This window comes from Mesorhizobium sp. M1423, from assembly GCF_040317575.1.
Lineage (GTDB): Bacteria > Pseudomonadota > Alphaproteobacteria > Rhizobiales > Rhizobiaceae > Mesorhizobium.
In genome coordinates, this window is the sequence record NZ_JAMYKU010000040.1 from 1 (window position 1) to 43,912 (window position 43,912).

General features: G+C 58.6%; 38 protein-coding genes and 8 pseudogenes. 34 read left to right on the forward strand and 12 right to left on the reverse strand.

Annotated features, from left to right (window positions below):
- From NKG95_RS31335 to NKG95_RS31370, 7 genes are all read left to right on the forward strand, one after another.
- On the forward strand, positions 1-419 hold a 419-nt coding region (locus NKG95_RS31335; RefSeq protein ID WP_353043429.1), incomplete at its 5' end, for an ArdC family protein.
- On the forward strand, positions 416-592 hold the full coding sequence (locus NKG95_RS31340; protein ID WP_353043431.1) for a hypothetical protein: 177 nt from the start codon (positions 416-418) through the stop codon (positions 590-592). The genes NKG95_RS31335 and NKG95_RS31340, both read left to right, overlap by 4 nt.
- A 45-nt stretch (positions 593-637) precedes the next feature.
- A complete protein-coding gene (locus NKG95_RS31345) occupies positions 638-994 on the forward strand; it encodes a DUF2958 domain-containing protein (protein WP_353043432.1) in 357 nt (118 codons plus the stop codon).
- A gap of 97 nt (positions 995-1,091) precedes the next feature.
- A complete protein-coding gene (locus NKG95_RS34370; RefSeq protein WP_502914004.1) occupies positions 1,092-1,562 on the forward strand; it encodes a hypothetical protein in 471 nt (156 codons plus the stop codon).
- 1,140 nt (positions 1,563-2,702) lie between these two features.
- Positions 2,703-3,650 carry a GHMP family kinase ATP-binding protein gene (locus NKG95_RS31360; protein WP_353043435.1) on the forward strand — a complete coding sequence of 316 codons (948 nt, stop codon included), beginning with the start codon at positions 2,703-2,705 and terminating at the stop codon, positions 3,648-3,650.
- A 10-nt stretch (positions 3,651-3,660) separates the two neighbouring features.
- Positions 3,661-4,716, forward strand: coding sequence for a cysteine synthase family protein (locus tag NKG95_RS31365; RefSeq protein WP_353043437.1), 1,056 nt, complete (start codon positions 3,661-3,663; stop codon positions 4,714-4,716).
- Entirely contained in the window at positions 4,716-7,415 is a 2,700-nt protein-coding gene (locus NKG95_RS31370) for a lyase family protein (RefSeq protein ID WP_353043438.1), read from the forward strand. The genes NKG95_RS31365 and NKG95_RS31370 overlap by 1 nt, the downstream gene beginning before the upstream one ends.
- Positions 7,416-8,223: 808 nt before the next feature.
- On the opposite strand, the gene NKG95_RS31375 is transcribed toward NKG95_RS31370, so the two are convergent.
- The 5 genes and pseudogenes from NKG95_RS31375 to NKG95_RS31395 all read right to left on the reverse strand — a co-directional run bounded on the left by NKG95_RS31375 (position 8,224) and on the right by NKG95_RS31395 (position 12,594).
- Entirely contained in the window at positions 8,224-8,778 is a 555-nt protein-coding gene (locus NKG95_RS31375) for a GNAT family N-acetyltransferase (RefSeq protein ID WP_353043439.1), read from the reverse strand.
- A gap of 91 nt (positions 8,779-8,869) precedes the next feature.
- Positions 8,870-9,313 (reverse strand): transposase, encoded by a 444-nt coding sequence (locus tag NKG95_RS31380; RefSeq protein WP_353043471.1) that lies wholly within the window; start codon positions 9,311-9,313, stop codon positions 8,870-8,872.
- Between the two features lie 27 nt (positions 9,314-9,340).
- Positions 9,341-9,756: pseudogene (locus NKG95_RS31385) on the reverse strand (transposase); the annotation flags it as partial.
- Between the two features lie 268 nt (positions 9,757-10,024).
- Positions 10,025-11,020: a D-alanine--D-alanine ligase family protein gene (locus NKG95_RS31390; protein ID WP_353043441.1), complete on the reverse strand. Its 996-nt coding sequence runs from the start codon at positions 11,018-11,020 to the stop codon at positions 10,025-10,027.
- 521 nt (positions 11,021-11,541) lie between these two features.
- Positions 11,542-12,594, reverse strand: coding sequence for a KamA family radical SAM protein (locus NKG95_RS31395; RefSeq protein ID WP_353043442.1), 1,053 nt, complete (start codon positions 12,592-12,594; stop codon positions 11,542-11,544).
- Positions 12,595-13,234: 640 nt separating this feature from the next.
- On the opposite strand from NKG95_RS31395, the pseudogene NKG95_RS31400 reads away from it, so the two are divergent.
- The 12 genes and pseudogenes from NKG95_RS31400 to NKG95_RS31455 all read left to right on the forward strand — a co-directional run.
- A pseudogene (locus NKG95_RS31400) lies at positions 13,235-13,419 on the forward strand (IS1380 family transposase); the annotation flags it as partial.
- 77 nt (positions 13,420-13,496) lie between these two features.
- Positions 13,497-13,751 (forward strand): IS66 family insertion sequence element accessory protein TnpB, encoded by a 255-nt coding sequence (gene tnpB / locus NKG95_RS31405; RefSeq protein ID WP_353043443.1) that lies wholly within the window; start codon positions 13,497-13,499, stop codon positions 13,749-13,751.
- A gap of 254 nt (positions 13,752-14,005) precedes the next feature.
- A complete protein-coding gene (locus NKG95_RS31410) occupies positions 14,006-14,329 on the forward strand; it encodes an IS66 family transposase (protein WP_353043472.1) in 324 nt (107 codons plus the stop codon).
- Positions 14,330-14,347: 18 nt separating this feature from the next.
- Positions 14,348-14,539 (forward strand): annotated as a pseudogene (locus NKG95_RS31415) (IS66 family transposase); the annotation flags it as partial.
- Positions 14,540-14,556: 17 nt separating this feature from the next.
- A pseudogene (locus NKG95_RS31420) lies at positions 14,557-14,604 on the forward strand (hypothetical protein); the annotation flags it as partial.
- Positions 14,605-14,663: 59 nt separating this feature from the next.
- Positions 14,664-15,001: pseudogene (locus tag NKG95_RS31425) on the forward strand (IS66 family transposase); the annotation flags it as partial.
- A gap of 72 nt (positions 15,002-15,073) precedes the next feature.
- Positions 15,074-15,223, forward strand: coding sequence for a transposase domain-containing protein (locus NKG95_RS31430; RefSeq protein WP_353043473.1), 150 nt, complete (start codon positions 15,074-15,076; stop codon positions 15,221-15,223).
- 550 nt (positions 15,224-15,773) lie between these two features.
- On the forward strand, positions 15,774-17,384 hold the full coding sequence (locus NKG95_RS31435) for an ABC transporter substrate-binding protein (protein WP_353043446.1): 1,611 nt from the start codon (positions 15,774-15,776) through the stop codon (positions 17,382-17,384).
- 358 nt (positions 17,385-17,742) lie between these two features.
- Positions 17,743-17,859, forward strand: a pseudogene (locus NKG95_RS34375) (IS5/IS1182 family transposase); the annotation flags it as partial.
- A gap of 486 nt (positions 17,860-18,345) precedes the next feature.
- Positions 18,346-19,905: a gamma-glutamyltransferase gene (locus NKG95_RS31445; protein ID WP_353043447.1), complete on the forward strand. Its 1,560-nt coding sequence runs from the start codon at positions 18,346-18,348 to the stop codon at positions 19,903-19,905.
- A 48-nt stretch (positions 19,906-19,953) separates the two neighbouring features.
- Positions 19,954-21,279 (forward strand): aspartate aminotransferase family protein, encoded by a 1,326-nt coding sequence (locus NKG95_RS31450; protein ID WP_353043448.1) that lies wholly within the window; start codon positions 19,954-19,956, stop codon positions 21,277-21,279.
- Between the two features lie 128 nt (positions 21,280-21,407).
- On the forward strand, positions 21,408-21,713 hold the full coding sequence (locus tag NKG95_RS31455; protein WP_353043474.1) for a carboxymuconolactone decarboxylase family protein: 306 nt from the start codon (positions 21,408-21,410) through the stop codon (positions 21,711-21,713).
- A 406-nt stretch (positions 21,714-22,119) separates the two neighbouring features.
- On the opposite strand, the gene NKG95_RS31460 is transcribed toward NKG95_RS31455, so the two are convergent.
- Positions 22,120-22,266 (reverse strand): hypothetical protein, encoded by a 147-nt coding sequence (locus NKG95_RS31460; RefSeq protein ID WP_353043449.1) that lies wholly within the window; start codon positions 22,264-22,266, stop codon positions 22,120-22,122.
- Positions 22,267-22,443: 177 nt separating this feature from the next.
- Between NKG95_RS31460 and NKG95_RS31465 the strand changes: the two genes are divergently transcribed.
- From NKG95_RS31465 to NKG95_RS31490, 6 genes are read left to right on the forward strand one after another with little or no spacing between them, the layout of a single operon-like run.
- On the forward strand, positions 22,444-24,045 hold the full coding sequence (locus tag NKG95_RS31465; protein ID WP_353043450.1) for an ABC transporter substrate-binding protein: 1,602 nt from the start codon (positions 22,444-22,446) through the stop codon (positions 24,043-24,045).
- Positions 24,045-24,986 carry an ABC transporter permease gene (locus NKG95_RS31470; protein WP_353043451.1) on the forward strand — a complete coding sequence of 314 codons (942 nt, stop codon included), beginning with the start codon at positions 24,045-24,047 and terminating at the stop codon, positions 24,984-24,986. Before NKG95_RS31465 ends, NKG95_RS31470 begins: the two co-directional genes overlap by 1 nt.
- Before the next feature lies 1 nt (position 24,987).
- Positions 24,988-25,869 (forward strand): ABC transporter permease, encoded by an 882-nt coding sequence (locus NKG95_RS31475; RefSeq protein WP_353043452.1) that lies wholly within the window; start codon positions 24,988-24,990, stop codon positions 25,867-25,869.
- Between the two features lies 1 nt (position 25,870).
- Positions 25,871-26,878 (forward strand): ABC transporter ATP-binding protein, encoded by a 1,008-nt coding sequence (locus NKG95_RS31480; RefSeq protein ID WP_353043453.1) that lies wholly within the window; start codon positions 25,871-25,873, stop codon positions 26,876-26,878.
- Positions 26,875-27,930 (forward strand): ABC transporter ATP-binding protein, encoded by a 1,056-nt coding sequence (locus tag NKG95_RS31485; protein ID WP_353043454.1) that lies wholly within the window; start codon positions 26,875-26,877, stop codon positions 27,928-27,930. The genes NKG95_RS31480 and NKG95_RS31485 overlap by 4 nt, the downstream gene beginning before the upstream one ends.
- A gap of 31 nt (positions 27,931-27,961) precedes the next feature.
- Positions 27,962-29,377 (forward strand): CapA family protein, encoded by a 1,416-nt coding sequence (locus tag NKG95_RS31490; protein WP_353043455.1) that lies wholly within the window; start codon positions 27,962-27,964, stop codon positions 29,375-29,377.
- Positions 29,378-29,760: 383 nt separating this feature from the next.
- Here the strand turns inward: NKG95_RS31490 and NKG95_RS31495 are convergent, their stop codons facing one another.
- The 3 genes from NKG95_RS31495 to NKG95_RS31505 all read right to left on the reverse strand — a co-directional run bounded on the left by NKG95_RS31495 (position 29,761) and on the right by NKG95_RS31505 (position 33,254).
- Positions 29,761-30,204 (reverse strand): c-type cytochrome, encoded by a 444-nt coding sequence (locus tag NKG95_RS31495; RefSeq protein ID WP_353043456.1) that lies wholly within the window; start codon positions 30,202-30,204, stop codon positions 29,761-29,763.
- A gap of 38 nt (positions 30,205-30,242) precedes the next feature.
- Positions 30,243-31,748, reverse strand: coding sequence for a flavin monoamine oxidase family protein (locus tag NKG95_RS31500; RefSeq protein WP_353043457.1), 1,506 nt, complete (start codon positions 31,746-31,748; stop codon positions 30,243-30,245).
- Between the two features lie 936 nt (positions 31,749-32,684).
- On the reverse strand, positions 32,685-33,254 hold the full coding sequence (locus NKG95_RS31505; RefSeq protein WP_353043459.1) for an autoinducer binding domain-containing protein: 570 nt from the start codon (positions 33,252-33,254) through the stop codon (positions 32,685-32,687).
- A 13-nt stretch (positions 33,255-33,267) separates the two neighbouring features.
- Here NKG95_RS31505 and NKG95_RS31510 point away from each other — a divergent pair, with 13 nt between their 5' ends.
- A complete protein-coding gene (locus tag NKG95_RS31510) occupies positions 33,268-33,564 on the forward strand; it encodes an IS66 family insertion sequence element accessory protein TnpB (RefSeq protein ID WP_353043460.1) in 297 nt (98 codons plus the stop codon).
- Between the two features lie 30 nt (positions 33,565-33,594).
- Here the strand turns inward: NKG95_RS31510 and tnpB (NKG95_RS31515) are convergent, their stop codons facing one another.
- Entirely contained in the window at positions 33,595-33,876 is a 282-nt protein-coding gene (tnpB, locus tag NKG95_RS31515) for an IS66 family insertion sequence element accessory protein TnpB (RefSeq protein WP_353043461.1), read from the reverse strand.
- On the opposite strand from tnpB (NKG95_RS31515), the gene NKG95_RS31520 reads away from it, so the two are divergent.
- Both NKG95_RS31520 and tnpC read left to right on the forward strand, forming a co-directional pair.
- The gene (locus NKG95_RS31520) at positions 33,845-34,258 is read left to right on the forward strand and encodes an IS66 family transposase (protein ID WP_353043463.1); all 414 of its coding nucleotides are present in this window, start codon (positions 33,845-33,847) and stop codon (positions 34,256-34,258) included. The two genes, tnpB (NKG95_RS31515) and NKG95_RS31520, sit on opposite strands and share 32 nt — an antisense overlap.
- A gap of 220 nt (positions 34,259-34,478) precedes the next feature.
- Positions 34,479-35,311 (forward strand): annotated as a pseudogene (tnpC, locus tag NKG95_RS31525) (IS66 family transposase).
- Positions 35,312-35,389: 78 nt separating this feature from the next.
- Here tnpC and NKG95_RS31530 read toward each other — a convergent pair.
- A complete protein-coding gene (locus tag NKG95_RS31530) occupies positions 35,390-35,722 on the reverse strand; it encodes a transposase (RefSeq protein WP_353043465.1) in 333 nt (110 codons plus the stop codon).
- Positions 35,723-35,731: 9 nt separating this feature from the next.
- A complete protein-coding gene (locus tag NKG95_RS31535; RefSeq protein WP_353043466.1) occupies positions 35,732-36,286 on the reverse strand; it encodes a hypothetical protein in 555 nt (184 codons plus the stop codon).
- Between the two features lie 173 nt (positions 36,287-36,459).
- On the opposite strand from NKG95_RS31535, the gene NKG95_RS31540 reads away from it, so the two are divergent.
- The 6 genes and pseudogenes from NKG95_RS31540 to NKG95_RS31560 form a co-directional block, all read left to right on the forward strand.
- Positions 36,460-37,140 (forward strand): tyrosine-type recombinase/integrase, encoded by a 681-nt coding sequence (locus NKG95_RS31540; RefSeq protein WP_353043467.1) that lies wholly within the window; start codon positions 36,460-36,462, stop codon positions 37,138-37,140.
- 98 nt (positions 37,141-37,238) lie between these two features.
- Positions 37,239-37,361, forward strand: a complete 123-nt coding sequence (locus tag NKG95_RS34380) for a transposase zinc-binding domain-containing protein (RefSeq protein ID WP_502914006.1) — start codon at positions 37,239-37,241, stop codon at positions 37,359-37,361.
- Between the two features lie 45 nt (positions 37,362-37,406).
- Positions 37,407-38,546, forward strand: a complete 1,140-nt coding sequence (locus tag NKG95_RS34385; RefSeq protein WP_502914005.1) for an IS91 family transposase — start codon at positions 37,407-37,409, stop codon at positions 38,544-38,546.
- A 974-nt stretch (positions 38,547-39,520) separates the two neighbouring features.
- A complete protein-coding gene (locus NKG95_RS31550; protein ID WP_353043468.1) occupies positions 39,521-41,017 on the forward strand; it encodes a M81 family metallopeptidase in 1,497 nt (498 codons plus the stop codon).
- A gap of 185 nt (positions 41,018-41,202) precedes the next feature.
- Complete coding sequence (locus NKG95_RS31555) at positions 41,203-42,342, forward strand: M24 family metallopeptidase (RefSeq protein WP_353043469.1); 1,140 nt, start codon at positions 41,203-41,205, stop codon at positions 42,340-42,342.
- A 138-nt stretch (positions 42,343-42,480) separates the two neighbouring features.
- Positions 42,481-43,086, forward strand: a pseudogene (locus NKG95_RS31560) (transposase); the annotation flags it as partial.
- Positions 43,087-43,912 lie beyond the last annotated feature (826 nt).

The window sequence follows — 43,912 nt, forward strand, 5'->3', positions numbered from 1 at the left end:
CGGATTTCAGGGTCGGCGGCGATCGCGCTTTCTACATGCCGGGCAGCGACCACATTCAGGTGCCGCCGCAGCCGGCGTTCCATCAGCAGATCGACTATTACCGGACCTGCTTTCACGAGCTTGGCCACTGGACCGGCCACCCAACGCGGCTTGCTCGCGACCTCTCCGGCTCGTTCGGCTCCAAGGCTTACGCGCGTGAAGAATTGGTCGCCGAAATCACTGCCGCCTTCGTCTGCAGCAACCTCGGTATCGAGCCGACCGTGCGTCATGCCGATTACATCGGCTCATGGCTAAAGGTGCTGCGCGAGGACAACCGCGCGATCTTCCGTGCCGCCAGTCTTGCCTCCAAGGCCGCCGATTTCCTGTTTGGCCTTCAGGCCGATGCCGAAGGCGAGGCGCAGGAAGGGATTGCGGCATGACGATGCGCGATCCTCAACTGACCGCGACCGAGCCGACGCCGCAAGGCGAGCAGATGCTCATTCCCGGTGTCCGGCCGACCGATCACCACGCGCGATCGGCTCACCCTCCTGATGGACGCGCCGATGTGTCCGCGCGCGGCGCAAAAGCCGCTCGATATCGGCCTCTTCGATGAAGCCAGCAGAAATCAACTCGACCTGTTCTGACAAGGAGTCTTTCCATGATCCTGATCACCGATCCACTGCGCGCACGACTGCTAGCCAATGGCGCCGCCGACGCCGACATCGACCATTTTCCCGTTGTGAAACTGTTTAATCCGACAGGTGCCGCCACGTGGCTTTTGACCGAACTCGACGCCGATGGCGACACGCTGTTCGGCCTTTGCGATCTCGGCTTCGGCTTCCCCGAATTCGGCAACGTCAGTCTGGCCGAGCTTGCATCCGCAAAAGGTCCGCTTGGCCTCGGCATCGAGCGCGACCTGCATTTCCAGGCGCGCTTTCCGCTCTCCGTCTATGCCGAAGCCGCGGCAGGCCGCCGCCGCTCTTTCGCTTTCCGTTCCCGAGCTTCCGCCGACTAGGGCGGAATAAGGCGCCGCTGGCGCAAAACCCCGTCCGCGCCGCTCGGCCTTTGGCCTCGCGGCAGGGGCAATTCCCCGAAAAAATAGGAGATAGACCATGCAGCTTGCCCATGTTTTGCTCGACCAGTTGAGTGTCTCGGCGCTCAACCTGCGCCATGCCAAACGCGCGCCAGACCTATCCGACATCCTGCCGTCCGTGCGCGCGCGGCGTGCTTGTGCCGCTTCTGGTGCGGCCCAACGGCACGCCCGATACCTTCGAAATCGTCGCCGGGCGGCGGCGCTATTTCGCGCAAAAACTGTCGCCGACGAGCGCGGCGAAGCCGATCCCCTGCCATGCGCCATCATGGAAGACGGCGACGATGCCCACCTGCTCGAAGCCTCGCTAATCGAAACCATCGCACCACTTATAGATCAGGCTGGTCGCGACATCGTACTGACGCGCGACCGCCGCCACTGTGGCTCCGGGCGCGAATGCCGCGGCCAGTATCCGGCACTGATCCTTTTCACTCCAACGACGACGACGCTCAGGCCCGTCAATAACGTCACATGGCTCATGCTGTGCTGCTAACTACGCTCGTAAGGACGACCTGAAGAGCGCAGCCTCGCTACCGTGCCATGCTCGCGCAAGGCGGCTCTCGCCGGAGGCGTACAACTGAACCGGCTTCGTCGTAAAGAACTCCTATGCTGCCACGTAGGAATTCATCGCAAGCGGGGGAGGGGGAGCAGCCGGCGCTCGGATGAAGCGGCCGATTGCATTGCAAATGGCGAGACCGCTACCGCCTCCAGCCCGGGACGGCAAGAAGCTCAAGCGAGGTGGCGTTAAGCGGACGATGATGACGACCCTGTGGTCGCAAACGCAGGCTTGATTCCATCTGCTTGTCCGTCAACCCTAATGTATGTTGCGTCGTCGTCCGCGGCCACATTTTTCTGGCGGCGAAGCGCGTGCTGCGTGTCCAAACTCTGACAGCGACAGACGAATGTCAGGTTCATTACAGCCGGCCATCCCGGCTGTTGTGGAGGCTTTTTGTCGCGAAATCACGGGCTTAACGCGCACTGAGCGCGCTGGTACGGCCTTTGCCTATTGACCTTTGCTGATTGTGATGTGGCAACACTGAGTGAAGGCTGACTGCATGCAGATGCGCGAAACGAGAGCTCTCCTTTCCTTGAACCCTTTGTGCCCTCTCTAAGAGGGAAACAAACAAGCCCGCGCATAAAGTCGCGCAACCTGTGGCAACAGCTCTGGAGAGCAAAATGGCAATCAACTTCAGAACAGCAGCGAGCTTCGGCAGCGGCAGAGGTTGAGAGCTCGTCGCATCGCTGCCGATCAGATCAAGGGCAAAACCGGGATCACTGATTGTTTTGAGCGGCGCCTCCCTCGCACGGCTACATGCCTCTCCATGCAATCAACAGCGCAACAGATCTTACAATTGATTTTCACAGAAGCTTTGCGAAAAAAACTCGCTGCCAATGCTACGTTCACCGAGCGGATCGCAGGCGACCCAGGATACTCGAAAGTATCCCATCCGGGGTGCCAAGCCAGTTCCGACGAGTATCGGCCGTGCCTTGCTAAAAGCACACTCAACGCATTTGACGAGAAAGTAATATGGCAACCCAAAAGTCGACATATCCCGCACTTTCCGGAACCGACCCGAGCGCGTCGACGAGAGAGCTTCTCCAAGCGGCCGCTGATGAAGTTTGGAAGCCGTACATGTACCATCAGACGTTCGATGGCGCAGACGTGGCCCAAAACATAGCCGAGGATGGCCAGGAGCCAAGGACTTACTGCAGCGGCGCTCTTTGTTGCGGTACATTCGGCGAGTTGCTGCAAGGCCAGTTGCCGGCGGGCTCCTTTCTTCGGGATTCTCACTTCCTGGTTACGATGCCGATAGCGCTCTTTGCGAGGGCTCACTTCACGCCGATTGCGGGCACACGATCCGTGACTGTCTATCCGTCCCACAAACTCAAAGCAAAACGGTTAGCTGAGAATCTCGTGAGTACGCTCGGCGCCTCAGGAGGAATTCTGCTTTTGCAATCGGAGCTCCCCGAAGGCAAAGGACTGGCAAGTTCGTCTGCGGATCTTGTTGCGGCTGCACGGTCAATCGCGCGCTGCTTCAACCGTAGAATCCGAACGTCATTGATCGAGAAACTAATGGCGGAGATCGAGCCATCCGACGGAGTGATGTACCCGGGGGTGGTCGCATATCAGCAGCGAGCATGTCGCCTTCTCTCCTTCCTTGGGCAAATGCCGCCGCTTGCAATCGTGGGTATCGATGAAGGAGGGACGGTGGAAACCGTCGACTATGATCAACGGCGAGGTGAGATCTCCGCCAAGCAACGGGCAGAATATCACGAATTACTCGACCGCGCACGGACAGCGATTCCGCAGGGTGACAAGGTCACAATAGGCAAAATAGCTACGGCCAGCGCCCTCCTGCATCAGGAGCGGGCTCCAAAGAAGCACCTTAACTCGATGCTGAAAGCATCCGAGGCTACTGACGCTCTCGGGGTCATAGTCGCGCACAGCGGCACAATGATTGGAATCCTGCTTGATCGAATGACGGCTGACTTTCCACGGAAGCTTCGGTCCGCACTCGCTCATGTATCGGCGTTCAACAACTCGCCAAAAATGTATCTGACGATGACTGGTTATGAGTGAGGTAAGCAGCATGAACGCTCTCCGCAAACGCCTGCCATTCTCCAGCTACTCTGATGCCTATGCACTTCCAAGCATCATTAAATGTCAGACAAATCTCTATGTTGCGCAGTTTGCGTTCATGAAGCTTCTTCCCGCCAAGTACATCATCGAACAAGCGATGGCCAGAGGGACTCTGACGCACGGCATGAAAGTTCTCGAGACTTCAAGCGGAACCTTCGCGCTGGGTTTAGCAGTAATCTGCCGGGAATATGGATTACAACTTGAAATCTTCACAGACCCAGTGATGGACAAAGGCCTGGAAAGCCGGTTGAACTCCTTGGGAGCCGAGGTCGTCATAATAATTGAAAAGGCGAAGCAGGGTGGCTATCAAAGAAGCCGTCTCGATGCGTTAGACGCTAGGATGAGCGAGTTGGGCCACTCTTGTTTTTGGCCCCGGCAGTACGAAACACCCGACAACCCAGCAGCCTATAGGCTCTTCGCTGACCAAATAGCGGAGATGTTGGGCCCGGACGTAACGTTGGTCGGGTCTGTAGGGTCAGGCGGTTCTACTTGCGGAACGATAGAGCGACTCCGCCAAAAAGCGCCTGGCGCACGCCTGATTGGAGTGGACACCTTCAATAGCGTGATTTTTGGCCAGCCGGATGGCGAACGCAAACTGCGGGGGCTAGGGAACAGTCTTGTCCCCGAGAATGTGAAGCACGAACTGTATGACGAGGTGCATCTCATCTCCGCTTCGCTCGCATTTACGGCAACGCGACACCTCCACGAACGGCACACCGTCTTCGCCGGTCCCACGTCCGGGGCGAGCTACATCGTGGGGCGGTGGCGCGCTCGGCAGTATCCAGAAGAAACCGTAGTCGTCATTTGCCCGGATGAAGGCCACCGCTACGTCGAAGCTGTATACGACCGCGAGTGGCTCAAGCAGAACGGATCTTCAAATGAAGCCGATGTGCTGGACGCGCCGGCGACCGAAACCCATCCGTCGACGGCGCTCCCACCATGGAACCGATATCTTTGGAAGCGGAAAACCCGGGAAGCTGTCCTGAGCCTTTTGGAGGAAGTGTGATGAACCGAGGTAGCTTCCTTTTCGTGGAAAGCAACACAACAGGCACTGGCGAACTATTGATGAAGCGGGCCCGAGTCCTGGGCTTTGAGCCCTATCTCGTGACGCGCAATCCTGCGCGCTATTCATTTCTTAAGGACTCGGTCGCTGAAGTGATCGAAGCTGAGACCCGCAGCCCGGATGAACTCATTAGGGCCGCCGCCAAATTAAGCAGGCTGACAGGGATATATTCCTCGTCGGATTATTTTGTGGAATCAGCGTCACGTGTCGCGACGGCGATAGGGCTGCCAGCAGCGAATCCGGAGGCTATTGCTACCTGCCGGAATAAATGGAAGCAAGCGGCCGAGTTGCAGCGACAATCAATCGCGATCCCTGAAACTCGGCTGGCCACTTCCGTCAGAGACGTCGAGAATATTCTTGCCCAAGCCACTCTGCCGGTGGTCATCAAGCCGGTGTCCGGAAGCGGTAGTAGCGGAGTGAGGTTGTGCGATAGTGCCACAGCCGCCATCAAGGCATTTGAGAGTGCAAAGAACGCACTGTTGGATCAAGTGGAGCTGACCAGTCCCGATACTATCGTTCAGCAATACGTGGAGGGAAAAGAATACTCTGCAGAGATGATTGCCCAGGACGGGGCGCTGCACTGTCTTGGAATTCTTGCAAAGCACAAGGGCCCCACTCCCTGCTTCGTCGAGGTAGGGCACGACTTTCCGGCTCCCTTGCCGGAGTCATCCCTCCAGGAACTGGCCTCCTTTGCCGCGGCCGCAATGTCGGCTCTGGGCCTGAATTTCGGACCGGCTCATGTGGAGTTCGTGATAACCGAGTGGGGCCCTGTCATCATCGAGGTCAACCCCAGGCTGGCCGGAGGGATGATTCCAGTCATGCTGTCCCACGCCTTGGGAACGTCAATCCTGGATATGGTGATCAACCTTTACGCTGGGGAGGCATTCACGCCTCTCCGGACGAGGACAAGGGCGGGCGCCATTCGTTTCTGCCTTGCTGATAAGGCTGGCAAGCTCAAACACCTGAGCTTTTCTCGAAGTCCGGACGAGACAGTGCCGGAGGCGGGTCTGCTGAAACCTGAAGGGGAGGAACTTCAAACAAGTGGCGATTTTAGAGACCGGGTAGCCTACGCCATAGGGGTTGCGGATGAACTCGACGCCGCCGCCATGGCAGCTGAACGGATGATCGATTCCGTTGTGATCGATATTGAGGCGGCTGCTTGCGAAGCGGACAACGACAAAGTCGATGGGTCAAGCCAGAGCACGTGGAACCTGCATCCCGAAGCGATGAAGTTGCTCGCTCCGCCCATCCAAATCGCGCGTGACGGTCGCCTTCTGCGGCACCAAGCGTCCATAGACGAAGCACATCTGGTGATGCTCGCGGACCAAGGCTTGGTCAGCCAAACAGTGGCTGCCGATCTCCTCAAGCACATCTTGGCTCTCCAGGACGAGGGCTTTCAGCCTTTGGAGGGCCGTGACGCTCCGCGCGGTGTCTATCTGGCCTATGAGGCAGAATTGGCCGCAAGAGCTGGCCCCGAAAAGGCGGGTTGGCTGCACTTCGCTAGGTCCCGCAACGACTTGAACGCGACCATTTCTCTCCTGGTGCTTCGGGAAGCTGCGTGTTCCATCTCACAACAGATAGAAACTGCGCAAGATGCCCTACTTCAGCGGGTGGATGAAGCATCAAAAGTAGTGGCTCCGTTGTACAGTCAGTATCAGATCGCACTCCCCGGATCGCCCGGGCACTACCTGCTTGGCGTCTTGTTCGCTTTGTCCCGCGCGCGCCAGCGCCTCCATTGCCTGCTGGAGGACATCAGGAACTGCCCCCTGGGGGCTGGTGCCGGCGGAGGCACCAGCATACCCATAGATCCCACAAAGACAGCAAATCTTCTGGGATTCGAACTGCCGTCATTCAACTCGCTTGATGCTGTTGCAAGCCGTGACCATCACCTACAAGCGCTTTCGCTCTTCGCTGGTCTTTCAATTTTGCTCAGCCGTGTGGCCCAGGACCTGCAGGTTTGGACGACGCGGGAGTTCGCGCTAATCGATGTTCCTGACAATCTTGCTGGCGGTTCTTCGATGCTGCCGCAAAAAAGGAATCCGTTTCTGCTTGAACATATCAAAGGGTCGGCAAGCACCGTGATTGGCGCATATGTTTCTGCGGCAACGGCAGCCTGCAAATCGCCTTTCAGCAACTCGATCGAAGTAAGCAATTACGGCTGCTCTCCACTTGGCCCTGCAGAAGATGCCCTGAAGAAAGCCATCACCCTCATATCGCTCATTGTGAAATTCATGTCTTTTAACGTACAGACGATGCGTGAAAATCTGGAAGATGGCTCAGCGATGACGACCGTCGCCGCAGAACGGATGGCGTCGCAAGGCGTTCCTTTTAGAGAAGCGCACACAAAGGTTGCAGAGATCGCCAGGCAGGTATCTCTGTATAGCAGCGTCGCTGAATGCCGCAGCGAATTGATGAAACATTTCGGTGAGGTATTGCCAGCGAGCCCTGAAGAGTGCAGGGACGCTCTGCAGTTCGGGGGCGGCCCCGGAAAAAGGTCAATAGATGACCAGATTTCTGTAGCGAAAACGCTCATTCGGAAAATGCATTTGAAATGCGCGGACATGCGGGGACGCTGGGTGCGCGCAGAAATGCACCGTAAACAGAAGGTGAAAGAACTTATTGATAAGCACCGGACTGCTTAAAAGTATGTTGCGACGTCGCGTGCAGTCTATTCTAGTGCCTGGCAGTCGGGACTTGCCTCATTCCTCATGACCCGGCGCCCACTCTGGGCGTTCAGCACCCGGGTCCGGTGCCGGACCCGATGCCGCTCGCTGCTTCGCGCTTGCATGTAGTGTGGCAACATTGGTAACGTTACCCTGTCGCTATTTGCAGGTCGGTAAGTTAGAGGTTGGTTGATGCGGCATATTGGCTGGCGCTGTCATGCGGGCGCGACCTTCACGAGAAACAACCGGCGACTGGCTCGGGAGGCATCAGTGGTACCAATCACCCGCTCGCGTCCGCCGCGGGGCGGAAATGCTCGCCACCAGCGGCAACGCTGTGCTCGATCGACGCTGCCATGATCCGGCCTTGTTCACCCTGTCGGTCGTCGAGGCGATGTGGGCGCCGCTTGGATGATCTAGCCATTTTGCATGAAGATCACCCGATCGTCGGCACGCCGGCGCGGCCATACGCCGGCTGTACCCAGCTCCGCGCCTGGTCCGGCGTGAACCATAAGCCGTGACGCGCCAATCTGCCGCCTGAGCGATCCAGTCATTGCGCCGCCCCTCCTTAACAGTTCTTCTCGTCTGCGCAGAACGATCGTACGAGCAGGTCTCGGGCCAGCGGAGGTTTCGATCGCCCGGCAGAGGCCGTGATCTGGCCTCGGTCAACTGAAGAGACCTCTTGCCGACGTCAACCGAAGTAAATCGAGCGTGCCTTGATGCAATTGTCGGCGGAGCGAGAAGTCAGGAGAGGCCACTCCAGGTCAATGTTCACAACAAAACTAACCAATCAAACAAGTAAGCTATCACTTTGTACAAGTGTTTCCTGTGTAACCACGAAATACATCATATTTATGGTGTTGTAAATTCTGTTACCGACATAGTAAAATCCGATCTTCGAGTTCTTTAAACGTGAGCGCGTGTTCGTTGGAAGAATGAATCCTGTCACTTTCTCAAGCTTTAAATGCTCGAAAGCAAATTTGACTACTGCCCTCCCGGCCTCGACCGCGATCCCCTTCCCGGAGGTCGCAAGGTGGAGGCGGGTTACGAGTTCTACGTTATTTGGATCTTCGGGCAGACGCGGGCCGAGGCGCCTCAATCCACAATAGCCAGCGAATTTTCTGGCTTGGCCTCCATCTTTGACGAACACCATCCATAGGCCGAAACGATTGCGCTGCCAATGATTAATGAACTGAAGCAGTTCAGCTTTCGACTGCTCTATCGTCGGATAGGATCCAATCACGGCGTTTACCACGAACGGATCGCTATGAAGTCCATGTACAAGAAGCTCGTCGCTTTCCGACGGCGGCCTTAGGATTAGGCGAGGCGTTTCTAGGATGTGCATGAGAAGTTCCCTCTTCTTGGCCTGCACTTATAATTTGACGGCACGCACAACAAACGATGACTATGATCTCATAGAATGCGCGTTGCTTGGATTAAAGTTTTGAGAAATCTCTGCAACAATCTTTAGCTGAGATCCCTCGTAAGAGAATGCGAGGGTTTGCGGTCGAGGTCAGTGGCGTTGTCGTGGGACGTCTGCGGCCCGTCTGTTTATATCGCGCGTTGCGGGATGCGACTGAGGACGATGCGCAGGATGCGCTGGTCCGGCAGGATGCGGCAGGTGCAAGGCGGATTTGGGTTTTCATCTCAACCGCGGCGATCTTGATGAGGCGCAGTCGCAGCGTCCCGAATTGGGTTGCTGCAAAGCTCGAGCGTTTCGGCACGCGGCGCGCAGCCCACACATAAGGCAGTAGGCGCCGGCATGTTGGAACAGTCGGAAACTGGTTGGCCGTCGCTCTTGTGCAGGAGGTGCGGTTGGCTACGAGATGCGTCTTCCACGACTTGATGTGGTTCTCGGCAGCGCCGAGGACTGTCAGGATTTCCGTGTGCGGGCAGGCGGTTGAACATTACGCCGCCATGGCCCGGACGAAGCGCTCGCCGAAGATGACGGCGAACTGGGCCTTGGCCATGGTCCACTCACGTGGCGGCATTTTCCACTCGGATCGGTTCAAGATCAGGTAGAGGCAACTTGGTTGCCGCATCGTCGCTTGGGAGGTGGCCCTTGGCCCTGACAGCCCGCCTGAGCTTCGAGTTCAAACTCTATTGAGTTCGTGGTGTAAATGATCCGACGGACGTCGTCAGGGAACGCGAAGAATGGAATGACCTCGCCCCAGGTGCGCCGCCAGCTCTGGCCGATGGCGGGATAGCGCTTGCCCCAAGGGCCGGCCTCGAACGCCGCCAGCGCCTTTTCGGCGGCATCGGCATCGACGGCGCGGTAGATTTCCAGTGCGCTGGAGAGGCTCTTGCGGTCTTTCCAGGACACGAGGTGGGCCATCTCCGCTTCAGCGCGCGCTCTGTGAGAGCCTTCTTGAGCGTATCCAGCAGGCGGACTCTTCGAAGGCAGCACTGGCTGTGCCTCCTGCCAGCGGTTGGTGGAGACGATCATTCGGCATTGCAGGTTCTTTGCGTCGGGGCATAGTGGGAGGCTGGATGGCGCACCACTTCTGTCGAGGCAATGGCCGGCGCCTGCACCAGTACAGCCCACGGTCCGGAAAGCGAAAACGCCCCGGTTGCGACGATGCGTCTTCGGCCTAATGGATGCCGGTTCCGAAATACCGCATGTGGGCGACATTGAGGATGCGATTGATCAAGTTCGAGAAACTGTGTCCAGCGGTCGTCGCGGCCAGGACATAAACGCAGGACATGCTGACGCCGGCCATCGAGTTAATCTCCAGGACAAACGGCTGGCCGGAGCGATCGATCCGGAGGTCGACGCGGGCGTAATCTCGGCAGTGGCAGGCACGGAAGGTCGCAACCGAAATATTTCTCAGTACCGTCGCAAGTTTGCTCTCGACTTGCGCCGGGCAAATCCTCTGCGGCGATGCGGCCGCGATATGCTTCGCTTCGCAAGTCACCAGACGCGTTTCACGGTCGCCGAAGTCATACTCCACCAGAGGCAACACCTCAGGCCGTCCGTTACCGAGCAGCGCGACGGTGATTTCCCGCCCCTCAATGTATTCTTCTACGAGCGCATCCTGCGCATACTGCGTGACGACCACTTCTACGGCCTGCTCCAACTGAGCAGGCTCATGGACGAGCTGCAACCCGAAGCTGGTGGTTTCATGACGCGGTTTTACTACCACCGGGAATCGCAGGTCGCCAGTGCCCTCGGTGCCGCGACGCATCAGGCGAAAATTCGGCGTAGGCACGCCGGCATCGCGGATGAGCCTCTTGGTGATGGCCTTGTCGAGCGCCAGCCCATGCCCGAGAGGGCTCGATCCGGTGTACGGCACGCCGGCCATCTCGAGCATGGCCGGAACGTGAGTGTAACGGCATTCGCCCTGAATTCCGAGTGCCATGTTGAAGACGATTCCCGAGGGCCGGGCTTGTGGATCGGGTGGCATGAACCGCTCGAGTGTAGCGAGCAGTCCCTTATCACCTTCGCAGAGCAGCGTCTCGTGGCCGCCCTCTCGCAGCGCCTCCGCAACGCTTTCAACCGCCTCGCGGCCATATTCCTCCCAACAAGGCTGACCGAACCGGTTGATCACGCCCGTACGATCATGGTCCCAAACGACGGCTACCCGCATAAGTTACTCCTTTGCACTTTTCCCTTCTGTCACGTTCATTCGCCCCGTTGGCCGAAGACAACAGCTCGTCGGGAGTGCTCGCCCGGCGGTAAGGCCGTCCAAGCAGCGAGCGGGGTTTGTTCTAGGCGTATCATCCGTACAGCGGAGCACGCCATAATTCCTCCACACGTGGTCGAGCGTCGCGGGAGTCGATGGAACCGTTCAGGCGCGATGCCCGACCCGCTGCTCGCCGGCTTTGATCGAAGTGACCCCGGGCGCACGGGAATATGCCTGCGTTCCACTGTCCGCGGAACGGACAAGCAATAACGGCTTGCCCGTTCAGCCCCGATGCACTGGACCCTGAGACGCAAAGTTTCGAGGCCGGGTTAGCCGCGGCGTCAATTGCATTTCCGCAGGCATGAAGGATGTTCCGCCCCGCTTCGGTGCGGAGCGGGAAAGCCGTCATCACCGCCTGATGGCGCTGCCCCACAGATGCGGCTGGGCCCTTGTGTACGGTGGTCAGCATTCCATGCCTTTCGGTCTCATCCTTCGGGCAAATCGTCCAGCCAGCATGCACCCTCAAGGTGCGGCCGGGAAAAGATCCTTCCGATTTTTTCGGGAGTCTTGTTTTGATGGTATCGCATATACACCCGGCCGTCGGCTCCAAGGTCGAGGATCTCGATCTTTCCTGTATAATGGGACATGATGTATTTGAATGTTTTTTCGATGCCGCTGAGACGTTGGTTGATGCCACGCGCGATCTCTATTCCGCGGCGCAGCGAAATCTGGAAATGCGATGCCCCTTTCACCGGCCTGGCCTGAAAGAGGTAATAAGGGCGGACGCCCATTTGATGACACTTGGCAAAGGTCGCAGCCAAGATCTTGGGATCATCGTTGACCTTCGCAAGGAGAACGGACTGGTTGAGGAACTGTACTCCCTGTGCGCGCAAAAGGCGAATGTTACACTCAGCATCAACCGAGATTTCGCCGATGTGATCGAAGTGTGTGACGATGACAGCGGTCTTCCCCGCTTTGTGGATCCGCTGGAATAAAGCCGGTAGAGCGGGATCCTCGAACCGCTTGGGCTCATAGGCGACTGCTTTTGTGCCGAATCGGATCGTTTCCAAGTGTGAGATCGGCAGCAAATAGTCAAGAATTTTGTCAAGCTTAGCGGTACTCAGCACGAATGGGTCGCCTCCCGATAACAGCAGGTTCGTCATCTCAGGGTGATCGCCCATATATCCAGCAACCTGAGCGAAATCAGGTACAATTTCATCCGAGGTCTTGCCGACAAGGCGTTTCCGAAAGCAAAAGCGGCAATATGAGGCGCAGCGGTCTGTTACCAGTAACAACCCAGTCGAAGCGTACTTATGCTGAAGTCCGGGCACTACTGTGTTGTCATGCTCGCCGCTCGTATCCAGATTGCCGCGACTTTCGAACTCTTGGAGTGACGGTTCCACAATGTATTTTAGCTGGTCATAATAGCCGCTGTTGATGATCTGCTCACGATAGAATGCTGAGACATGATAACGCGTGATACTGTTGGCTTGTAGCTCATCCTCGGTGACGACACGCCTCCCTTCGATGAAATTCATCGCCCTAGTCTCGGAGCTGCGGGTGCGAGTTGGCGAACGATAATTGCAGCAAGCAGGCCCGAGGCGCCAAGCTCGCCGCATGTTCGACTCATGATCGCTTGGCGGTACTGAGCTCAACGAGGTAGCTTCTGTCGCGTGGTTTTGGATCGTTCGAACCAGTTTCATTTAGATTCCTCGGCCGGAGACTGCTAAACGGCTAGGGTTCTAACGGAACCCTCGTCCTATCAGAGGCAATAGGCATGCCAGGACTGCAAAGCAGGTGTTTCACGCCGTGCCGACGGAATAGTTGCGCTTCAGTGTGTAGGGTTCCGAACACAGATGTGTTAAACTGGCTACACCTGAACACACAGTAACAGGACCTTCGAATGAACAAGATCGCTTCCGTTGATCAGCCGCATGGGTGACATTGCGTCGCGAGGCACCTTTCGAGGCCGACCGAGTCGCGGCAGCTACTCGATAGTGTCGTTCAGTGCGATGTCCTTGCGCTCCTCGCTCAGCCCAACGATGAAGGCTTCATGCGGCAATGGAGGCTGCATCATTTCAAACAGCACCGGTTTCTGCCTCCTTTCAGCGGCTGGGCGCCGTTTTGGCGCAAAAGAGTCGTCCGCTAGATGAAATTTGAAGACATGACGGCCACAGAGTGGATGCCGGTTTCGGCGGTTGAGCGATCACCTCAGATGCCGGCGCCTTGCTTGTGCGCCTCGTTGACAACGCCGTCGGCCAGTTCAGCCGGATAGCTGCCTGCTTCATCGCCGACGCGATCCGGACTGTACGGTGCACAGCGTACCGACGCTGGTGGGACGTAGGCGGGCAGCTGAGGCCGTTCAGCGCTGGTAGTTCCATGGCAAGGGCGTCGATATCGCTGTTTGGCCAGCCATTGGCCCTTCTGGCACTGGTGCGCGATGCCGGCTCGGATCCATCAAGGCGCGCTTTGTGTCTTCCGCGAAAAAAGTGCGGACAGGATCAAGGTCGTCTGGTGGGACGGCAGCGGCGTGTGTCTTTGTGCCAAGCGGCTGGATGAGGCGAAGTTCTGCTGGCCGCGGGTCGCCCACCACCGGGTCCAGCTCAGTCATGCTCAGCTCATGGTTCTGGTTGACGGAATGGACTGGAAACGGGTTCGGACGAAGACCGTGAGGCGACCGGAATCGGTTGGGTAAAAGCCTGCGGCATGATGAATCAGGGAGCTGAAAAAGCGGGAAAATTGCCCGCGAATATGCTCTGATTTTGGCCATGTCGGCACCCGATCTCGCGCTCCCGGACGACGTTGACCCGCTCAAGGCGATTGTTGTTGCCATGGGCGGCCGCCGGTCTGGAAGAGTGTAATGCCGATCTCGAAGCCCACAATACGCATCTCGAGCTGGTCAACAAGAGCGCCGAGGAGCGCATCGCATGACTGACGGCGGTGGTGAAGATGCTGGAGCGGTCGCGCTTCGGCAGCCGCTCCGAAAGGTTGCGGGCCGGTGCGCTGAGCGAGGAGCAGTATGCTCTCGCCTTCGACGAGATCGAAACCGGCGTGGCGGCCATCGAAGCGCAGATGGAGAAGTCTGCGGGCGGCTCGAAAGCGAAGCGAGCCCCGCGCCCTCGCAAAGGCTTTGCGGCCCATCTCGAACGGGTCGAGGTGGTCATCGAGCCCGAAACCCCTGCTGGCTGCAAAGCGCTGGAAAAAGATCCTGATCAGCGAGGACTCACCCTGACCCTCGAACCAGTCAGGCATAGGCGCAGACATAGAAATTGACACCAGGTCGGAGCTTGTGCCGCGGCACTGCAGCCGGTGCATGCGCTGATCGAAGCGCATGTGCTTGCCGCCGAACGTCTGCATGGTGACGACACCACCGTGCCGATCCTGGCACGCGGCAAGACCGATACGGGGCGCATCTTCGCCGCCGGTAGCGCGCTCTACTATGCCTGCGCGATCGGCGGCAGGAACATCCCGAGCGTCATCTGAAGAGCTTAAGCGGCATTCTGCAGGCCGACGCCCATGGCGGCTACAACCAGCTGTTCAAGGCAGACCGTGACCCCGGTCCGCTGACCGAGGCGCTGTGTTGGGCGCATGCGCGCCGAAATTCTTCGTGCTTGGCGACATCGCCGCGAATGCCAAACGCGGCAAGAACGCCGCCCCGATCTCACCGGTCGCGCTCGAGACCGTCAAGCGCATCGATGCGCTGTTCGACATCGAGCGCGGGATCAACGGCCTTGCCGCCGACGAACGCCTGCAACGACGCCGGCAGGAAAGCCGTCTTCTCGCCACCGAACTTGAGGCCTGGCTGCGAACCGAGCGGGCCAAACGGTCGCGCAGTTCTCCGGTACCGAGCCTATCGATTACATGCTAAAGCGCTGGGACGGCTTCACGTCCTTCCTCGGTGACGGTCGGATTTGTCTCACCAGCAACGCCGCCGAACGGGCGCTGCGTGGTTTTGCTCTCGGCAGAAAAGCTTGGTTGTTTGCAGGCTCCGATCGCGGCGCTGATCGGGCCGCCTTCATGGCAACCCTGATCACCACCGCAAAGCTCAACGACGTCGATCCGCAGGCTTGGCTGGCCGATGTTCTCTCTCGCATCGCCGACACGCCGATCACACGGCTCGAGGACTTGCTTCCCTGGAATTGGAGCCCATACGATCGCAGCAGCTAAAGCTGCCTGATCTGGGCCTTCCGCTATTGAGCTATCTTGCAAACCGGATCGTTGAGACCGTCAGATCGGATATCGCAACTCCGCTCTTTACACTCTCAAATATGTAGCCGAGATGCTCGAACAGGACGTCACCCAAGCGGCATCGACAACCTTCGGCAGACCGTCGACGAACGCAGGGCTGCGGGTCACGCACCGCCCAAACCTACCGCAGAAAACCGTCGCCCGAATCACCGTGGCCTTGGCCGAATGCTACGCAAAGACATCCGGCCATAGCGCTGATCCCCAGATCATAGTGGATTATGTCGCGAGGACCCTCACCATGCGACCCAGCGGAACCGCCCGATCATTTCAGCCGATGCATTTCAAACCATGCGGCCTTTTGCGGCTCGCATTTCAGCAGTTACCGCATTTTGACGCAAGGACTTTCTCCCAAGTAATAGCATTCCGTCAATGCCAGCGCGCAATCACGCGACAAGCGAATACTTCGGTCGTTGTGTCGACGAGCCAAATAAGCGGTTAACCGCACCAACGGCGAAAAGGGAACTGAAATATGGGAATCTCTCGACGCGAAATCATGAAGGCGGGTTTTGCCGCCGGAACAGTTTTATCGATCCCCACGGTCCTACGGGCAGCAACGGCGCCAGCCCCGGCAGGGACAGTGCGGATGGTGAAGGGCCTGGACCTCCGCATCTTCGATCCGATCTATACGGCAACGAACATCACCGCCGACCACGCCGCGGCAATTTACGACACGCTGTTCTCGTTCGACTCGAAGTTCAAGCCTCAGCCGCAAATGGTCGGGAATTGGGACGTCTCCGACGACAAGAAGACTTATACGTTCGAGCTGCGAGACGGATTAGGCTGGCACGACGGCACACCCGTCACTGCAGCGGACTGCGTCGCATCGATTCGTCGCTGGGGCCAGGTGGCCCCCGGCGGACAGCTGATCATGGCGCGCGCCGGCCACATCTCGAAGGTGGATGACAGGACTTTCACGATCGCGCTTAAGGAGCCGCTTGGGGTTCTGATCGATCTCTTGGCGGATCTTACGCCGCCATGTCTGTTCATCATGCGCGAGAAGGATGCGAACCGGCCTGCGACCGAGCAGGTGACTGCGACTATCGGATCGGGGCCGTTTAAGTTCAACGAAGCTCTTGCGAAGCCTGGCGCAAGCTACACCTATGAGCGGAATGAAAAATATCTCCCGCGCAAGGAGCCGTCCGACGGATTGGCCGGCGGGAAGATCGTTAACGTCGATCGCGTCATCTGGGATGTTATCACTGACCAGCAGACGGCGATGGCGGCCTTGCAAGCAGGTGAGATTGACTATTTCGAGACCCCGCCGGCTGACCTGTACTCCTTGATCGAGAGCGATCCCAACCTTGAACTTCAGGTTCTGGACAAGGCAGGCTGGGATGCAGTCGTGCGAATGAATTTCCTTCAGCCCCCCTTTGACAACGTTAAGGCGCGCCAGGCGGTTCTTCACCTGATTGATCAAGAGGCGTTTATGCGCGTCATGGCCCCGGACTCAAAATATTCGGGTACCCTCACATCGATCTTTGGAAGCACTACGCCGGTATCCAACGACGAGAGCACAGGATGGTATAAGAAGGGCGGCGATCCGGAGAAGGCAAAGCAACTCTTCAAGGAGGCTGGATACGCCGGCGAGAGGGTGCTTATACTCGGTCCGACCGACTGGCACGAGGGCGACAGTGCTTCTCAGCTGCTGGCGTCTGCGCTCCAAAAGATTGGGGTCAACGCCGAGCTCGCGTCGATGGACTGGGGTGCACTCTCCACGCGTCGGGTGAACAAAGGCCCCGTAGAGGACGGCGGCTGGAACGTGTTCATTACCACGGAAATGGATTGTTCCCTCGGCAATCCTCTAACAGACCCACTCCTAGCTGCAAATGGCGACGAGGCTTGGTACGGCTGGCCGAAGAGCGATGAGTATGAGGCGCTAAGGGCCAAATGGGCTGACGTCGCAACACCGGAGGAGCGCAAGGCGCTGGCCCGCAAGATGCAAAGGATTTGGTGGGACTTCGTCGGCGATGTGAGGTTGGGAAAATACGTCGCGCCGATCGCGCGCCGGAAAACTCTCACTGGCCTCATCGGCATGCCGGCGATCATCCCGATGTGGAACATGCAGAAGTCGTCGGCCTAGTAGCTGGCCAAAACCTTTCGGAGGATTGCTACGACTTCGCAATTATGGCGATGGTCGAGGTTCTTCCCTCTAAGGTTGGCGTCGGGGCGACCCGGGGATCATCGCCGGCATCCGCGACAAACTGGGATTAACGATCCCTGCCGATAGTTCTCACGTTGGGTACCAGGTATGCATGGCGGTGATTTCGGCACCTCGATCTTTGCTGCAACCGGTTCTCGAGCTCATTCCGCAGCGGCTATACCGACCCTTTCCCCTGTCGATCCTTTCGGACTTCCGGTATCCTTGCCGCCTGGTGAACTGGCGGGCCCGCCGATCGTCTCCTCGCAGCCTTTTCAGGGCTTGGTTATTCGACGGCTAAAAAGCGGGTCCAGATCATTGTCTTGGTCGATCGCGCCGCGGGCTCACGACCAAGATCCACCTCGTTGTCGACGCGCAGGGGCTCCCGATGCGGCTCTGCTTGACCGCAGCAGAAGCTCGACCGGCAGATCGTTGACGCCAACCCGGTCACCTCGGCCCACGCACGATTGTGTTGGCCGACAAGGCCTATGATGGCGGAAGCATCCGGGAGTTAATCCAGGAGAAAGGCGCCATGCCAAAGATCCAAGAGCAACCGCAAATAGAAGCCGTGCATCAGAAACTGCGGCGAGCGCAACCCGATTGAGCGCTTTTCTCCCAGCTAAAGCATTTCCGCCGGGTCGCCACTCGCTATGACAAACTCCAACATCCGCAATGTCGCGTCGTTGCGGCGTGGCTGCACGCTTATGAGTCTACACTACATGAAAACATAACATCGGAGTTCGATTTCAGTTCCTACCGAATTGTGGTGCAAACGCTTCGTTAGCCCAGGGACTTTGACATAAATGCTGCCTACTCATGACTATATCTTCTACAACGGAAATAATCCTAATTGTGATCCACATGGCGGTACGGCCGGGGCATTACCTCGATCTGCGGAGTCTAAATGTTGAGCATTGAAAAAGCTGTCTGTGGCGGAGCCGTCGCGACTGGCGCACCCGCCGCGACAGAGGCTGGGGCCGAGATGCTGAGGCAGGGCGGCACAGCTGCGGACGCTGCAGTTGCGGCTGCATTGGCGATGTGTGTTGCCGACCCTGCGAATGCTAGTCTATTGGGAAGGTGTCAAATTGTGCTGCGGACGCAGGGAGGGCGTTTTGCCGCCATTGATGGAGCGAGCGCAATTCCTTCCTGTCTTCCCGAAAGCCTCGGCTCTGGGCCATTGGCCTTCGCTGCGATTCCGTGCTTACCGCAGGCGCTTGAGAAATTGCACGCAGAGCATGGCCGGCTGCCACTTGCTGTAGTAACAGCACCAGCGGCGCGGCTGGCCGACGAGGGTTTTATTCCGCCACGTCACCTTGCCGCTGCTTGGGCTCAGAATGCCGACGCACTGGCGAAAGGCGGTGCCGGGCCATATCTGGATGATACGCAACCACCGGCTCGTTTCCGTCATGGCGGTCTTGCAATGTTGCTCCGAGCTTTCGGGGAAAATGGCGCTGCAGCAATCACTGGCGGAGAGACCGCTCGAGATTTAGCAGAAGGGGTTCGTGCCGGGGGCGGATATTGGTCCGCGGAAGACCTTTCGGCAAACGCAGCTCTTGCTGGCGAGATTCTCCATTCCAGTTTTCGCGACTGTCAGGTTACTACGATTGGACGCCAAGGCTGGGGCCACACTCTTGTTGAAATGCTGTCCATCCTTGATCGCTTGCCTAGATTTTCTGATAACTTGACGGCTGCGGAGGCCTGCCGATTGGTCACGGTCATTGAAGCCTGCTTCGCAGACCGACCTCAGCGCCTTGGTTCGCTTGAACCCAAGCCAGGTGGGCTCGCGTTCGAAACCCTAATTAACTCAGACTTCATTGCTGCTCGCGCAGTAGAGATTACAGAGTGCATAAACGGGAATTCGCTCCGCGTGGCTCAGGCAGTAGCCTCGACTGTGAAGGCGACGGAGCAGAAAGATACCACCCACCTTTCAACTCTCGATGCGCAGGGAACGACGGTGGCGCTGACCATGTCAATAGGTCCTCATTTCGGGCTCCGCGCAACGGATCCGGCGTTCGGGCTTCTTCCTGCAAAAAGCTATCGGATGGCCAGTGATCCAGTACCAAACGCCCGTGACGTAACAGAGATGTCGCCGGTAATCGTCACTCGGGGGGAACGTGTGATCCTCTCCGTCGGTGCTGCAGGCAGCGAACTTATTCCAGGCGCAGTGGTTCAGGCGATCATAAACGTGGTCGATCGCGGCGCCAGCTTATCTGAGGCGCTTCGAATGCCGAGGGTGAATGTGGCGGAAAGTGCAGTATGCGCTCATGAGGAAGTAGGACCCGAGGTTATCGCTTTGCTCCGCGGGCGCTGGCCTGGCTTGAGCGTGATCGGCGGCGGAGGCGATCACCTGGGTGTCGTTCAAGCGGTCGGACATGATGCGGACGGTCGTCCATACGGAGCTGCCGATCCTGCGTGGGATGGCACGTGCGCCGTGGTGCCACTGTCACTGGCGCCTTCCACCTAGTCAAAAAGCCAAGGGGCCGTGACGTGGGCCAAACACCCTGAGACCTCAATGACCAAAATCCTCCATCGGATGATCGGTACAAATCTTCCGCGAGCCGTAGCAGGAGAGGGAATCTACATTACGGATAATAGTGGACGAAGCTACATAGATGGGTCGGGCGGCGCCGCGGTAAGTTGCCTTGGCCACAATCATCCAGAAGTCCTTGAAGCGATGAAGGCGCAGATGGGTCGCATCAGCTATGCTCATACGTCGTTCTTCACAACTGATGTGGCTGAACAGCTTGCTGAGCAATTGGTTGAGTTAGCGCCGAAGGGGCTGGACTATGTCTATCTCGTTTCAGGCGGTTCCGAAGCTGTCGAGGCCGCTCTCAAAATGGCGCGTCAGTACTTCGTCGAAATTGGCCAACCCCAGCGACGACATATCATTGCACGCCGACAGAGCTATCACGGTAATACAATTGGTGCGCTGGCGACTGGTGGGAATGCCTGGCGTCGCGCGCAGTTTCAGCCGATTCTACCGGAAACTCATCATGTCTCCCCCTGCTATGCATATCGAGACATGCAGGCGGGCGAAACACCGGAAGCCTACGCCGATCGACTCGCCGCCGAGCTTGAGGCGAAAATCATTGAGTTGGGTATCGACAAGGTCATGGCTTTCGTAGCCGAACCGGTGGTAGGTGCGACGCTCGGTGCGGTGGGGCCTGTGGCGGACTACTTCAAGCGGATCCGGCAGGTCTGTGACAAGTACGGCATCTTGCTGATCCTCGACGAAGTGATGTGTGGATTGGGTCGCACCGGAACGATTTTCGCTCTGGAGCAGGAAGAGATAGTTCCCGACCTAGTGACTATTGCGAAGGGTTTGGGCGGGGGGTTCCAGCCGATTGGCGCAGTGATGCTGTCTGAGAAAATCTACCGTGGGTTTTCGGAGGGCTCTGGTCTTTTCCAACATGGACATACCTATATTGGTCATCCCATTGCTGCAGCGGCAGCCAGCAAGGTGGTTGAAATCTTGAAGCGTCCGGAAATTATGGTAAACGTTATCGCGATGGGCGAACGCCTTCAGGCCGGACTTGATGCGGCGCTCCGTGATTCTCCCTACGTCGGCGACATCCGTGGTCGCGGTCTATTTCGCGGTGTGGAAATTGTAACGGATAAGGACACGAAGCAGCCGTTCGATCCATCCCGCAAGATCCACACGAAGATTAAAAGGGAGGCGATGGAGCGTGGCCTGATGTGCTATCCAATGGGTGGCACGATCGATGGGATATATGGTGACCACTTGCTTCTGGCGCCGCCGTTCATCATTCAACCCGAGCAAGTAGATCTATTGGTTGGTCGGCTGGCTTCCGCAATAAATGCAGCCGTCGCAAGTTGACTAATCAGCGTGGTGAGGCTTTCCCGATGGCAACATCTCCTTGTCCGCCCCTGGCCGACGAACAGTGGCCGGCAGAACTCGACGAGATGAAAAGTGGCTTTGCCGGTGCACTGAATGTCTATCGCACGATGGCTCATCACCCGGCCCTGCTGAAAGCTTGGGCTCCGCTGCGCCAACACATCGTTAACAACAGTGCGCTTGGCCCTGTTCGGTCGGAGCTCGTTATCCTTCGGGCTGCGAAACGAATAGGTTCGGCATATGAATGGGTCCACCACGTAAGCCGCGCTCGTTCCCTTGGCATTTCGGATGTCCGAATTCGAGCTATGTGGGACTCGCCCAATGGCGAAGATGGGCTCGTCGCCAGAGCTGTCGATGCACTTTTCGATGGATCACACTTGCCTTCAGATCTCGAAGCCGAACTTTCCGCCTTATAGGGAGACAAGCCGTATTCGACCTCGTCGCGACCGTCGGCTTCTATTCGATATTAGGCTATATTCTGATGACCTACGATACTCCTTTGGATGAAAAAGTGCAAATGAGATTACAGCGCGGCCACTAGTTGTGTTGCGGCGCCATCGAGTATTCACCATTTACGGTAGGTTGGAAACCGGCCCCCCGCTTGGTCCTCAGCACGCCGCTCCGTTCTGCCGCTATGTCTCATCTTTCCTGGAGCTGCTCAAGCACATGATGCTGATGCCAAAGGTGGAGAGGCTGAGTTGAAGAACGAAGCCGCCGTTCTCTAGGAGACCTGTGCGCGGGTCTCTGGACTGGCGTATTGATCTTGGATTCTTTCAATCAAACACAATGCGTTTTGGATACGATGTCGCGTCGGCCCATCGGTCAGGAAAAGTTTGGTTTTTTGCTGTTGATCGCGGCCGACATTCGTCGTTGGATGCGCGTGCCAGACTGATTGCCGAGGTGCCGATCGATTAGGCCGTGCATTTCGATGTGGTTGAAGCGAACCAGGTGCGGGTCGATGCGTTTCAAACCACGCCGTCTTCTGCAGCTCGTATTTCAGAAGTCGAACCGTTTTGAGCGAAAGGTTCCTTCCCCAAGGGCTACGGTCGAAAATGTCGCCGTCCAGTCATGTGTCTTCATTTGCCTGTGGCGCCGGCGACACCCAATAAGCGTGGATTAGCGAATGTCTCAGAGGGGAACTGGAAGATGACAATCTCTCGACGCGACCTCATTAAGTTCGGCGTGGCCGCCGGAACAGCTTTATCAATTCCATCGGTCCTGCGGGCGCAGACGACCGAGGCGCGGACGGTCCGCATGGTGAAAAACGGTGATCTCAGCGTCTTCGATCCGACCCTTACGACCGCTAACATAACTGCCGACCATGGGGCGGCGGTTTACGACACGCTCTTCGCCCTCGACTCCAAGTTCATGCCGCAGCCGCAAATGATCGGCAAATGGGGCGTTTCCGACGACAAGAAGACCTATACGTTCGAGCTTCGAGAAGGCTTAGGCTGGCACGACGGCGCGCCCGTCACCGCAGCGGACTGCGTCGCCTCGGTCCGTCGCTGGGCCCAGGTGACTCCCGGCGGCCAGCTGATTATGGCGCGAACTACGGATATCTCGAAGAAGGACGACAAAACGTTCACGATTTCGCTTAAGCAGCCGTTAGGGCTTTTGATCAATATCCTCGCGGACCTTGCAACGCCGTGCTTGTTCATGATGCGCGAGAAGGACGCGAACCTTCCTGCAACTGAACAGGTGACCGCGAATATCGGATCGGGGCCATTTAGGTTTAACCATGCTCTCGCCAGGCCGGGCGCGAGCTTCACCTACGACCGCAACGAAAAATACCTACCTCGGAAGGAGCCGTCTAACGGACTGGCGGGTGGGAAGATCGTCAATGTTGACCGCGTCATTTGGAATAATATCGCCGATCAGCAGACTGCATTCGCAGCCATGCAAGCGGGTGAGATTGATTACCTCCAATCGCCGCCGATGGATCTTCTTTCTGAAATTGAAAGTGATCCGAACCTAAAACTCACGATTCTGGACAAGGCGGGTAGCGACTACATCCTGCGCGTAAATCACCTACAAAAGCCGTTCAACAACATCAAGGCGCGCCAGGCGATGCTTCACCTCATCGATCAGGAGGCATTTTTGCGTGTCGTCTCCCCCGACCCGAAATATAGCCACACTGTCACCTCGATATTTGGCAACGAGACGCCGGTGTCAAATGACGAAAATACGGGATGGTTCAAAAAGGGTGGCAACCCGGAAAAAGCCAAGGAACTCTTCAACGAAGCCGGATACGCCGGCGAGAAGGTCGTCGTTCTCCAAGCCACGAACGTATCGGAATACAACAATATTTCGCAGCTCCTGGCAAACACATTGCGGAAGATTGGGGTCAATGCCGAGCTTGCCCCGAGTGACTGGGGCGGTATTGTTGCTCGCCGCGCGAACAAAGGGCCTGTTGAAGACGGAGGGTGGAGCATCTTCGTCACGGACGAGGCGGATTATTCCCTCGGTAATCCGCTCACCACATCGTTCCTCCTCGCAAATGGCGATAAGGCCTGGTTCGGCTGGCCGAAGAACGACGAATTTGAGACCCTTCGAGCCAAATGGGCAGATGTCGAAACGCTCGAAGAGCGCAAGGCGCTGGCCCGCAAGATGCAACGAGTATGGTGGGACTTTGTCGGCGACGTGAGGCTGGGTCAGCAGGCCTCGCCAATCTTGCACCGGAAGGCGCTCTCGGGTCTCATTGGGATTCCGAATATCAGGCCGATGTGGAACATGCAGAAGGCATCATAATGACGACCTACATCCTACGCAGGATGGTGTCGGCCATCGCAGTCATGGCGATGGTCGGGATGTTCGTCTTCCTGCTTCTCAGGCTGGCGCCCGGCGACCCGGCGGCGATCATCGCCGGCAAGTCGGCCACGGCGGAGATGATTGCCGGTATCCGCGAACAGCTGGGCCTGAACGATCCTATGCCGGTTCAGTTCATTCGTTGGGTGCGGGACATGTTCAGCGGCGATTTCGGCACCTCGATCTTTGCCGGACGACCGGTTCTCGATCTCATCTCGCAGCGGCTTGAGCCGACCCTTTCCCTGTCGATCCTGACGATGATCCTTTCGGTGACGGTCGGGGTCTCCTTCGGCATCCTTGCCGCGTGGCGAACTGGCGGTCTCGTCGACCGCCTCCTCGCGGCATTTTCGGCACTTGGCTATTCCGTCCCGGTCTTTGTCATCGGCTATTTTCTCATATACTTCTTCGCTATCAGGATGCACTGGCTGCCGGTGCAGGGATACGTCCCGATTAACCAGGGCCTGGGGGCTTGGTTTGTGCGCCTGATCCTGCCCACCGTGGCTCTGGGTCTCGGCTTCATCGCATTCATCGCTCGGGTCACGCGTGCAAGCATGCTCGAGGTCTTGGCCGAAGACTATATGCGAACCGCCGCTGCCAAGGGCGCTTCGTCATATGCCATGCTTTTCCACCATGCCTTGAAGAATGCCGGCGTCCCCATCCTGACCGTCATAGGCATAAGCTTCGCCTATCTGATCGGCGGAGTCGTCCTCACGGAAACGGTGTTTAACATACCCGGTATCGGTCGTCTGGTCGTGGATGCGATCAACAACCGCGACTATCCCATCATTCAGAGTGTGCTCATCCTGACTTCGGGTCTGTACGTCTTTATCAACCTCACGGTCGATCTGGCCTACACGCTGATCGATCCCCGCATCCGGTACTGATATGACCCTCCTCTCTGCACCAGTTGAAGCTGTGCCGATAAGTCGGCTACAGTTATCCGATGTTCCCCGTCTGGCGAGGCGGCACCCGCTGGTCCTGGTCGGCGGCGGCCTGTTGGCGCTCCTGATCATTCTGGCGCTCGCCGCCCCGCTTTACGCGCGCGATCCTGTGAACATGGATCCATTCAAGCGCCTCCAGCCTCCTTCCGCCGAGATGTGGTTCGGGAGAGACAATCTGGGCCGGGACGTGTTTGCCCGAACAATTTTCGGTGCCCGAATATCCCTGATGGTCGGATTGCTGTCGGCGGCATGCGCGGCTCTTGCCGGGGCTCTGATCGGTGTCATCGCCGGCTACAGCCGCAGCTTCGACAACGTCGTCATGCGGGTGATGGACGGCCTGATGTCGATCCCGACGATTCTGCTCGCCATTGCCCTTATTTCTCTGACAGGACCCGGAATCGGCATCCTCATCGTCGCCATCGCGATCCCAGAGACGCCAGCCGTCGCTCGGCTGGTTCGTTCGGTGGTTCTGGGTGTTCGCGAGCGTCCTTACGTGGAGGCCGCGCTCTGCGGCGGTGCGCGCCTGCCCAAAGTGCTGTGGCGACATATCTTGCCGAGTACCATTCCTGCGCTGATGGTCCAGGTCGCTACTGTCTGCGCCAGTGCGATCCTGACAGAAGCAGGGCTGAGCTTCCTCGGTGTGGGCGTGCCGCCTGAGATCCCCAGCTGGGGCAACATGATCGCCAGCTCGCGCCTGTATCTCGCCATCGCGCCCATGACGATCTTCGCTCCCGGTATCTGCCTTGCGGTCACGGTCCTTGCCGTCAACCTGCTCGGGGACGGTTTGCGCGACCTGTTTGACCCCCGCGCCAAGCGGAGGCGCTAACATGCAGATGCATCAAACTCCAGGGAACGACGTGCTTCTCGACGTTCGAGACCTTGAGACGCACTTTTACGGCGAAGAAAGCGTCACCCGCGCCTTGAGCGGCGTCAGCTTCCAGGTCATGAAAGGCGAGACGCTTGGCGTCGTCGGTGAATCGGGCTGCGGGAAGAGCGTCACCGCTCTCTCCGTCCTTCGCCTGCTGCCAAAGTTGAACGCCAAGACGGTCGGCGGCGCGGTCCACTTTCGCGGACGCGACCTGCTTGACCTGTCGGATCGGGAGATGCGACATATCCGCGGGCACAAGATCGCCATGATCTTTCAAGATCCGATGACGAGCCTGAACCCGGTTTACACTGTCGGTCGCCAGATTGCCGAGGCCGTGCAGATCCACACAGAGACCTCCAAGTCTGATGCAATGGCAAAAGCCCAAGAGATGCTCCGTCTCGTCCGCATCGCGGACTCCGAGCGTCGCGTCAACAACTATCCCCACGAGATGTCGGGCGGCATGCGCCAGCGCGCCATGATCGCCATGGCCCTTGCCTGCTCGCCGGAACTGCTGATCGCCGACGAGCCAACCACTGCGCTTGACGTCACGATCCAGGCACAGATCTTGCGGCTCATCGTTGATCTGAAAGAGCGCATGGGAACGGCTGTGATGTTCATCACGCATGATCTTGGCGTTGTGGCCGAGACATGCCAACGCGTGATCGTCATGTACGCTGGCCGGATCGTAGAACAAGCCAACGTGATAGATCTTTTTGCGCGTCCCGCGCATCCCTACACCCAGGGCCTCATGCGATCGGTGCCTGACCGGCGGCGCGGCCGCCAACTACGCCTTCCCGAAATCCCGGGTATCGTGCCAAGTCTTCGCGAGCCTATTGTCGGGTGCAGCTTCGCGCCGCGCTGCCCGTTCGCGATAGATATCTGTCGCGAGAAGACGCCCCTGCTGCGAGATGTTGTGCCCGGACATGCTGCCGCCTGCTGGCGCGCCGAAGAGGTGATGGGCGCATGAACACTCCGTTGCTTACAGTCGAGAATCTGACCAAGCATTTTCCGCTCAGTGCAGGCATCCTGAACAAAAACATTCCGGTGGTGCGGGCCGTGGAGGATGTATCCTTCTCCGTCAACGCTGGCGAGACACTCTGCATTGTCGGCGAATCCGGCTGCGGCAAGTCAACCGTTGCACGGCTTCTAATGCGGCTTGCGGAACCGACCAGCGGACGCGTTCTGATCGAAGGCACCGACATCGCCGGTCTCAAGAAGGGCTCGCTTCGTGCCTGGCGCCGGCGCATGCAAATGGTCTTCCAGGACCCATACTCTTCGCTGAACCCGCGCCTGACCGCCGAAAAGATCGTTACTGAGCCCGTAGAGAACTTCGAGCGCCTCAGCCGCAGGCAGCGCAAGGCGCTTGCCGGGGAGCTTCTGCAAAAGGTCGGCATGTCGCCCGAGATGATGCACAGGCTCCCGTCCGAATTGTCGGGCGGTCAGCGCCAGCGGCTCGGCATTGCGCGGGCGCTGGCGCTCAACCCCTCTCTCATCATCGCTGACGAAGCGGTGTCAGCCCTTGACGTCTCCGTGCAGGCCCAGATCTTGAATCTGCTTCTGGACCTCCAGCAGCAGATGGGCATCGCCTTCATCTTCATCTCGCATGACCTTGGGGTCGTGGAGCATATCGGCCATCGCGTTGCGGTCATGTATCTGGGGCGGATCGTGGAGCTTGCGCCCTGCGAGGCGCTCTTCGCGAGACCGGTCCATCCCTACACGGAGGCGCTGATCGCGGCGGCACCTGTGCCGGATCCAACGCGAGTGCGGCTGGAGGCGCCCGTCGAGGGCGAGGTGCCGAGTCCGATCAATCCGCCGACGGGTTGCGCGTTTCATCCGCGCTGCCCGCTTGCCATCGAGCGTTGCCGCCTCGACGTGCCGCCTCTTGTGCCGATAGGCGATGGGCGCGTCGTGGCCTGTCACGTGCGCGCTCCGGCTGCCGGTCTCTTGGGGCCGTCGAATGTATCTGTTGGGGATCAACTTGCACCGGTTGTAGAATCACACAGCTCGATCTTTGGATAAAGAAGACTGTACTCCCAAAATGGAAAATCACATGGAAGAAGACCGACCCCATAACGACACCCATCCGATTGATCAAGACGATCGCTTTGACGAGCTTGGTTCGATTGCGACAAGTGTTGCTGATGGATTCACAATGGCAGCGGTCGGAGATCTTCTTTACGGGCGCCCTGTAAAAAAGGGCTATTACCCGGGTTTGGAAGAAGTCTTAAAGATTTTCGATGGCAAAGACGTTGTTTTTGGAAACCTGGAGACGAACATCTTAGAGGTTGAGTCCAAGGGATGCCCTCAAGCCGAGTATGGCGGAGCTTATTTGATCAGTGTTCCGGAAGTGGGACCTGATCTGCGCGAAATGGGCTTCAATATGGTCAGCCGGGCGAATAACCATACACTCGACTGGGGTGTAGAAGGCATGCGCGAAACAAGCCGCGCGCTAAATAAGAGCGGGATTGTCCATGCAGGTGCTGGCGACAATCTGGCTCAGGCCGGTGCCGCCCGGTTCCATGAAACCCCCCGTGGTAGAGTGGCGCTAGTCTCCTTTGCGGCTACGTTCGAGCCTATGGCTCGTGCTTGCGATCCTGCGGGCGAGGCTCCGGGTAGACCAGGCCTTAATCCCCTTCGTTTGGCGAAAAGTATTGTCGTCTCGTCAGAAATGCTCGAGGACCTAAGGCGTGTGCGAAAGGCGCTTCCCTGGTATGCTCCCCCTCCCAAAGAGACTTCGCGTGTGGCCATTCAATGGCCATTTGGAGAGGTAGTATTCAAAGCAGGGGAAAAGCCTGGTTACAGCTTTGAACCAAATGCGCGGGACGTCGAAAATATTCTTCGCAACGTGCGCCAGGGTAAGCAGTTCAGCGACTTCTGCATAGCTACGAACCACGGGCATGAGCCGGGCGAGTTCAGCCGAGAACCGGCTGACTTCGAACAAGCCTTTGCGCGCAAACTGATCGACGCTGGAGCGGATGTATATATTAATCATGGGCCCCATCACGTCAGGGGTATCGAAATCTACAAGAAGCGACCAATTTTTTATGCCTTGGGTAATTTCTTCAATCAGGACTTAAGGTCCCCAGTCGGTGCCGACATGTTCGATGCACACGGAAAGGATCCTCGGATTGACACTGATGCTGAGGTAAGCGCTCACGAAATGGCGGTGGGATATCCGTCAGCAGAGGGATTTATTTCTCTTCGCGACGCAGAGTTCTACGAAAGCGTCGTCAGCGTGAGCTGTTTCGAAGAAAACCAGCTAGCCGAGATACGGCTCTATCCAATTGAGCTCCGACGGACCGCCCGATTTGCCAACCGCGGCGTGCCACGCCTGGCGCCCTCGCAGCAAGGACAGGCAATCCTCAGGAGAATTCAGGAACTTTCTAAACCATTCGGCACGGAAATCGAGATCGACAACTGCGTCGGAACAATCCGACTGCAGCCAAGCTCGGCCCGACGAAGCTAGTCGGAAGCGCATATTTGGCCTCCAACCTCATGAAGGGCGCAGCTCTTTTGTCACGATGGAGAAGAGGCTTAGTTCCACCGCGAAGTCCGGAAGATCGCAGTGTGCCGGGCGAAGGGCTGGATGAATCGCAGTGCGATTTTTTGCCGGATTGGCTTCGCGCCGTCGAGTGCAACCAGAACGATGACTGGCGCAAAGGTACAGGAGAGCTTCATCATCTACCCACACCAACGATCGCGGCATTCGGCGTGACGTTTAAACTTGTGTCCGACCCGCCCAGGGCTGGTCAACTCGGCAGGCAAGTGGCACTTCCAAGAAGTGTTGGTCACGATCTGCGCCAGAGCAATCTTCAACCTTCTAGTCTAAGCTGTGCTCATACCATGCTGCTACGGCATGATCTTCTTCTGCCCAGCGCGCCGTTGTCGCACTAACGCAACATCTTCAGCGGTCACAGCATCGGAATAGGAATTGCCCCCATTGGAGCGGATGTAGTTCACCACCGCTGCGATCTGGTCGTCATCCAAGTAGGAACCGAGCGGGGGCATTGCCTGGTGACCGTGAATGAGAACATAGATGGGGTATTCCCTCGTCTCCAAATTCTCGTTCTTGGTCAAAGCGGGATATTGGCCTGCCCCGACTGCGCCTTTTCGCCAAGACATATGGCAGCCTTGACAGACTGCTACATAAATGCCCGCGCCGTCGCGCTGGGCGAAGCGCTCAGGGTCTGCAAACTGCTGAGCCGAGGAATTCTGTACTTGTGCGAGTTCGCCCGAGCAAACCAAAAAGCCGACCAGGAAGAAGATCGCCGGTGCTGCGCTAAAGTATCTCATCTCAAAACCTTCTGCTTGGGCCTCGAGTGCACTAGTGTTCAGCGGGTGACGACGCGCTGGTGAAGGCGTGAGATAGCGTCCAGCGAGGACAGTATCGCACCTTCCTGCCATGACGGGATGCAGGAGACGTGCTCGCCAGCCATGAGCGTGCGACCATCGATCGCAGTAGCAGCTTTGTAATGCTGGTTCCGTGTCTCTTCCGTCCAAAGCCCGTAGCAGCCGAGCGCCCACGGCACGCGATGCCAGCCGACTCCGACCCCAGTTTCGAACTCCTCGTTGTATTGCGGATGAATAAGGGAGCCGAATTCGACTGCCTTTCTGACGCGTTCCTCCGGGCTCAGAGACGTAAACTCGTAAGCGTAGGTTTCCCAAACGTAACCGCCGAGCAGCACGCCCTTTCCGGGCGCGTTGAAGTTCGCGGAGGGATAGCCGATGAGCGAGATGGGCAGGTCAGTATAAGTGATGCCGCCGAATATTGCCTCGTCCTCTTCCCAGAACCTTCGTTTGAACTGCAGGCCGATTTTCACTGAGGCCGCGTAAGGGACGGCGTCGATCGCAGCGGTCATCTGCGCCGAGAAATTGTGCTCCACTTGGCTGAGTATGGAGAAGGGAATCGTGCAGAGGCACCATTCGGCGGTCGCCGTTTCTGACTGGCCTTTGCCATCGGCATCCTCGAACGTAACCGCAACGCTCTCGTCATCCTGGTGTATTGCCGTGACCTTGGCGCGGTACCGGACAACGTCACCGAGTTCGCGCTGGAAGGCATATGCGATCATGTCCATACCGCCTACTGGCTGGAACATGGGCATCCGCAAGTCGTAAAGGTCGCCGATGGCGAGCGCGCGCCAAAGGCCCGATCTGAGAAGTTGGTCGAGTGCGATCGGCTTCGATGGGTCCGGGGTACCCGAAGGCCCTCCGCCGAGATCGCGTGGGTAGCCGCCATCCTCGCCTACATGCTCGCGTGTGACAAAACGGAAGTTTTTATCCAGCACGCCGACTGTCCTCAGCGCCTCGAGTAGGATCTCCTTGTCCTCCCTCACGACCTGCTGGTCGAGAGCACCCTGGTTGAGGCACTTGGCGAGAAGCTCTGCTATCTGCCCGTTATAATCGGATGCAATATGACGATAGCGCAGCGGCTTGCCGCCAAAAGAATTTCGTGCGTGCAGGAAGGCGTTGTGGTTAACCTGAATGAACGGCTCCAACTTGACCCCAAGGCGTCGGCAGTAGTCCAGAACCGCGTAATGGTGGTGAGGAATGCGCCACGGGCCGGGGTTGAGATAGAGCCCATAATCAAACCCGACTTCCTGCACGAAGCCGCCCATTTCGGTGTATCTGTCGCCGCCGCGTAGCGTCCAGCAACGCCCGCCTGCTTTCTCGCGATATTCCAGCACCTGCACCCGATAGCCGGCCTGGCGAAGTTCCAATGCGGCGACCATGCCAGCCACGCCTGCGCCGAGAATAAGCACCGAAGCGCCCTTAGCGTCGCCGTCGAGGCGGATCGGCCCGCGATAGGGCGACCCTTGGGCAAAGCCGAGACTGGTCATGGCTTGGTACATAGCGGCGCTGCCGGCAGCAGCCCCGATCAGAGCGAGCAGATAACGCCTGCTCATGTCGCCGGTAGCGTTTGGCATCATCTTTCTTTTCGCATTGGCGGCCGGGCTGTGATGGTTGGGCCCCTAAAAATAGCGAGCAGGAAAACCGCGTCGCCGGCTCCGGGTATCTGACGCGGACCTGATGTGTCAGCATTCTTTCGCTTCATCGATTGCGATCTCACCCACGACATGAACATGGCCAGCAGGCCCTTGCCGCCCTGGAGAGCTAGCTTCAAAAGTTGTGCCAACTGCGCAGAAATCCCAAAAACTTCTGCATGTTATTCAATCTGCTTAAGGAGAGCGTAGCGGCAGACCAGGCCGAACACCGCTGTGTGGGGGCTCGACAATCCGACAGCAGGTCGGTTGCCGGCGTTTCCCAGTGGCGGACAGGGCCCCCCTCAGGGAGCGGAATTCGCGTGTCATGCAACGGTCCGCGATGTCGATGGCCGATGATGTCGGATATGCGACATAACATCGATCGTCGGCCGTTCGCTCCCATAAGCCAACGCAAATCCGATCCTCCTGGACCAAGCTGTCAGCCAGTCACGCTGCCTAATCAGAATCTCTCCGGTTCGCACGCGAACGATTTAAAAAATTCGCCAAAGAAATTTATCGACTCTTAGCAACGCAAAACCACCATGAATGTTACCTTGCGGCAAAGTCGAGCGGTCCTGTTGGAATTATAGTGAGATTTATCTCCACTGCCGACGTGAAAAGCACTAATGCAATCTTTTTATTACAGCTTAAAATGAAACTTTTGCCAATAAAAAACTTGTTGCGATCTGCACGATGACTGTCTCGGACAAGGAACGACATAAAGTGGCTAAGGCCGCAGTATCTGTGGGGATTGCCAAATGACAGAGCCAGTTAGACGAATGACCCTTCTCTTCATGTGTCTTGATGCTGAGCAATGACGACACTGGTCAGTCGGCTTCGCATGGCAGCGCATTTGGATCTCTTCGAATCCTGGGCCTTTGCGCATGCGGACCTAACTGATCTCCCTCGCTGTTTTGCCGCGAGCCACCACTTCAGACCTTCGATTTCCCTTCGGGATAGCGCAACGCCATCCACGACCCGGCAGTCGGCCAGCTTCCGACGGGCGTGGAGATGGAAGAAGATCGCCATGAGTTCGAGCGCGCGTTCATATCTTTCGATCACTCGGAAGAACAGTGGCCGCCTTTCATCGGAGGCGAAGGTGAGTGCTGCAAACAGACCGCCGCTGTGATGGATCGGGATCGTAAAGCCGCAGCATGTGCTTAATTGCGTCGCCTCATCCATCAACTGTGTAAGCAATGCGCCAAGGCACCTTGCAATAGGCCGATGAACATGGAGTTTTCGGGCCATGATATTGGAACATGCAAGGGGCGATCTGGTCGCCGAGTTAAGCGGCGCCGCGGCGGCCGAAGATCTTTCAACGGTGCCCGGGCGCGTGCGGCAACGAAGGCTGTGAAGTTGCATTGAGAAGCGCGCCTTGGTCGACCTGGCGAGTGCGGCGCGGTCGTCGGTGAAAGCGTTCGGCGTAGCTCCGTCACAGCTTTATGCCTGGCGCAAGCAGATGGCCGGCGGCGAGCTTGATGCCGATCAGGCGATGGCGACCTTCGCGCGCATCCATGTGAGCGATCTGCCGGATGTCGAACGCCCCGTCGCCGATTGCCCGAACCCGGCCGGCAGGATCGTCGTGGCCTTTCCGAGCGGCACGCGATTGCGGATCGACGGGATCGTCGATCCGACAGCACTGCGCATAGTTCTGGCGGAGTTGACCAGGTGACCCTCGTTGCGGAAGAAGAATCCACACAAATCAATAGGAAACGTCAAAATTAGCCAGCCAAACGCGTCGATAAATCTTGCTCGGTCGGCGCCGATCGATCCCGTCCAAAAGCAGCGAAAGCTGCGCCTTGGTGAGCGACACGGCGACCTGATCCCTGGTAGTTGGCCAGGCAAAACAACCATCGGTCAGCCGCTTGGTGAACAGGCAGAACCCCTGGTCGTCATGCGCCAGAATCTTGATGATATGACCCTTGTGTCCACGGAAGCAGAAGATCGCGCCAGTGTGCGGGTCGAGCGCGAGCACCTGCTGCATTACCATCGCCGAACGCGATGAGCAGCTGCGAAGCGAGCGCGCCGAGGCCGCACTTCGCATCCAGCGCCTGCAGCTGCGGATCGATCGCTTCAACCGCAAGGCCTTCGGCCGTTCGTCCGAGAAGCTGGACCAGATGCGGCTCGAACTCGAAGATATTGAGACCGATTTCGCCGCAAGCGTGCCCGATATCGAGCTGCCCATCGTCGCTGACACCGACAAGGTGCGGTTGTTGCCGGTGCGCAACCTCAACCCCAACCTGCCGCGCGGCGGGTCGTTCGCGAGCCGTCTTGCTCATGCTGTCCGGGCTGCGGCGGCGATCTGCGCGCCATGGGCGAAGATAGCGAGGAGATGCTCGATCTGGTCGCCTAGGCCTCGCAGGTGATGGAGACCATTCGACCCAAGTACAGCTGCCGGACTCATCCAGGCGCCCGCACCAGCTAAGGCCATTGCGCGCGGCAAGCTCAGCTATGCCGCGCTCGCCCACATCATGATGGCGAAGTGGGTTATCATCTGCCCTTCTACCGTCAGGCACAGATGATGGCCGCCAAGGGCGTCGATATCGAGCGATCCACCTTGCGCGCAGCGCCGGCTACGGCGCCGCTTTGCTCGATCCGATCTACAGCCGCATCCGTGAGATCGGCCGTGCCCGCACCAAGATCCAGACCGACGACACGCGGCTTCCGATCCTCGCGCCCAGCACCGGCAAGACACTCAAGGGCGCGATCTGGGTTTACGTCGCCGACGACCGCAACTCGGGTTCGCAGGAGCCGCCAATCGCCTGGTATCGCGCCACCATGGGCCGCGCTGGCGAGAGCGTGATAACTGAGCTCGCCGGATTTGCCGGCACGCTCCAGGCCGGCGGTTTCAGCGGCTATAACCAGATCTACAAGGGCGGTGCCATTCGAGAAGCTGCCTGCCTGGCCCATCTGCGTCGCAAGACATTCGACGTTCACGACAGCCAGCCGACCGAGCTCAGCACGACGGCCATGGCTGGTATTCAGGCGATCTACCGGATCGAGGAAACGATACGGGGCTCCCGCCCGCCGAGCGATTGGCCGCACGACGAAGGCGGTCCCGACCACTGGTCCGCGCGTTGCGACGACAGCTCATGCGCCAGGGCAACGGTTTGTCGCGCCATGCCGATATCGCGAAGGCCTTCGGCTATGGCACCAAGCGATGGCGCGCGTTCAACCGCTTCCTCTACGATGGCCAGCTCGAGCCCGAGAACCTGATCGCAGAGCGGGCAATTCGTGGATTTACTGTTGGCAGGCGCAATTGGCTTTTCTCGGGCAACTTGGCCGCGGCGGAGCGGTCAGCGGTCGTGCTCAGCATCATCGAGACCTGTAAGCTCTGCGGCGTCGATGCCGAAGCCTACTGGCCGATGTCACCGAGCCCATCCAGAACGACTGGCCAGCCTCGCGCTGGGACGAGCTGATGCTATGGAGCTGGGGGTGCCGCGAAGAGATGCCGCTCCCTTGACGGCATGAGACACCCTGTGTCCAGCCTTAATTTTTCAGGCCGTGATTTTGACGGCCGCGCGATGCTGTTGAGGGTCGTAGAGTGCCTTGTTGCGCCAGGCCCTCCAGAGCACTCGAAGCCAAGCTCGGGCGAGAATTCGAACAGCGTGCGGGTGCTTGCAGCCACGGTCACGGGCTTTGCGATAGACGGCCGCGCCCCAGGCGGAGCCGTGACGGGAGTTGTCGGCAAAACAGGTGAGCGCCAATCTCAGGTTCTTGTTGCAGGCCCATCGGAACACAACGCCTCGGCTTTTGCCTGAGGCGTGGGTCACGGGACAGACGCCGGCCTCGGCGGCAAGTTGGTCCTCCGTTTGGAAGCGCTCGCGCACTCGCCGAGTTCAGCGAGGATCTGGGCGGCGCAAATGCGGCCTGCGCGCGGAACGACATGTCGATCTTGCCGTCGCGACGGCGTTCTCGATGTGCGAGGACAGCTTGGCGATCTCGCAGACGAGGCGTTCGAGAATGGCGGCTAATGCGCAGGCCAGTTCGCCTTTGGCGTCGGCCTCGGCGTCACCGGCCAGCCCTGTCGGCGCGGCTCGCAGTCGGGCCAGCAGGTCGGCAGGCGAAAGGCGCCCACAGTAGGCGTGTTGCGCTATGAAGCAGGCCAGGCGTTTCTCGCCCAGGCGGCTGGCGCTGTCGGGGGTGGGATAGCGGCCGATGAAGGCGAGCGCGATCGGGCTGTCGATGGCGGCGAAAATGGCGACTGCCCCTGGCCAGAAGCCTTCGAGCAGATTGCGGAGCTGGTTGGCCAATGCGACACGCTGGGCCACCAGGTCGTCGCGGCCGCGGACCAGGGCGCAACGCCCGGATATCATCGGAGACCGGCACAAGAGGCCGGATGCGATGTCCGTCGGTGCGCAACATGAAGGCATCGCCCGGATCGCTTTTGCCACCGGCGGCGCGGGGTCTGCAACCGATCACGCCGTGTTCGCCAGCGTCGCCAGGATCCACAACCGGATCAACGAGACGCTCCTTCGACAGACCGCAGGATTATGCGCCCCGATTCGCAACCAAGCCCAGCGGCGGCATCGACCCCCGGCCGTGGTGCCGGGGATTCTACGCGGCCATGAGTCTCAACATCAAAAGCTGGAAACGGCTACTCGACCTCGACAATCCCAACCACGGCCTGCTGCTGCCGATCCTGATCTACTGGGTCGACAAAAAAAGGGGCGCCCGTCCTCAGCAAGCCCAGGCGGGGGCACGAGACAGCGCACTTTATCGAGCACGAGGCGTACAAAGACATCGCCCCTCGTCATCCCCGCCCTCCGCGAACTCCACTACGTCACCCGTTATGGCGATCTGGAGTGAACGGCGACGCCGCCAGGACCAACGACCGACCTACCATAAACACATCACCGGACGATTTCGGGAAAGGTGCCTCTGCGCATCCCTTACGGAACCGCTTGGTATCCTGCGCAGCTATTGGCGCTTGGCGAGGCCCAAGGACATTCTGTTTCCTGGGCGCGATCCTGACAAGCCGATCGAGCCGTGGGTGCTGCATTCCGCCTGCCGTTCGGCGATTACGGCGGCGGGTCTTTCCAAGCACGTCACCGTCCATACGCTGCGGCATTCCTTTGCCACTCACCTGCTCGAGAACGGGACCGATATCCCCATCATCCAGGTCCTGCTCGGCCACGCCCACCGCTCGACAACAGCGCGCTATACGCAGGTCTCCACCGACACGATGCGGTCGACGGCCAGTCCGCTCGATCGATTACGACTGGATGTGACGCCGCCGGAATCGTAATCGGTTGCGCCCCACCTTCGAAGTCGCCGCCATTTTTCAACGACATGGGAGCTCCTACAGGCGTGAGAACGCGGGTCATCTTGGCCGAGCGACGCGTCATGGGCGCGATCGAAGCTTGCCGGACACCCAGGCTCGGCGGTCACGCCGATGCCTGCGACGATTGCGGCAGGACCCTCATCTCCTATAATTCCTGCCGCAATCGCCATTGCCCGAAGTGCTAAGGCGCGGCCCGCAAGGAGTGGGTCGATGCACGCGTCGCCGATCTGTTGCCGGTCCCGTACTTTCATGTTGGTCTTCACGCTACCACCTGGCATCGTCGAGATCGCCTTCCACGACAAGGCGGTCGTCTATGCATTGCTGATGCGGATCGCCGCCAGAAGCTACGGACCGTTGCCGCCGATCCCAAGCGGTTGGGTGCCGATATCGGCATCGTCGCCGTGCTTCACCCCTGGGGCCAAGCCATGAATCCCCATGTCCATTGCGTCGTGGCCGGCGGCGATCTCTCGCCCGACAGGTCAAGGTGGGTCGCTTGCTGCCCGGGCTTCTTTCTGCCAGTCCGCGTGCTGTCGCGCCTGTTTCGGTGGCTGTTTCTGACGGCCCTTGCGGACGCCTTCGCTCACGGTGAACTGCGCTTCTCCAACGAACTCAGCCTTCTCAATGACGACGAGGCGTTCACCCCCTATCTCGCGCGTGCTCGCCGCGTCGAGTGGGTCGTCTATTCGAAGCCACCGTTCGGCGGCCCGGATCAGGTGCTCGCCTATCTCGGCCGCTATACCCATCGTGTTGCCATCGCCAACAGCGGCATCGTCGAAGTCGATGACGGCCATATTGCTTTCCGATGGAAGGATTACCGTGGCAATGGTCGCGACCGCGAGAAGATCATGCGCCTTGACCCGCACGAGTTCATCCGGCGCTTTCTTCTTCACGTGCTTCCTGGCTTCCACCGCATGCGCCACTTCGGCTTTCTCGCCAATAGCCACCGACGGGATCGGATCGGTTTCTGTAGACAGATCCTCGACCAGCCATCACCAGCAGGCGGGGAATCCGAGCCTGGCAAATCCCAGCACGGGCAATCCCACGAATGCCCCGACTGCCGGCGTCCCATGCGCAGGACAGGAATCACCGTTGCGCCTGTTTCGCCGCCCCGGCCATCATCTTTCAGGTGCGATACATCACGAACTCCGACAATCCGCACCCCTCCGATATGCCCGCAAAACCAAGCGCCGCGGCGGCGCGCGACACCGCTTGGCCTTGGCCACACCGAAAGACCGACGGTGTGCATTGAGAGCGCAAAAATCGCCACCGATCGCCCGCCAAGCTGCTCGCGAAGGTCGCCAGATCAGGCCAAAATTCGGTCGTGCTACCCTCGCTGTCGCCGTCAACAGCGTGCCCTGCTATCTCCATAACAGCGCCAAACAACCCGCGCCTTACTTCAGTCCGGCTTATGTCAGGTCGCTCGAGCTCGCCGCGACGACCGATGCGACCTCACATAACCATCCAGATTCCGACGATTTACCGGACGGCATTCCGATCAAAAACCTGGACGCGATTGGAGTGCACCCCCAGACTGAGACAAGGAAAATCACGGACAGCAGAAGTGACTCGTAGCGCAAGCTTCAATTGCCACGATGCAGGGGGGCTGGTCGCTCCAAAGCTGTTGTAACTTGGATCGGGACAAAACACGATTGAATAGAACCGCACCACCCCAATCTGTCGCACAGACCTAGAAGCTCCGCTTCGCAAGGTCGTCGCAAGGATATCTGCCTTTCCTCCGTAAGCGCCACCATGGCGCCAAGCAGGCATCATACCGACGCCAGCCGAAGCGGGCATCCACCGCATCAGTTCAGGACCAAAAGCGAGACCAATCAAACTCCGCCGCTCGCAACATCGCCAGCACGCGGCTTAAATCAAACCCAACGACCGACCAGAACTCCAATCTTCGCAACGCTAATCTGTCTCAAATTTTTCGCAGACGGACAAACCCGGCCCATGCCGGACAACATCGCCGGAGAAGGCGCGATCTAAGCAACTGCTGGAGACCGCGGATGCATTTCAAACTACGCCGCGTTATGCGGCTGGTATTTCTGCAGTCGACGCATTTTGATGCAGGCGCCCCACATGCGGGTGCTAGTCTCCCACCTAAAATGGTTGGACATCGAGAACGGCGTTGGGTTGATTCGAGTACGCGGCCGCTCGGCGTAGTGCGGCATGTCATTGATATCTCGGGCGCACTTGGCGGATCTCGCGAGGGGCGGCGAGCAACGGCCATCGGATTGTCGGAATCGGGCTCTGCCCAACCGTCGGTACTTGCGATGATCCACCGTTGTCCTAGCCCGAGCTGCCCCAGTGCCCGTCCCTTTTACAATCCGGAGACGTTCCCATGAACTATCGCATCCTCACTGGCGAGATCGAACACGAGGCAAACACTTTCAGCAAGGTGCCCACCACGCTTGAGCATTTCCGGTCGAGTTCCTTGCTGCTGGGCGACGAGATTCCGCCAGCGCGACAGGGCACCCGAACCGCGCTGGGCGCAGCGTTCGAGGCAGCGGAAAAATTCGGCTGGACGCTCTCTCATCCGCTCGCCGCTAGCGCCACCCCGGGGGGAGTGGTGACGAAAGAAGCGTTCGAGCAGCTCTGTGCATGGTTCCTTGCGGGCGCTGAGGGTTGCGATGGTGCGCTCATCAACCTGCACGGTGCAATGGTCGCCGAGGACTGCGAGGACGCGGAAGGCGAGATCCTCTCCCGGTTGCGTGCCGTGCTCGGGCCAGACGCGCCGGTCGTCGCCACGCTTGACCTCCATGCCAACGTCACGGAGAAGATGGCGACGAACGCCTCGGCGCTGATTGCCGTGCGTACCTATCCTCATATCGATTATTATGAACGGGCCTGGCAGGGGGCCGAGTTGCTCGACCGCGCCCTGCGCGGAAAGATTCGCCCCGGCACAGTCATCGCCAAGCGTCCGATGTTGGAAGGTCTCGATGGGGGGCGCACTCAAATAGGCCCCATGCGCGAGCTGATCGATCGTGGCGAGGCGCTGGAAGAGTCTGCCAAGGCGCTCGTGGTCAGCGTCTGCGCCGGTTTTTCCCTAAGCGACATTCATGATGTCGGGCCCAGCGTCACCGTTACTGTAGATGGCGACACCACCGAGGCGCAGCGAATCGCCGAGGAATTTATGGATTACGCTTGGGAGACACGCGAGTTTGTCTCCGCTCGCGACATTGACGTCAGCATCGCTGAGGCGATGGAACGCGCCAAAGCCGGTGAGGCGGGGGCCGACAAACCTCTGATACTCGCGGATATTAGCGACAATTCAGGCGGCGGAGCTTATGGCGACGCGACAAATCTGCTGCGCGCAATGATTGCGGCCGACCTCCAGAACGCGGCCTTCCATGCGATCTTCGATCCAGCGGCCGTACAGGCTGGCATCGCCATAGGGGTCGGCAACAAGGGGCGCATTATGCTTGGAGGTAAGCACGCGCCCGAGATGGGCGGCGGGCCGCTGAAGGTCGACGCGCAGATTGTCTCCATCACCGATGGCCATTTTCGCTGCTACGGCCCGTCGTTTCTCGGCGGAGGTGCTTGGCGTAGCTTCGGGCCGAGCTTGATGGTGCGAGTAGGAGGCATCGAAGTCGCTGTTATCTCGCACTTGGAACAAGCGGTTGATCTCGCGCAACTCACCTCCCTGGGCATTGATCCGCTTCATTGCGCGACTGTAGCGCTGAAGTCTTACCATCATTTCCGTGCCGCGTTCGAACCGATCGCGCGCGAGGTGCTCCTGGTCGACGGGGGTGGGGTGATGGGACGCAACTCCCTGTCAGAATTAGTGTACCGCCATGTCCGCCGCCCTATTTGGCCGCTCGATCAAATCAAGCTCTAGCACTGCTTTGGCGCTTTTCAAGGTTAGCGTCGTTGGAGATGGATGCGGGATCGAAGCTGCCGCCGCGTATCGAAGGACAGAATACCGCCGTACCATGGCGGTGGTTCCCGCAGCGCCTTGTCAAGTCCCATACTATTGTCCGACCTTAGTACAAAATCAAATGCTCACACCAAGGGGAAATAAAAATGCAATTTAATCGCAGTGAATTCCAATCCCGGGTAGAGCGGCTTCGCGCTGAGCTTCGCACTCGCAAACTAGATGCGTTGTTCGTCGACGGTTTTGAAGCCAGTGCGTACTACCTCAACTACGAGGCACCGCAAACCTTCTACCCCGCCGGACTTATCCCCACCGAAGGCGAACCCTTTTTTGTTCTTTGGTCGCTTGATGTCCCTACGATGCGGGAAAGCAGTTGGATCGAAGATGTGGCCGGCTTTTCCGATTGGGAAGACCCGGCTATCGCGATCGCTCGCAAAATTCGCCAGCGCGGCTTTGACCATGCTCGCATTGGCATCGACCTGAGGAGCCATGCCCTTACTGTTCAGACGTTCGAGGCCCTGAAACGCGAGTTACCCCGCGTCGAGTTCGTGGATGTTGACGGTTTGCCATGGAAGTTGCGTAAGGTGAAGTCGGTGGCTGAAATTGAAAAGCTGCGTAGGGCAGCCGCAATCAGCGATGCCACGATGCACGAGATCGTGGAAGCCGTGAAGCCGGGGGTCCGGGGACGAGACGCTGCGCGCATGGCTGTTGACGGGTATATCCGCCGCGGCGCGGACGCTGGTCCACTTGGCGTCATCAATATTGCCGGGCCAGGAGTGGATGATATGGGCTTCCTGCACGGGGAGGATCTCGATACGCCTCTCAAGCAAGGCGATGTGCTCCATGTCGAACTCATACCTCGCTTCGAGGGCTATAGCGCGCGTATGATGCGCTGCGTTGTGGTCGGCGACATTCCACCAGCGCTGGAACTCGCATCGAGGCAGATGATCGAATTGCAGGACAAGCAGATCGCTGCCATGAAGCCTGGCGCGATTGCGAAAGATGTCGATCGCATCATGAGGCAGGGCGCGCTCGATGCGAGACTCCGCGACCATTATACAAATTTTAGCGGTTATACACTGGGCTATTATCCAGAAAGAAGCCGAGGCAGCGAGGTCACTTGGATTTTCCTTCCCAACTCCGAATGGGTGTTAGAGGAGGGCATGGTCTTCCATATGTATACCTCGGGTAGAGGCATTTCTATCAGTGAGACGGTCTTGGTTGGTCCGAACGGCGGTGAAAGGCTAACCAAGCTGGAGCGCCGATTGTTCTCGAGCAATGCAGTATGACGAGACTTCTGGCGCTCAATCTTGGCCCAAGCGTTGGCCGCTTTGGTGACGACGAGCACACTTGGACACCTCGAAAAACCTGGCAATCGAGACCGCATTTTGATTCACTTCGCTTGGTGATTTGCACGGAGGCGTTGGATGCGAGGCCAGGCTGGATTCTGGGACATTGACGAGCGTTATGTCCGGCTGAGCGCGGCCGGCGATCCACTGGAGAAGCTAAACGCGTGGTGCCTTGGGAGGTTTTCCGGACACCGCTGGCCAAGGCGCTGAAGCGCTCCGATGGCGCCAAAGGCGGCCGGCCGCCCTTTGATGCCGTGATGATGTTCAAGGTCCTGGTTCTGCAGGCGCTCTACAGTCTCTCGGACGATCAGACCGAGTTTCAGATCCGAAACCGGCTTTCCTTCATGCGTTTCCTCGGGTTGGGAGTCGGCGACAAGGTGCCCGACGCCAAGACGATCTGGTTGTTTAGGGAGCACCTCACGTAGGCCCGGGCGGTGAACAACCTGTTCGCCCGTTTTGACAAGCACCTCACCAAGGCCGGTTATCTGGCGATGGGTGGCCAGATCGTGTATGCCACGATCGTGGCGGCGCCGAAGCAACGCAGTTCCGATGCTTGAAAAGCCTGACATCCAGGCAGGAAAGGTGCCGGACGAGTGGCAGAAGAAACCAGCCAAGCTGCGCCAGAAGGACCGGGACGCGCGCTGGACCGTGAAGTTCTCGAAGGCCAAGGCCGATGAGGAGGGAAAGACGAAGCAGGGAGAAGAACTATGAATGAATATACCGAGTAGCCATAAGTCGTCGTTTGTTTTGGCTTTCTGCTTGCGCCGAAGGGTCTTGAGTTTGGAGAAGGTCATCGCGATTGATGGAGTCGTCTTCTCCATTCGGCGTGGTGAGGTCAAGCACTTTCTGGCTATCGACCCGCTGTGATTAATGCCTTTCGCAGTATCGCGCTTCTCTCCGGGATCGGCTCTGTTGGCCCTCCCAGATGGGACCAGAAGGGTGGGGCGGAACGATCTAATCGGCGAGCTGAACGCAACGCGATCGTAACAGTCAACCCCGCGGACTCACCCCATCGATCGTTCGCGGTAGGACGCTCATTGCTGAGCGCCCCCCCCGCACAGATCCGGACGAGCGGGATTACGCATCCGGCTCCTACCTTGGGTGTTTAACGGCGAAGCTTACATTGGGCCAAGGATGAAGGATACGCAGTTGCGGGAGCCAGTCGTTGGCCAGCCTGTCCGTTCGTTCCCATGAGAGGGCGTGCTTTTGACTGCGTCGCCGAAGCGTCCGCATCCAAAGCCTCCTGACGTGTTCACGAAATGCGCTATAGACCGATCTTCCGGCGGACTTGGAACCGACCATGCCGAATCCGAGGTTCGATCGCCTTCTTCGTAAGACCGTATGTCCGCCTCTGTCGGTGAGGTGGCTCGCCCTACACTGCGCGTCCGAGGATTGCTCGGGCGGACCGAGCCGATCCTCATCACCGGAGGACGATCCGTGTCAGATTATAGGGAAGCCTTGTAGGAATCGATGTTGCGAAGCTGAGGAACGCCATCGCGATTGCGGACGC

What these genes read in the sequence shown, in the direction of transcription:
- NKG95_RS31340 (WP_353043431.1), top strand. Translation starts at nt 416, where the DNA reads ATGACGATGCGCGATCCTCAACTGACCGCGACCGAGCCGACGCCGCAA.
- NKG95_RS31345 (WP_353043432.1), top strand. Translation starts at nt 638, where the DNA reads ATGATCCTGATCACCGATCCACTGCGCGCACGACTGCTAGCCAATGGC.
- NKG95_RS34370 (WP_502914004.1), top strand. Translation starts at nt 1,092, where the DNA reads ATGCAGCTTGCCCATGTTTTGCTCGACCAGTTGAGTGTCTCGGCGCTC.
- NKG95_RS31360 (WP_353043435.1), top strand. Translation starts at nt 2,703, where the DNA reads ATGTACCATCAGACGTTCGATGGCGCAGACGTGGCCCAAAACATAGCC.
- NKG95_RS31365 (WP_353043437.1), top strand. Translation starts at nt 3,661, where the DNA reads ATGAACGCTCTCCGCAAACGCCTGCCATTCTCCAGCTACTCTGATGCC.
- NKG95_RS31370 (WP_353043438.1), top strand. Translation starts at nt 4,716, where the DNA reads ATGAACCGAGGTAGCTTCCTTTTCGTGGAAAGCAACACAACAGGCACT.
- NKG95_RS31375 (WP_353043439.1), bottom strand. Translation starts at nt 8,778, where the DNA reads ATGCACATCCTAGAAACGCCTCGCCTAATCCTAAGGCCGCCGTCGGAA.
- NKG95_RS31390 (WP_353043441.1), bottom strand. Translation starts at nt 11,020, where the DNA reads ATGCGGGTAGCCGTCGTTTGGGACCATGATCGTACGGGCGTGATCAAC.
- NKG95_RS31395 (WP_353043442.1), bottom strand. Translation starts at nt 12,594, where the DNA reads ATGAATTTCATCGAAGGGAGGCGTGTCGTCACCGAGGATGAGCTACAA.
- tnpB (WP_353043443.1), top strand. Translation starts at nt 13,497, where the DNA reads ATGCCGGCTCGGATCCATCAAGGCGCGCTTTGTGTCTTCCGCGAAAAA.
- NKG95_RS31410 (WP_353043472.1), top strand. Translation starts at nt 14,006, where the DNA reads ATGCTGGAGCGGTCGCGCTTCGGCAGCCGCTCCGAAAGGTTGCGGGCC.
- NKG95_RS31430 (WP_353043473.1), top strand. Translation starts at nt 15,074, where the DNA reads ATGGCAACCCTGATCACCACCGCAAAGCTCAACGACGTCGATCCGCAG.
- NKG95_RS31435 (WP_353043446.1), top strand. Translation starts at nt 15,774, where the DNA reads ATGGGAATCTCTCGACGCGAAATCATGAAGGCGGGTTTTGCCGCCGGA.
- NKG95_RS31445 (WP_353043447.1), top strand. Translation starts at nt 18,346, where the DNA reads ATGTTGAGCATTGAAAAAGCTGTCTGTGGCGGAGCCGTCGCGACTGGC.
- NKG95_RS31450 (WP_353043448.1), top strand. Translation starts at nt 19,954, where the DNA reads ATGACCAAAATCCTCCATCGGATGATCGGTACAAATCTTCCGCGAGCC.
- NKG95_RS31455 (WP_353043474.1), top strand. Translation starts at nt 21,408, where the DNA reads ATGGCTCATCACCCGGCCCTGCTGAAAGCTTGGGCTCCGCTGCGCCAA.
- NKG95_RS31465 (WP_353043450.1), top strand. Translation starts at nt 22,444, where the DNA reads ATGACAATCTCTCGACGCGACCTCATTAAGTTCGGCGTGGCCGCCGGA.
- NKG95_RS31470 (WP_353043451.1), top strand. Translation starts at nt 24,045, where the DNA reads ATGACGACCTACATCCTACGCAGGATGGTGTCGGCCATCGCAGTCATG.
- NKG95_RS31475 (WP_353043452.1), top strand. Translation starts at nt 24,988, where the DNA reads ATGACCCTCCTCTCTGCACCAGTTGAAGCTGTGCCGATAAGTCGGCTA.
- NKG95_RS31480 (WP_353043453.1), top strand. Translation starts at nt 25,871, where the DNA reads ATGCAGATGCATCAAACTCCAGGGAACGACGTGCTTCTCGACGTTCGA.
- NKG95_RS31485 (WP_353043454.1), top strand. Translation starts at nt 26,875, where the DNA reads ATGAACACTCCGTTGCTTACAGTCGAGAATCTGACCAAGCATTTTCCG.
- NKG95_RS31490 (WP_353043455.1), top strand. Translation starts at nt 27,962, where the DNA reads ATGGAAGAAGACCGACCCCATAACGACACCCATCCGATTGATCAAGAC.
- NKG95_RS31495 (WP_353043456.1), bottom strand. Translation starts at nt 30,204, where the DNA reads ATGAGATACTTTAGCGCAGCACCGGCGATCTTCTTCCTGGTCGGCTTT.
- NKG95_RS31500 (WP_353043457.1), bottom strand. Translation starts at nt 31,748, where the DNA reads ATGACCAGTCTCGGCTTTGCCCAAGGGTCGCCCTATCGCGGGCCGATC.
- NKG95_RS31505 (WP_353043459.1), bottom strand. Translation starts at nt 33,254, where the DNA reads ATGCAACTTCACAGCCTTCGTTGCCGCACGCGCCCGGGCACCGTTGAA.
- tnpB (WP_353043461.1), bottom strand. Translation starts at nt 33,876, where the DNA reads ATGCAGCAGGTGCTCGCGCTCGACCCGCACACTGGCGCGATCTTCTGC.
- NKG95_RS31540 (WP_353043467.1), top strand. Translation starts at nt 36,460, where the DNA reads ATGAGTCTCAACATCAAAAGCTGGAAACGGCTACTCGACCTCGACAAT.
- NKG95_RS34380 (WP_502914006.1), top strand. Translation starts at nt 37,239, where the DNA reads ATGGGCGCGATCGAAGCTTGCCGGACACCCAGGCTCGGCGGTCACGCC.
- NKG95_RS31550 (WP_353043468.1), top strand. Translation starts at nt 39,521, where the DNA reads ATGAACTATCGCATCCTCACTGGCGAGATCGAACACGAGGCAAACACT.
- NKG95_RS31555 (WP_353043469.1), top strand. Translation starts at nt 41,203, where the DNA reads ATGCAATTTAATCGCAGTGAATTCCAATCCCGGGTAGAGCGGCTTCGC.